Source organism: Tissierella sp., assembly GCF_031460495.1.
Taxonomy (GTDB): Bacteria; Bacillota; Clostridia; order Tissierellales; family Tissierellaceae; genus JAVKTS01.
In genome coordinates this window covers 173,014-230,684 of record NZ_JAVKTS010000001.1, presented here as the reverse complement: position 1 = coordinate 230,684, position 57,671 = coordinate 173,014, and the positions used below count along the sequence as shown (strand labels likewise).

At 31.7% G+C, this 57,671-nt stretch carries 57 protein-coding genes and 1 other annotated feature (2 of these 58 only partly in view); of the genes, 11 read left to right on the top strand and 46 right to left on the bottom strand.

All coding sequences use genetic code 11. The annotated features are described in order from the left end of the window. Positions 1 to 440 carry the 5' portion of a hypothetical protein gene (locus RIN63_RS01100; protein WP_310442803.1) on the bottom strand. The gene continues 88 nt to the left of window position 1, outside the view, so 440 of the gene's 528 nt are visible here — the first part of the coding sequence; it begins with the start codon at positions 438 to 440; its stop codon lies beyond the left edge, outside the window. Positions 441 to 876: 436 nt separating this feature from the next. On the opposite strand from RIN63_RS01100, the gene RIN63_RS01095 reads away from it, so the two are divergent. Beyond that, positions 877 to 1,353, top strand: coding sequence for a pyridoxamine 5'-phosphate oxidase family protein (locus tag RIN63_RS01095; RefSeq protein ID WP_310442802.1), 477 nt, complete (start codon positions 877 to 879; stop codon positions 1,351 to 1,353). 124 nt (positions 1,354 to 1,477) lie between these two features. On the opposite strand, the gene RIN63_RS01090 is transcribed toward RIN63_RS01095, so the two are convergent. From RIN63_RS01090 to RIN63_RS01065, 6 genes are all read right to left on the bottom strand, one after another. Further along, positions 1,478 to 1,735: a CD3324 family protein gene (locus tag RIN63_RS01090; RefSeq protein ID WP_310442801.1), complete on the bottom strand. Its 258-nt coding sequence runs from the start codon at positions 1,733 to 1,735 to the stop codon at positions 1,478 to 1,480. Positions 1,736 to 1,748: 13 nt separating this feature from the next. Beyond that, a complete protein-coding gene (locus tag RIN63_RS01085) occupies positions 1,749 to 2,789 on the bottom strand; it encodes a hypothetical protein (protein WP_310442800.1) in 1,041 nt (346 codons plus the stop codon). A gap of 234 nt (positions 2,790 to 3,023) precedes the next feature. Next, positions 3,024 to 5,645, bottom strand: coding sequence for a pyruvate, phosphate dikinase (ppdK, locus tag RIN63_RS01080; RefSeq protein ID WP_310442799.1), 2,622 nt, complete (start codon positions 5,643 to 5,645; stop codon positions 3,024 to 3,026). Positions 5,646 to 5,671: 26 nt separating this feature from the next. Next, positions 5,672 to 6,496 carry a pyruvate, water dikinase regulatory protein gene (locus RIN63_RS01075; protein WP_310442798.1) on the bottom strand — a complete coding sequence of 275 codons (825 nt, stop codon included), beginning with the start codon at positions 6,494 to 6,496 and terminating at the stop codon, positions 5,672 to 5,674. Positions 6,497 to 6,674: 178 nt separating this feature from the next. Continuing rightward, on the bottom strand, positions 6,675 to 7,175 hold the full coding sequence (locus RIN63_RS01070) for a dihydrofolate reductase (protein ID WP_310442797.1): 501 nt from the start codon (positions 7,173 to 7,175) through the stop codon (positions 6,675 to 6,677). Continuing rightward, entirely contained in the window at positions 7,172 to 8,236 is a 1,065-nt protein-coding gene (locus RIN63_RS01065) for an acyltransferase (protein WP_310442796.1), read from the bottom strand. Before RIN63_RS01065 ends, RIN63_RS01070 begins: the two co-directional genes overlap by 4 nt. Before the next feature lie 177 nt (positions 8,237 to 8,413). On the opposite strand from RIN63_RS01065, the gene RIN63_RS01060 reads away from it, so the two are divergent. Next, positions 8,414 to 9,937 carry a YfcC family protein gene (locus RIN63_RS01060; protein WP_310442795.1) on the top strand — a complete coding sequence of 508 codons (1,524 nt, stop codon included), beginning with the start codon at positions 8,414 to 8,416 and terminating at the stop codon, positions 9,935 to 9,937. Positions 9,938 to 9,951: 14 nt separating this feature from the next. Beyond that, complete coding sequence (locus tag RIN63_RS01055) at positions 9,952 to 11,397, top strand: aminoacyl-histidine dipeptidase (RefSeq protein WP_310442794.1); 1,446 nt, start codon at positions 9,952 to 9,954, stop codon at positions 11,395 to 11,397. Positions 11,398 to 11,474: 77 nt separating this feature from the next. On the opposite strand, the gene RIN63_RS01050 is transcribed toward RIN63_RS01055, so the two are convergent. The 5 genes from RIN63_RS01050 to RIN63_RS01030 all read right to left on the bottom strand — a co-directional run bounded on the left by RIN63_RS01050 (position 11,475) and on the right by RIN63_RS01030 (position 16,995). Further along, positions 11,475 to 12,689 carry an RtcB family protein gene (locus RIN63_RS01050; protein WP_310442793.1) on the bottom strand — a complete coding sequence of 405 codons (1,215 nt, stop codon included), beginning with the start codon at positions 12,687 to 12,689 and terminating at the stop codon, positions 11,475 to 11,477. A gap of 18 nt (positions 12,690 to 12,707) precedes the next feature. Further along, complete coding sequence (locus tag RIN63_RS01045) at positions 12,708 to 13,313, bottom strand: GNAT family N-acetyltransferase (protein ID WP_310442792.1); 606 nt, start codon at positions 13,311 to 13,313, stop codon at positions 12,708 to 12,710. A 50-nt stretch (positions 13,314 to 13,363) separates the two neighbouring features. After that, a complete protein-coding gene (locus RIN63_RS01040) occupies positions 13,364 to 13,939 on the bottom strand; it encodes a DUF1062 domain-containing protein (RefSeq protein ID WP_310442791.1) in 576 nt (191 codons plus the stop codon). Between the two features lie 224 nt (positions 13,940 to 14,163). After that, on the bottom strand, positions 14,164 to 14,439 hold the full coding sequence (locus tag RIN63_RS01035; protein WP_310442790.1) for a CD3324 family protein: 276 nt from the start codon (positions 14,437 to 14,439) through the stop codon (positions 14,164 to 14,166). 183 nt (positions 14,440 to 14,622) lie between these two features. After that, positions 14,623 to 16,995, bottom strand: a complete 2,373-nt coding sequence (locus tag RIN63_RS01030) for a valine--tRNA ligase (RefSeq protein WP_310442789.1) — start codon at positions 16,993 to 16,995, stop codon at positions 14,623 to 14,625. A gap of 59 nt (positions 16,996 to 17,054) precedes the next feature. Continuing rightward, positions 17,055 to 17,317, bottom strand: a binding site (T-box leader). Between the two features lie 204 nt (positions 17,318 to 17,521). Between RIN63_RS01030 and RIN63_RS01025 the strand changes: the two genes are divergently transcribed. Then, the gene (locus RIN63_RS01025; RefSeq protein ID WP_310442788.1) at positions 17,522 to 18,193 is read left to right on the top strand and encodes a DUF6143 family protein; all 672 of its coding nucleotides are present in this window, start codon (positions 17,522 to 17,524) and stop codon (positions 18,191 to 18,193) included. Positions 18,194 to 18,421: 228 nt separating this feature from the next. On the opposite strand, the gene RIN63_RS01020 is transcribed toward RIN63_RS01025, so the two are convergent. The 7 genes from RIN63_RS01020 to RIN63_RS00990 all read right to left on the bottom strand — a co-directional run bounded on the left by RIN63_RS01020 (position 18,422) and on the right by RIN63_RS00990 (position 23,140). After that, a complete protein-coding gene (locus RIN63_RS01020) occupies positions 18,422 to 19,210 on the bottom strand; it encodes an endonuclease/exonuclease/phosphatase family protein (protein ID WP_310442787.1) in 789 nt (262 codons plus the stop codon). Positions 19,211 to 19,235: 25 nt separating this feature from the next. After that, entirely contained in the window at positions 19,236 to 19,841 is a 606-nt protein-coding gene (locus tag RIN63_RS01015; RefSeq protein WP_310442786.1) for a GNAT family protein, read from the bottom strand. Between the two features lie 69 nt (positions 19,842 to 19,910). Beyond that, positions 19,911 to 20,909 carry a serine hydrolase gene (locus RIN63_RS01010; RefSeq protein WP_310442785.1) on the bottom strand — a complete coding sequence of 333 codons (999 nt, stop codon included), beginning with the start codon at positions 20,907 to 20,909 and terminating at the stop codon, positions 19,911 to 19,913. A gap of 271 nt (positions 20,910 to 21,180) precedes the next feature. Continuing rightward, positions 21,181 to 21,441 (bottom strand): CD3324 family protein, encoded by a 261-nt coding sequence (locus RIN63_RS01005; protein ID WP_310442784.1) that lies wholly within the window; start codon positions 21,439 to 21,441, stop codon positions 21,181 to 21,183. Between the two features lie 234 nt (positions 21,442 to 21,675). Then, positions 21,676 to 22,167 carry a GNAT family N-acetyltransferase gene (locus RIN63_RS01000; protein ID WP_310442783.1) on the bottom strand — a complete coding sequence of 164 codons (492 nt, stop codon included), beginning with the start codon at positions 22,165 to 22,167 and terminating at the stop codon, positions 21,676 to 21,678. 47 nt (positions 22,168 to 22,214) lie between these two features. After that, complete coding sequence (locus RIN63_RS00995) at positions 22,215 to 22,754, bottom strand: metalloregulator ArsR/SmtB family transcription factor (protein ID WP_310442782.1); 540 nt, start codon at positions 22,752 to 22,754, stop codon at positions 22,215 to 22,217. Positions 22,755 to 22,765: 11 nt separating this feature from the next. Further along, positions 22,766 to 23,140, bottom strand: coding sequence for a hypothetical protein (locus tag RIN63_RS00990; protein ID WP_310442781.1), 375 nt, complete (start codon positions 23,138 to 23,140; stop codon positions 22,766 to 22,768). Between the two features lie 182 nt (positions 23,141 to 23,322). Between RIN63_RS00990 and RIN63_RS00985 the strand changes: the two genes are divergently transcribed. Then, complete coding sequence (locus RIN63_RS00985) at positions 23,323 to 24,324, top strand: aminopeptidase (RefSeq protein ID WP_310442780.1); 1,002 nt, start codon at positions 23,323 to 23,325, stop codon at positions 24,322 to 24,324. A gap of 51 nt (positions 24,325 to 24,375) precedes the next feature. Here RIN63_RS00985 and RIN63_RS00980 read toward each other — a convergent pair whose 3' ends face one another. Further along, positions 24,376 to 25,140: an endonuclease/exonuclease/phosphatase family protein gene (locus tag RIN63_RS00980; RefSeq protein ID WP_310442778.1), complete on the bottom strand. Its 765-nt coding sequence runs from the start codon at positions 25,138 to 25,140 to the stop codon at positions 24,376 to 24,378. 164 nt (positions 25,141 to 25,304) lie between these two features. On the opposite strand from RIN63_RS00980, the gene abc-f reads away from it, so the two are divergent. After that, positions 25,305 to 27,188 (top strand): ribosomal protection-like ABC-F family protein, encoded by a 1,884-nt coding sequence (abc-f, locus tag RIN63_RS00975; RefSeq protein WP_310442777.1) that lies wholly within the window; start codon positions 25,305 to 25,307, stop codon positions 27,186 to 27,188. Positions 27,189 to 27,255: 67 nt separating this feature from the next. Here abc-f and RIN63_RS00970 read toward each other — a convergent pair whose 3' ends face one another. The 6 genes from RIN63_RS00970 to hcp all read right to left on the bottom strand — a co-directional run bounded on the left by RIN63_RS00970 (position 27,256) and on the right by hcp (position 33,938). Next, positions 27,256 to 28,032 carry a sugar phosphate isomerase/epimerase gene (locus RIN63_RS00970; RefSeq protein ID WP_310442776.1) on the bottom strand — a complete coding sequence of 259 codons (777 nt, stop codon included), beginning with the start codon at positions 28,030 to 28,032 and terminating at the stop codon, positions 27,256 to 27,258. A 73-nt stretch (positions 28,033 to 28,105) separates the two neighbouring features. Next, entirely contained in the window at positions 28,106 to 29,215 is a 1,110-nt protein-coding gene (locus RIN63_RS00965; protein ID WP_310442775.1) for a winged helix-turn-helix domain-containing protein, read from the bottom strand. Beyond that, positions 29,205 to 30,500 carry an MFS transporter gene (locus RIN63_RS00960; RefSeq protein WP_310442774.1) on the bottom strand — a complete coding sequence of 432 codons (1,296 nt, stop codon included), beginning with the start codon at positions 30,498 to 30,500 and terminating at the stop codon, positions 29,205 to 29,207. Before RIN63_RS00960 ends, RIN63_RS00965 begins: the two co-directional genes overlap by 11 nt. 187 nt (positions 30,501 to 30,687) lie before the next feature. Then, entirely contained in the window at positions 30,688 to 30,918 is a 231-nt protein-coding gene (locus RIN63_RS00955; RefSeq protein WP_310442773.1) for a DUF896 domain-containing protein, read from the bottom strand. A 21-nt stretch (positions 30,919 to 30,939) separates the two neighbouring features. After that, positions 30,940 to 32,112, bottom strand: a complete 1,173-nt coding sequence (locus RIN63_RS00950) for a cation diffusion facilitator family transporter (protein WP_310442772.1) — start codon at positions 32,110 to 32,112, stop codon at positions 30,940 to 30,942. Positions 32,113 to 32,285: 173 nt separating this feature from the next. Continuing rightward, positions 32,286 to 33,938: a hydroxylamine reductase gene (gene hcp, locus RIN63_RS00945; RefSeq protein ID WP_310442771.1), complete on the bottom strand. Its 1,653-nt coding sequence runs from the start codon at positions 33,936 to 33,938 to the stop codon at positions 32,286 to 32,288. Between the two features lie 226 nt (positions 33,939 to 34,164). On the opposite strand from hcp, the gene RIN63_RS00940 reads away from it, so the two are divergent. Continuing rightward, a complete protein-coding gene (locus RIN63_RS00940; RefSeq protein ID WP_310442770.1) occupies positions 34,165 to 35,076 on the top strand; it encodes a M23 family metallopeptidase in 912 nt (303 codons plus the stop codon). An 18-nt stretch (positions 35,077 to 35,094) separates the two neighbouring features. Further along, the gene (locus RIN63_RS00935) at positions 35,095 to 35,487 is read left to right on the top strand and encodes a polymer-forming cytoskeletal protein (protein ID WP_310442769.1); all 393 of its coding nucleotides are present in this window, start codon (positions 35,095 to 35,097) and stop codon (positions 35,485 to 35,487) included. Between the two features lie 64 nt (positions 35,488 to 35,551). On the opposite strand, the gene RIN63_RS00930 is transcribed toward RIN63_RS00935, so the two are convergent. From RIN63_RS00930 to RIN63_RS00905, 6 genes are all read right to left on the bottom strand, one after another. Next, positions 35,552 to 36,514: a hypothetical protein gene (locus RIN63_RS00930; protein WP_310442768.1), complete on the bottom strand. Its 963-nt coding sequence runs from the start codon at positions 36,512 to 36,514 to the stop codon at positions 35,552 to 35,554. 174 nt (positions 36,515 to 36,688) lie between these two features. Next, complete coding sequence (locus RIN63_RS00925) at positions 36,689 to 36,931, bottom strand: hypothetical protein (protein ID WP_310442767.1); 243 nt, start codon at positions 36,929 to 36,931, stop codon at positions 36,689 to 36,691. 1 nt (position 36,932) lies between these two features. After that, positions 36,933 to 37,934 carry an ATP-binding cassette domain-containing protein gene (locus tag RIN63_RS00920; RefSeq protein ID WP_310442766.1) on the bottom strand — a complete coding sequence of 334 codons (1,002 nt, stop codon included), beginning with the start codon at positions 37,932 to 37,934 and terminating at the stop codon, positions 36,933 to 36,935. Next, complete coding sequence (locus RIN63_RS00915) at positions 37,927 to 38,628, bottom strand: GTP-binding protein (protein ID WP_310442765.1); 702 nt, start codon at positions 38,626 to 38,628, stop codon at positions 37,927 to 37,929. Before RIN63_RS00915 ends, RIN63_RS00920 begins: the two co-directional genes overlap by 8 nt. 12 nt (positions 38,629 to 38,640) lie before the next feature. Continuing rightward, positions 38,641 to 39,864: an ABC transporter substrate-binding protein gene (locus RIN63_RS00910; protein ID WP_310442764.1), complete on the bottom strand. Its 1,224-nt coding sequence runs from the start codon at positions 39,862 to 39,864 to the stop codon at positions 38,641 to 38,643. 215 nt (positions 39,865 to 40,079) lie between these two features. Beyond that, on the bottom strand, positions 40,080 to 40,706 hold the full coding sequence (locus RIN63_RS00905) for a DsbA family oxidoreductase (protein WP_310442763.1): 627 nt from the start codon (positions 40,704 to 40,706) through the stop codon (positions 40,080 to 40,082). 278 nt (positions 40,707 to 40,984) lie between these two features. Between RIN63_RS00905 and RIN63_RS00900 the strand changes: the two genes are divergently transcribed. Further along, positions 40,985 to 41,371 carry a DUF302 domain-containing protein gene (locus RIN63_RS00900; protein ID WP_310442762.1) on the top strand — a complete coding sequence of 129 codons (387 nt, stop codon included), beginning with the start codon at positions 40,985 to 40,987 and terminating at the stop codon, positions 41,369 to 41,371. A gap of 39 nt (positions 41,372 to 41,410) precedes the next feature. Here RIN63_RS00900 and RIN63_RS00895 read toward each other — a convergent pair whose 3' ends face one another. From RIN63_RS00895 to RIN63_RS00855, 9 genes are all read right to left on the bottom strand, one after another. Further along, positions 41,411 to 42,064 (bottom strand): SprT family zinc-dependent metalloprotease, encoded by a 654-nt coding sequence (locus RIN63_RS00895; protein WP_310442761.1) that lies wholly within the window; start codon positions 42,062 to 42,064, stop codon positions 41,411 to 41,413. Positions 42,065 to 42,107: 43 nt separating this feature from the next. Beyond that, positions 42,108 to 44,528 carry an AAA family ATPase gene (locus RIN63_RS00890; RefSeq protein WP_310442760.1) on the bottom strand — a complete coding sequence of 807 codons (2,421 nt, stop codon included), beginning with the start codon at positions 44,526 to 44,528 and terminating at the stop codon, positions 42,108 to 42,110. After that, positions 44,525 to 45,634, bottom strand: coding sequence for a metallophosphoesterase (locus RIN63_RS00885; RefSeq protein ID WP_310442759.1), 1,110 nt, complete (start codon positions 45,632 to 45,634; stop codon positions 44,525 to 44,527). The genes RIN63_RS00890 and RIN63_RS00885 overlap by 4 nt, the downstream gene beginning before the upstream one ends. A gap of 91 nt (positions 45,635 to 45,725) precedes the next feature. Then, on the bottom strand, positions 45,726 to 46,799 hold the full coding sequence (locus RIN63_RS00880) for an alpha/beta hydrolase (RefSeq protein WP_310442758.1): 1,074 nt from the start codon (positions 46,797 to 46,799) through the stop codon (positions 45,726 to 45,728). Between the two features lie 225 nt (positions 46,800 to 47,024). After that, positions 47,025 to 47,225 (bottom strand): DUF6954 family protein, encoded by a 201-nt coding sequence (locus RIN63_RS00875; RefSeq protein WP_310442757.1) that lies wholly within the window; start codon positions 47,223 to 47,225, stop codon positions 47,025 to 47,027. Between the two features lie 56 nt (positions 47,226 to 47,281). Further along, on the bottom strand, positions 47,282 to 47,560 hold the full coding sequence (locus RIN63_RS00870) for a DUF1905 domain-containing protein (RefSeq protein WP_310442756.1): 279 nt from the start codon (positions 47,558 to 47,560) through the stop codon (positions 47,282 to 47,284). 27 nt (positions 47,561 to 47,587) lie between these two features. Continuing rightward, positions 47,588 to 48,709, bottom strand: a complete 1,122-nt coding sequence (locus RIN63_RS00865; protein ID WP_310442755.1) for a chromate transporter — start codon at positions 48,707 to 48,709, stop codon at positions 47,588 to 47,590. Between the two features lie 133 nt (positions 48,710 to 48,842). Continuing rightward, on the bottom strand, positions 48,843 to 50,588 hold the full coding sequence (locus tag RIN63_RS00860) for an ABC transporter ATP-binding protein (RefSeq protein WP_310442754.1): 1,746 nt from the start codon (positions 50,586 to 50,588) through the stop codon (positions 48,843 to 48,845). After that, complete coding sequence (locus RIN63_RS00855; protein WP_310442753.1) at positions 50,578 to 52,320, bottom strand: ABC transporter ATP-binding protein; 1,743 nt, start codon at positions 52,318 to 52,320, stop codon at positions 50,578 to 50,580. The genes RIN63_RS00860 and RIN63_RS00855 overlap by 11 nt, the downstream gene beginning before the upstream one ends. 179 nt (positions 52,321 to 52,499) lie before the next feature. Here RIN63_RS00855 and RIN63_RS00850 point away from each other — a divergent pair, with 179 nt between their 5' ends. Both RIN63_RS00850 and RIN63_RS00845 read left to right on the top strand, forming a co-directional pair. Further along, a complete protein-coding gene (locus RIN63_RS00850) occupies positions 52,500 to 53,090 on the top strand; it encodes a 5' nucleotidase, NT5C type (protein ID WP_310442752.1) in 591 nt (196 codons plus the stop codon). A gap of 54 nt (positions 53,091 to 53,144) precedes the next feature. Continuing rightward, complete coding sequence (locus tag RIN63_RS00845; protein WP_310442751.1) at positions 53,145 to 53,291, top strand: helix-turn-helix transcriptional regulator; 147 nt, start codon at positions 53,145 to 53,147, stop codon at positions 53,289 to 53,291. 45 nt (positions 53,292 to 53,336) lie between these two features. Here the strand turns inward: RIN63_RS00845 and RIN63_RS00840 are convergent, their stop codons facing one another. From RIN63_RS00840 to RIN63_RS00820, 5 genes are all read right to left on the bottom strand, one after another. Continuing rightward, positions 53,337 to 54,512 carry a cation:proton antiporter gene (locus tag RIN63_RS00840; RefSeq protein ID WP_310442750.1) on the bottom strand — a complete coding sequence of 392 codons (1,176 nt, stop codon included), beginning with the start codon at positions 54,510 to 54,512 and terminating at the stop codon, positions 53,337 to 53,339. Positions 54,513 to 54,676: 164 nt separating this feature from the next. Then, entirely contained in the window at positions 54,677 to 55,024 is a 348-nt protein-coding gene (locus RIN63_RS00835) for a DUF3147 family protein (protein WP_310442749.1), read from the bottom strand. A 22-nt stretch (positions 55,025 to 55,046) separates the two neighbouring features. Continuing rightward, positions 55,047 to 56,291, bottom strand: a complete 1,245-nt coding sequence (locus tag RIN63_RS00830; protein ID WP_310442748.1) for a hypothetical protein — start codon at positions 56,289 to 56,291, stop codon at positions 55,047 to 55,049. A 141-nt stretch (positions 56,292 to 56,432) separates the two neighbouring features. Further along, complete coding sequence (locus RIN63_RS00825) at positions 56,433 to 56,660, bottom strand: DUF2249 domain-containing protein (protein WP_310442747.1); 228 nt, start codon at positions 56,658 to 56,660, stop codon at positions 56,433 to 56,435. Between the two features lie 90 nt (positions 56,661 to 56,750). Next, a protein-coding gene (locus RIN63_RS00820) for a HAMP domain-containing sensor histidine kinase (protein WP_310442746.1) crosses the window boundary here: on the bottom strand, positions 56,751 to 57,671 show its 3' portion. It continues 444 nt past the right edge of the window; only the last 921 of its 1,365 coding nucleotides appear in the window; its start codon lies beyond the right edge, outside the window; the stop codon is at positions 56,751 to 56,753.

Sequence of the window (57,671 nt, the reverse complement as noted above, 5' to 3'; positions counted from 1 at the left end):
GTCTTATGCCAAAAAGCTTTAGCACGAATATTATTCTCTGTTGAATGTGTAAAAAGCATCCATTTACCACGATGTTTTTCAAAGATTTCAATCATAAAATGGTATGAAATTGATTTTCCTCTAAATGGACTTAAGAGAAAAGTATCATACACAAAGAAATCTACATCTTGTGGCACATATTTACCACTTCCAATAAGGCAGAAACCAGCAGGAATATTATCTACCATAATCAAATATGGAAATAATAGATTAGGATTTTCAAACCATATTTGTTGAATATCATATTGCTCTGCAAGAGTACTTATTGGTTCTTCCTCAAATATTCCATACTCATTGGGTAGGATGCCGTGAATACCTGAAATATCATGTAAATATAATGGATATATATTTTTAATTATGAAACCATTTGCGTTATCTGCTAATTTTATCTCTATTTTCATTTTGAATTGCTCCTTTAATTATAAGATTATTAAAAACTTACATTGGAATGCAATTCTTTCATATTAGATTACTCTACTTGTATCTACGATACCGCCCCATACACTCAAATAATTTTATCAAAGAATTGCATGGAGCTTACGACTGAACTTTTTCATCCAGAACATTCTAGTATCCATTAAAATACCCCTTTCTTTTTTTTCACTATATCATGGAAATATTTTCAAGTCAAATTCTTATTAGCCTTTGTGTCTAACAAGGTAAACTATTGAAAATCGTTGAACTCTTAACTAATTTTTTGATTCAAAAAAAAGACCTAATGTCCTCTCAGCCTCTTATATCTTATATCTTGATGGCTTTATTATATCTATGCTTGGATAAAAAATTATGCTATACTGATTATTAATTGAATAATGTGTAGAAGGGGGAAATGTTAAAATGAGCAAATACGAAAATGCGATAAAACTTTTGGAGGAGCGTTGTGGAAATGATAAAGAGGAAATAATTGCCCTTGCCACAATATCACTATCACCGAATGATGCTGGTAATCCTCGCCCTGCTGTCCGTATGGTTTGTGCTTATTATGAAGATGGTGTATTTTATGTTTCTACAGATGCAAGAAAGAATAAAATGCTGCAAATTGAGAAGAACAATGAGGTTTCTGTTGCTGGCTTAGATTGGTACACTTTCCAAGGTAGGGCCGAAAATCTTGGTTGGGTTAAGGACGAGAAGAATGCTGAAATCAGAGCGAAATTTAAAAAAGTCTTCGATTGGTTCGATGAAGTTGGCGACGAGGACAATCCTAACTCAATCGTTCTGCGTATCACCCTTACAGAGGGTACTATTATTGACAATGAGAAAAAATACGGTGAACTGGTGTATGAAGTTGACCTTGTAAACAAAACATCCAAGTAAATAAACCCTTATAATATAATCATGCTGTGAGAAGAATATAACACTGATTCAATTAAAAAGTTCCATATCAACTTAAAAAAAGTTGCTATGGAACTTATATTTACACCAATGAAAAGAATATATTCTATTTATACACTATTTTTCTTATGGTTTCCGGTGAAAGACAGTACTCCTCGGCAAGTTCTTCAATTCTTTCTTTGTTAAAAAATCTAGCTCTAATTTCTTCATTACGCTCTTTATAAAATATTCTTGCCCCTGTATCGTGTCCCCACTTCTTCCTTTCTACATTACTTGGAATATACAAGGTCTCTCCTGAGGTATATTTCTGTATCTCTTTGAGTAATTCATCTGGTAGAATATCTGATGCATTTCTATATTTCATTGAATGCACCTCACTAACTGTTTTTCGCTAAAAATTGCTCCAGCGTATCATACTTGTTTATAGTGACATCGTGGCTCTCAATCTCAGAAACGATATAACTTTCAAACTCTTGAGCCTTTTGCTTAAGTTGGCTTAAATTACTTACATCAAAGCTTCCAAGTAAATCCATTTCCTTAAGTCCAAATTCCTCTTTAATAACGCTGAGTTCATGTTGCAAATTAAGTGCATCCGGAAAAGCTCTCTGATAATCACCAGTATCACAATAATAATAAATCCTTCGCCAAGTTAGTGATACTTCCTCATACCATACTGCTAAATCCTTATAACTAGGCATCTTTAACTCTTTAGCCTTTAAGGGTTTATGTGCTGAGATAAACTTCCGGGTTGTGCTTATAATCTCATAACAGAGCTTCTTTAACTCTCCAACAGATTTTGCCTTGACAATCTCTTCGAAATAAGAAATAAAACTATCAGGTATTGCTTCCATTTGTGACAACTCTACAGTCTCCAATTCAAGTCTTTGCTTAAGGTATGTCCCATTGATGCAAGCAACTGCAATGGATAAATAACTGGCAATAAAGCCCGCTCCCATCTTCACTTTATAGAATGTATCTTCAAATATCATTGTACGATAAATTTCCATAGCAGTATCCAATTTCTGAAGAGCCCTCTTAAACATAAAATCTTTATCCTTAAGGTTTGCCATCAACTTTTCTTGAAACTCTACAAAACGCTTTTTATCTTCTTCGTTGCGTGAATACAGAATTATTGCATCAGCTAAGCCATTTGTAAAATCATCATTGAATTCTGCCATATTTTCTATACGCTTCCATGAGCGTGGATACAAGTCATGCCCTACACCATCAATAATAAAAGTCTTCGCCAGCTTATTTCCATTTTCATTTGCAGGTACAAAATAGTCAAAGCACTCACCATGACAATCATCTTCTAATGAATGCCCTGTAATTCCTAAGAGTAACGCGATATCGTCCTTATACTTTTCTTGTATTTGAGTTATAGCCCAATTTGTCAGTTCTTTTTGTGTTGGTTTCATTTTCATACACCTCTTTCAAAATTGTATTAAGGAATGGCCTTTCACTTATACGATAAGTATATGTGAATATGACATCCAAAACAATGCCTACATTTATTCTAAGAATTATACCCCATAAAGAGAAGTAAAGGATAATCATTATATATGACAAAAAGAGACCTTCTGGTCTCTTTTGAATCCTAATTATATCACAAAATTATTATTTCCTCTATATATGCTTATATTTCAAACCCGTTATTCATTTAGTGCTGCTTGTGCTGCTGCTAATTTTGCTATTGGTACTCTAAATGGTGAGCAGGATACATAGTCTAGACCTATTTGGTAGCAGAATTCTACTGAACTTGGTTCTCCACCATGCTCTCCACAGATACCTAGATGAATATCTGGTCTAGTTTCTTTTCCTAGCTTGATGGCTATTTTCATAAGTTTACCTACACCATCTCTGTCTATTACTTCAAAAGGACTATTTTTGAATATACCTTTATTCTCATAATCATCTAGGAATTTTCCAGCATCATCTCTTGAGAATCCAAAGCCCATTTGAGTAAGGTCATTTGTACCGAAGCTAAAGAATTCTGCTTCTGTTGCTATTTCATCAGCTGTTATAGCTGCTCTTGGTACTTCAAGCATTGTACCTATTACATATTTAACAGTATCATTTCTCTCTTCAAATACTAGGCCTATTTCCTCTAAGATTTCTCTTTTTACATATTTTAATTCTTCTATATGTCCAATTAGAGGTATCATTATCTCTGGACAAATACCTTCATATCCCTTTTTCTTTATATCTAAAGCAGCTTCTATGATTGCCCTAGTTTGCATCCTATATATTTCTGGGAAAGTAACTGCTAGTCTACATCCCCTATGACCTAGCATTGGATTAAATTCTGCCAATCCCTCTACTCTATCTTTCAAATTTTCAAAACTAACATTCATAGCCTTTGCTAATTCTCTAATATCCTCGTCCTTATTTGGTAAGAATTCATGTAGTGGTGGATCTAATAGTCTTACTGTAACTGGTAGTTCTCCCATTACCTCATAGATTTCGTAGAAATCCTTTCTTTGAACAGGTAAGAGTTCATCTAGTGCAGCTTTTCTCTCTTCTAGGTTATTTGCTAAGATCATTTTTCTTACTGATGAAATCCTAGATTCCTCGAAAAACATATGCTCAGTTCTACATAGTCCTATTCCTTCTGCACCAAATTTCAATGCTTGAGCTGCATCTCTAGGAGAATCTGCATTGGTTCTAACTCCCATTGTCCTTGTTTCATCTACCCAAGCCATGAATTCACCAAAGCTTCCACTTAGTGTTGGTTGAACTTTCTTAATCTCACCAAGATATACAGTTCCAGTACTTCCATCAAGGGAAATATAATCTCCTTCAGTTAGAGTTACATCCTTTGTCCTAACTGTCTTAGTTTCTTCATTAACTCTTATTTCACTACAACCAGCTACACAACATTTACCCATACCTCTTGCAACTACTGCCGCATGGGAAGTCATTCCGCCACGGGATGTAAGTATTCCTTCTGCTGCTACCATACCTTCAATATCTTCTGGGGAAGTTTCTTGTCTAACTAATATAACCTTTTCCCCTCTGGCTCTAGCTGCAACAACATCTTCTGCATTAAAATATATCTTGCCTGATGCTGCACCTGGAGATGCTGCAAGTCCCTTGGCTATATCTTTGGATGATTTAAGAGTCTTCTCATCAAAAGCCGGATGAAGTAATTGATTAAGTTGGTTTGGTTCAATACGAAGTATTGCCTCTTCCTTTGTAATTACCTTATCATTGACTAAATCAACAGCTACATTTATGGCAGCCTGTGCTGTTCTTTTTCCATTTCTAGTTTGAAGAATATAGAGCTTTCCATTTTCAATTGTAAACTCTATATCCTGCATATCCTTATAATGTTTCTCTAATACATGAGTAATCTTCACGAATTCTTCATATACTTCTGGCATTATACTCTTTAGCTCAGATATTTCACTAGGTGTTCTAATTCCTGCAACTACATCTTCTCCTTGAGCATTTATTAAATACTCACCAAATAGATGATTTTCTCCTGTTGCAGGATTCCTTGTAAATGCAACTCCAGTACCTGAAGTATCTCCCATATTTCCAAATACCATGGACTGAACATTTACTGCTGTTCCAAGTTTATGATCTATATTATTCAATTTTCTATATACAGTTGCTCTAGGATTATTCCATGATTCAAATACAGCCTTAATAGACAGTTCTAACTGTTTAATTGGTTCCTGTGGAAATTCTTCATTTTTTTCTTCAAGATATACTGCTTTATACTTCTCAACTAATAATTTCAAATCTTCTGCATCTAATTCTGTATCTAGCTCTACTCCTTTTTCTTCCTTCATGGATTCAAGTAAGGATTCAAATCTAACCTTTGGAATTTCCATTGCTACATCGGAGAACATTTGAATAAATCTCCTATAGCTATCATAAGCAAATCTTTCATTACCAGTTGATTTTGCCAAGCCTTTAACGGATATATCGTTTAAACCTAGATTAAGTATTGTATCCATCATACCAGGCATTGAAAATACTGAACCTGATCTAACTGATACTAATAAAGGGTTATTTTCATCAGAAAAGCTTTTTCCCAGATTTTTTTCTAGCTCTTTTAAATGAAGATGTACTTCATCTAAAAGCTCTGTCCAAAGCGTTTTGTTTTCTTCATAAAAACGAGTACATGCAGCAGTTGTAATAGTGAATCCTGGAGGTACTGGTAAACCAATATTAGTCATTTCCGCTAGGTTTGCACCCTTGCCTCCTAATAAACTTTTCATTTCCTTTGTGCCTTCATTAAAACTATATACATATTTATTCTCCATCTAAAACTCCCCTTCCAAATTTTATATTATTCATTAAAGTTTACACCATTTTTTCTAAGTAAAGATAGAATTATCTCTGAAGTTTCTTCTATAGCTTTATTTGCAACATTTATTACTGGGCAACCTACCCTTTTCATGATTTTCTCTGCATAATCAAGTTCATCGAGTATTCTCTCGAGGCTTGCATAGCTTGAACCACTAGGTAATCCTAGAGCCTTTAGTCTTTCTTCTCTTATTTCATTTAATTTCTCGGGAGAATTAGTAAGACCTATTATCTTTTTAGCAGGTATTTTAAATATCTCCTTTGGTGGTTCAACTTCATTAACTAAAGGTAGATTGGCTACCTTAATATTCTTATTTGCTAAGTACATTGAAAGTGGAGTCTTTGATGTCCTGGAAACACCTAATAAAACAATATCAGCCTTTTCAAATCCTCGTGGATCCTTACCATCATCATATTTAACAGCAAATTCTATGGCAGCTACCCTTTTGAAATATGCTTCATCTAGTTTTCTTATGACACCTGGCTCCCGTGAAGGCTCTGCATTTAGTTTTTTCTTTAGAACTTCTACGAGGGGGCTCATCAGATCAATGGATTCTAACTTTGTATCCCGGACATAGTTCTCTATATATTCAACGAGGGATATATCCACTAAGGTATAAATAAGGATTGAATTTTCAATACTAGCAGCTTCATCAAGTATCTCTTTTAATCTTCCTATATCATGGATATATGGGTATCTTTTGATTTCGTAATTATCAGTCTTAAATTGAGATATGGCAGCTCGAGTGACTAAAGCTCCTGTTTCTCCCAAGGAATCTGATATAACATATACTTTTAATCCTTCCAATAGATCTCCTCCTTTCAATTGTGTTGCTCTATATAATTATATAGTATGACACATTTAATTTAATGTCAACATAATTCTATAAAAAAAATCAAAGAATTATATGGTATTTATACCCCTAATCCTTTGATTTTATGTTTAGTAGCTATTTTATTATTAAAGCAAATTCACAAAATATATATTAGACTCTAATATAATCTACATACTTATAATGTAAATCATCTTGATTATATACTTCAGATTCATTAACTATCTTCCAATCCTCTAGTAAATCAAGATTTGGAATAAAGGTATCTGCACCTTCAAAAGCTTGAAATATTTTAGTTATATAAGCCTTGTTACAATGAGATATCATTTGTTTTGCAATATTTCCTCCTCCTATGAGAAAATTTTTCATTTCATCATTAGGATTTAGCTCCTTCAGTAATGGAAATAGCTCATCTGTAGAATTAATTACAATTCCACCCTCTGCTTTATATGTCTTATCTCTTGAGATTACTATGTTTATTCTATTAGGTAATGCCCTCTTATCTGGTAAGGATTCAAATGTTCTTCTTCCCATTATGATAATATTACCTTCTGTAAGAAGCCTAAATCTTTTTAAGTCCTCAGATATTTTGTAGAGTAAATCTCCATCATATCCAATATTCCAATTGCTATCTACTGCAAATATTAAAATCATATTGCCCTCCTATTAACTTTATGCTTTATCTTCAATTCTAGTTTTTCCATAACAATACCAAATATCCATGAAATACATATTATTGCAAATAACTGGAACGCAAATGCTAAAGTCATAGAGTAGTTCTTTATCTGTGTGAATAGATTTAGTTCCCTCAATATTCTTATAAAGAATATGTGAGATAAATATATGGTAAATGAATGCTTGCTTAAAGAACTAATGACTCTATTATCGATCCAATTATACTTTCTAATCTTAAGCATATCAGCTAATACATAAATATTTACTATGGAAATTAGGCTAAATATCCACCAACCATATCTATATAACCCCTTGGATATAAGAGGCAACTGTGCAATATCTCCATATCTATCTGCGAAATAATATAGTGTAAATATGGTATAAATAGTAAATATGATTATTCTTAATGCCCTAGTTAATTCAAATCCTTTTATTTTTAAATTAGCAAATACAATACCTAATCCAAAAAATATAATGTAATTCATAAAAAATCTATCTTTGAAAGGCATTTTTATATATAGAATAGTAATGGCATTTAATATAAAGAAGATGCTCATTGATAACACATCATTGTTTATTTTTTTATATATCTTTAAACATAAGGGAAAAACAAGATAAAATTGTATAATTAACACCATGTAGTATAGATGAAAACTCGCTCTTCCAAGGATTAAATCCTTTACTATGCTTACTATATTGATTGCAGAATTATAGTAAAAATAATTTGCAAAAGTATAAATTCCACTCCATATTAAATATGGAAATAAAATTTTCAACATCCTTTTCTTGTAAAAGTCTAATGTTTTATATTCCTTATTATGATATGCATAATACAATACAAATCCACTAATAAAGACAAAGCAAGGGACCGCAAATTGAGATAAGGTGTTTAGTAGAATAATAATTTTATACTGTATACTTCCATAAGTAAAGGAGGTCCAAAACTCAGCTGTAACATGAATCATAATTACAAGAATACAGCAAATAGCTCTAATCCATTCTATCTCTCCTAATTTTTTACTATGTGCTACCTTATCCATATTCATTCTCCTCTTAGTTTATATATTATCTTAGCTGCTTCAATTATAATAGTTTTTTTGTGAGCTTGTCAACTTTGGAGAATAAGCAAATTTTTATATTTTAGTAGATATAAATTCATAAAATGCACAAGCTATATGAAATAACATTAAGAAATTTATTAATTAGGAGATGACATCATGAAAGGTAAAAAAGAGAAGAAGAAAGGTCTTCAGTTTCCAACAGCTTTTACAGTATTATTTATTGTTCTAATTTTAGCAGCATTGTTGACTTATATAGTCCCTGCAGGACTTTATTCTAGACTAACTTATGATCCAGACCAAAGTCTTTTCCTTGTTGAAGATTCTGCAGGTGAAAGTAGCACTTTACCTGCTTCACAAGAGACTTTAAATAGCTTAAATATCAAAATGGATATTGAGAAGTTTATAGATGGTAGTATTAGAAAGCCTATAGCGATCCCAGGAACTTATGAGGAAATAGAGCAATCACCTCAAGGTTTGTTATCTATTATCATGTCACCTGTCCAAGGTGTAATGGATACTGTTGATATCATGGTCTTTGTTTTGATACTTGGTGGTATAATAGGTTTAATTAACAAAACTGGTACCTTTGATGCTGGTATTGCAGCATTATCAAAGAAAACTAAAGGAAAAGAATTCTTGTTAGTAATTTTTGTTTCTGCTTTAATAGCTATAGGTGGCACAACATTTGGGTTGGCAGAAGAAACAATAGCCTTATATCCTATATTAATGCCTATATTTATAGCTAATGGATATGATGCAATCATTGGTATCGCTGCAATCTATATGGGATCTTCTATCGGTTCCATGTTCTCTACTGTAAATCCTTTTTCAGTAGTTATTGCCTCAAATGCAGCAGGAATATCCTTTAATGAAGGCCTTGTTTTTCGTCTAATATCATTAGTACTGGCAATGATAATAACATTAGTGTATATTTATGCATATGCTAAAAAAATTAAAAAGGATCCAAAGGCCTCTTTAACCTATGAGGACAATAAGAGTATCGAAGAGAGATTCTTGAAAGATTATGATCCAGATAATGTCCTGCCTTTTAATTGGAGAAGAATGCTAATACTTCTCATATTTTTAGGAGCATTTCCGATTATGGTTTGGGGTGTATCCACAGGTGTTTGGTGGTTCCCAGAGATGTCAGGATTATTCTTAGCAGTGGCCATTATAATTATATTCTTATCAGGCCTTTCTGAAAAAGAAGCAGTCAATACCTTCTTAGCAGGTGCTGCAGATCTAATAGGAGTTGTCTTAATTATTGGTGTGGCTAGAGCCATTAATATAGTAATGGATAATGGAATGATCTCTGATACTTTACTTTATGCTTCATCAACTGTCATTGAAAATATGAGTGGAGGCATTTTTGCAGTAGTTCAAATGTTGCTATTTAGCTTTTTAGGATTCTTTGTACCATCATCATCTGGTCTTGCAACTTTATCTATGCCTATAATGGCACCTTTAGCTGATACAGTAGGAGTATCAAGGGATATTGTAGTTACTGCATATAACTGGGGTCAAGGTTGGATGTCTTTTATCACTCCAACAGGCCTTATCTTAGCAACCCTTGAGATGGTAGATGTAACATATAATAAATGGTTAAAATTCATACTTCCATTAATGGGAATTATTGGAGTATTTGCAGCTGTAATGTTATTCATTCAAACAATAATATAAAGATAGGTGATTAAATGAATATATTAGAAAACTTAAATCCCAAAAGAGTATTTTACTATTTTGAACAATTAACACAAATTCCTAGATGCTCCTATGATGAGCAAAATGTAAGTGATTATCTAAAAAGTATAGGAAAAAAACTAGGGCTTGAAACAATACAAGATGATTTACTAAATATCATCATTAGAAAGCCTGCTACTAAAGGATATGAAGAGTCAGAAGGAGTTATAATTCAAGGACATATGGATATGGTATGCGAAAAAGAAGACGACTCCAATCATAATTTTAAAACTGACCCTATAGAATTAATTATTGATGGAGATTATATTAGGGCTAATAAAACTACTTTGGGAGCAGATAATGGAATTGCCATAGCAATGGGCCTAGCCATACTTGAAGATAATACTTTGGAGCATCCAATGATAGAATTGTTGGTTACATCTTCAGAGGAAACTGAAATGGATGGAGCTCTAGGATTATCAGACAAAGTCTTAAAGGGAAGAAGATTATTAAATGTAGACTCAGAAGAAGAAGGAATACTTGTAACGGGATCTGCTGGTGGAGAATTAATTGAAATCAGAGTTCCTGCTGAATACGACAATATCTCAGGATATGATGAAGTAAGTATTGAAGTTCGTGGATTGATGGGTGGCCATTCTGGTATGGAAATCCATAAGCCTAGAGCTAATGCAAACAAGATATTGAATAATATACTAAAAGAGATAAAAGCATCCTTAGATATAAAATTAGTAGCTATTACAGGAGGAACTAAAGATAATGCTATTCCAAGACAGTCTGTGGCCAATATTGGAGTAAGTACTGAAGATTTATCTAAATTCAATAATATAATTGAAGAAATGAAAAAGAAAGTACTTGATGATAGTAAAACTCACGAGCCAAATATAGAAATAGTAATTACAAAAGGAGATTCAGTTTCAAAGGTGTTTAAAGATACAGTACTTAATACTGTAATCTCGCTACTTGATAATATCCCTACGGGAGTATTTACTAGATTGCCAGAAAATGAAGAAATCGTTGAAAGTTCCAGTAACTTAGCTATAATTAAAACTGAAGATGGCAGAATTATAATTCAAGTTTCAACTCGAAGTTCAGCAGAAAACAATCTATTAAAATTAAGAGAAAAAATTGTAGCATCTGTAAATGAGGCTAACTGCCAATATGAAATTAGCGGTAGCTATCCTCACTGGGAATACAATCCAGAATCAAGATTAAGAGATACAGCTTTAAAAGTCTATGAAGACTTATTCCACATAAAGATGGAATCAACTGTTATTCATGCAGGATTGGAATGTGGAGTCTTGGCAAAAAAATATCCACTAGACATCATTTCCTTTGGTCCCAATATGTATGATGTCCATACTCCACAAGAAAAGCTTAGTATTTCCTCTACAGAGAGGACATATCAATACCTTATTGAATTGTTAAAGCAGCTAAAATAAGAATATATACCCCCTAGTCTAATGACTAGGGGGTACTTAAAATCCATCATTTCTGTTTATAAAATGAATTGCTTATTTTATGCCTTGAAATTATATATTGGTTTTATTATATCTAGAACCTCAGCAGTTTCAGTTAAATTATTCAATATTTCTTCTATAGGCTTATAGGCAAAGGGAGATTCGTCTAAGGTATGTTCATTTATTGAGGTTGAATAAATACCCTCCATACTCTTTTTAAAGTCATCTAGAGTTACAGCTCCCTTTGCAACATTTCTACTCATAAGCCTTCCAGCCCCATGAGGAGCAGAATAGTTCCACTCTGGATTACCTTTTCCTATGGCAATTATTGAACCATCTCTCATGTTTATTGGTATTAGAATTTTCTCACCTTCATAGGCTGAGATAGCACCTTTTCTAATTATATTATCCTCAAAATTAATATAATTGTGAACGGTCTCAAAATAGCTGAATTCATTTAATCCCTTTCCTAGCAGTTCTCTAAGAATAATATCTGCCATCATTTCACGATTTAGACTTGCATATTCTTGACATATTTTCATATCATGGAGATACTTATCTCTATATTCTCCAGTTAAATAACATAAGGCTTTAGGATAATTAGGCTGAAGTTCATCATATTCCTTTTTCAATTCAGCTAGAACTTTCTTTATTTCCTTTCGTCTGCCTTCTTCTTTATATTTAGCAATTATCTCTTCTCTTTTTATAAAATAATCCTCTTTACCACTACATAAATCTATGGCAAGTTTCTGATAAATCTCTGCAACTTGCTTCCCTAGATTTCTACTACCTGAATGGATTACTAGGTATTTATTTTTTTGGCTGTCTACCCCAACTTCGACAAAGTGATTGCCAGACCCCAGGGTCCCTATACTTCTTTCAATTCTTTTAGTATCCTTCAAATCCCTAAAGCAATATAAGTCATTTAGCTTATCAAATTTAAACCTTCTTTCATTATGGGTGGCTTTACCTGATGGAACTTTATTCTTTATTATGTCATCTAATTTTGGTAGATCTAAGACTAGATCTCCAAGCTCCACAGTAAGCATGCCACAACCCAAATCAACCCCAACAATATTGGGTATTACTTTATCTCCCATATCTGCTGTAAAACCGATTACACAGCCCATACCTTGATGAACATCAGGCATTATTCGGACCTTAGAATCTTTTATGAAATCTTGATCTAATAATTCAATAATTTGCTCCTTTGCTCCATCCTCTAGATTATCTGTAAAAACTTTAGCAATACTATATTTCCCTTGTAGTTCCATTTAACCACCTCTTTAATATCATAACATAAGTTTTCCCCATTCATCTTTACTAAGGATATAATGGTGAAATTCTTCATTTTCTATCTCAATATCATTTACATACTTAAATCCAGATTTTTTAATCACTCTATTTGAAGGTATATTATGTGTCAATGCTATTGCATTTAATACTTCAATATTAGTATTGTCAAATAAGTATTTTACTAATCCTTGTGCTGCCTGAGTTGTATATCCCTTAGATCTATAATCCTTTGAAATAGCATAGGCTATCTCTCTATTTGGTGGTGGTAACTCATCTTTTATAAATGTAGCACACCAACCGATAAACTCTTTTGTCTCCTTTAATATGATACCCAGAATTAATCCTTCCTCTTCGATATTTGGAATAGAGTCTAAAAAATGCTTATTCTTTTCCATATGAAAATCTATAAGAATTTTCCTTCTTTCTTCCTTTGTGGATATCCAATCAGGTAAATAATCTGTTATTTCAGGTTGTAAAGTAAGAGCATACAGCTCATCTAAATCCTCTAATCTAAACTCTCTTAATACTATATCCTTACACTCTATTATAAAAGCATTTTTTGAACTTCTCTCTTCATAATTAATATCTATATTATTTGACATGATAATTTTCATCCTTTCAATGGATTTGTTTTCTTGTCTCATCAGTAGAGTCATTTGTTTGTGACTTCAATTAATTCTGCCATAATTAATACTTCTATTCTACTTTCCAACTGATTATGCATTATCTCTATTATTCCATTAGCTTCTAATGATTTAGCCTTGTTCCTCGATATTCCCAATATATTAGAAATCAACTTGTCTATACGAAATTTACATTGATATGGATTACATAATACTATATAATCCCCTTTCTTAAATTCCATATCATCTCCTACTATATCATAATCTACACTAGACCAGTCAATATCAGCCCTATTCCTTAAAAATAATTCCTTGTCCTTACCTAAGTCTAAAGCATATTGTAAATTATTGCTTTCAAACTTCTCATACTCAATCTTGGAAATATCAGTTACTTTTATTCTCTCATGAATGCTTAAGTTATAGGTATGTTTGCATTTTTCACATTGATAAATTAACCATACATCTAGATATTTTCCATTTGCATTGATCCTAAACTTTTTTGTACTTATATAGTTTGTCTTACATCCACATCCAGCACAATTACGAAATATCTTAAAAGAATCCTTTTGCATAATCGTATATTCAATTCTTCTTAAATAGCCCATTTTACTCTCCTTTGTTTACCAGAATATACAAAGGCTATTACATCTCTCTTGGTATATTTGCAATAGCCTTAGCTACGCAAAACAAAAAGGTATGCCCATATCTTTCCTCCTAAAATTATCTTTATTTCCAATCTATCTTAATCCAATACTACCTACATTTCTACCTCAAACATTTATTTAAAAAAGAATAAGCCAATATACCTTATGTATATGGGCTTATTCTTTTAAAATTGTTTTTTCATTAGAAGGATAATACGCTGTATACTTTTTTCAGATAAAAAGTATTTATTAGCTAATTCTATAGCTGTATATCCTTGCTGATAGTCAGTATATATTTGTTGATTTCGTATGTCTAACTCCATGCGTATAGTAGTCTTTGCTCCCCATTCCCGTCTTTTATTTTCTTTTCTAGGAATATAGATACATCCACCATCAACATATTTATAAATTAACTCTATAATTTCTACAGGAAATATATCCTCTGCTCTTTTATAGCTCATTTTGCCCTCCTAAAAATATATTCTTTTAGGAATAGCAATGGCTACAACAAAATAAATTTTTTCAATTAATTTGCATTAGCCAGTGCTATGCAAAAATAACATATCTTCTCATAAAACAATCCCCCTCTGAGGTTAGTATACTTCATAAGTATATTTACCGCAATAAATTTTACCTTTATTAAATTAGGAAAGAGAAGTTATTTTTATTTCCTTTGCATTGCAGCATGCTTTTATATCCCCTATAGTTTGTTTAAATAACTCAGTAAATTTATCCTCTGTGGTGATTACCACCTCTTCTATTTCTGCCTTCATTGATAGAGAGTTTTCAGACTTATACTTTCTTGTTTCAGAAATAATGTCCTTTAATTCTTCTCCAAAGATAATAATCTCATCATCAATAGGTTTTTCAGTCTCCCAATACAACTTGTGTAGAGAAATACCCTTTTCACGCTGCCTAAAAAATTCTTGATAAATATATTCAGTTATATGTGGAACATAAATGGCGTATAACTTTAATATATTGAGCATGGAATAATATAGGGCGTATTGGGCTGATTGTCGTTCTTTATAACCATGGATTTCAGGTTGATATAAACGCTCCTTAACAATCTCAAAATAATAATCACATAGATCCTTCCAGAAAAAATCATCAATTTCATGTCTAGCTGATCCTATTTCATATTGGTCAAGAAATTTCTTTGCATTAATGGTAGTTTGCTTGCATCTCTCAATTATCCATCTATCTACAGGCATCAAATCAATATCAGCATTAAGATCAATGTCTTGCAAATGAGATATTGAAAACTTAGATGCATTCCATAGCTTTGTTATAAATCTTCTAGCTATACCTAATTCATCAATTGAGAAGAATGTATCTGTTCCAAGCTTAGAATTAGCAGCCCAATATCTTATTATATCAGCAGAGTGATTTTCAATAAGCAATTTTGGTTCTAACTGAGAATTACTCTTTGACTTGCTAATTTTCTCTCCCTTTTTAGCAAGAACAAATCCAGAAACCATTATATCCTTCCAAGGAATTTGACCTGTATGGTAAAGACTTTTAACTATAGTATAAAAGGCCCATGTTCGTATAATTTCATGAGCCTGTGCCCTCAAACTCATTGGTAAAATCCTATCTGAAATATCATTTTCTTCTTCCCATTTTGCATTTATCTGAGGAGTAACTGACGAAGTAGCCCAAGTATCAAAAACAGATCTTTCAGGTATAAATTCATCACATCCACATGTACAAGAACTTTTAGGTTTTGTTTCTAGAGGATTTACAGGCAATGTATTTTCATCTGCAATTATTATCTCTCCACAATTTTTACAATACCATATTGGAAAAGGAACTCCAAAGTATCTTTGCCGAGATATACACCAATCCCACTTAAGGTTTTCAACCCATAATACATATCTGTTTTTCATATATTCAGGATACCAATTGATTTTATCAGCTGCTTTTAAAAATAATTCTTTATTTGTGAGTATATCAATATACCACTGTCTTGACGGTATAATTTCAATTTCCTTTCCACATCGCTCGTGTACAGCCACATTATGCTTGATGCTTTTTGATTCTAAAAGCAATCCTTCTTTTGAAAGCAAATCGATAATCTGTCTTCGAGCAGCTAAAACCTTTAAACCCCTTATTAATGGAACATTTTCATCTATCCTTCCATCAGCTAGAATAACCTTTCTGTAAGGCAGTTTATATGTTTCATACCATTCTAGGTCAGTAGAGTCACCAAAGGTTGCACACATAACTACACCTGTTCCCTTATCCATACTTACTTTGTTATCTGCCAATATAGGAATTTCATAATCATATAATGGAACCATGGCATTTTTACCAATATATTCTTTATATCTACTATCCTCTGGATTTACAAATAGACAAACACAGCCATATAGCAATTCTGGTCTTGTTGTAGCTATTAATAAATCTTCTGCTTCTGCTTTAAATTTAATGTAATTAAATGTGGCATCTTTCTCAATAGTATCTAACTCCGCTTGAGCTATTGAAGTCTGACATTCAGTACACCATAATACTGGTGATTCTTTCATATATGCCTTTTTATCTTTTAAAAGTTTTATAAAGGATCTTTGCGATATTCTTTGAACCATAGGGTTAATTGTTTCATATTGAAGGGACCAGTCAACTGAAAATCCCAAAGACTGCCATAAATCTTTAAATTCCTCTTCATATTTTGCAGAGCTTATAATACATTTTCTTATAAATTCACTTCTTGGAAGGTTTTTGGCAATAATACCTTCATCTTTTTCAACAAGTCTTTCAGTTGGTAAGCCGTTATCGTCAAAGCCAAAAGGATAAAAAACATTGTATCCTTGCATTCGCTTATATCGTGCTATCATTTCTGCCTGTGTGTAGGAAAATATATGTCCAATGTGCAGATTGCCACTAACAGTAGGTGGTGGAGTATCAATAGAATAGATTTCTTTTTTACTATCTAAATCAAAATTATATATGGAATTTTCTTTCCAAAGCTTTTGCATCTCTTTTTCTACTTCTTTAAAGTCATATTTTTTCTCCATGGTAATACCTCCTTAAATTTACGAACACAAAACAAAAACCGCCCTAAGCTTTTAAATTTGCTTAGGGCGGATTATATATAAGTCCGCGGTACCACCTAAATTCAGATATGACTATCTGCACTCTGTCAATACGAGATAAAATATATTATCTGATATTGCTTTCCTTTTAACGGTGGAAATTTCCGTTGAAGCCTACTAAGATTATATCTTTTCGGTTCACAACTCAAAGGCTACTTCCATACTTCCTTCACGAAGATTTTCACCAACCATCTTCTCTCTTTGCTTCAGGTGAATATGTACTACTCCTTATCAATGCCATTTTGTTCGTGTTCATTTATACTATGATATTTTATTATTCCAGAAAAGTCAACATTAATTTTTTATTTTTTACTTTCTACATCTGAGCTACAATGAAGGAATATCGTTTAGGAAAGGTGCTATGAATAAGTGATTTAGCAAAAATATCACAGTATTACACTAGAAGGCATAAAATGTATAAAAACCTATAGTAAAGGAGCTTAAGTTTATGAATGACTATCCTCATAATACAGATTTATCTAATCAATATCAGCATCCGTCTAATTATACATGCTTAAATGCAACAGGTTGCTTTAACCAACTCTGTAGATATTTTACACCGTGCACATTTCCTCCCCCATCAATAACTAAACCAATGTTGGATTATACTGTTGCAGTGCCAATTAACTTAGCCAAGTCATTAGAAGGAAAGTACTTCGTAGGATATGCTGATAACCTCACCTTCGGGAGAGGTACAAATGCTTGGGCTAGATTATACAACCCTCCAAATTCTAGAGTAAATTTACATGTGACTGTGTGGACGGTAAGTGATATATCTATATCTAGCTTTAGAGCCCAGATTTGGTTTAATGCCATTCCACCAGGAACGATCCAAAATTCCACCCTTATAACTCCAGCTAACATGGCACTTTGTCCCTTACCATCTCCTATGGTAAAACTTCAGTATGCAAGCAATGTGGCAGGAGATCCAACTGAAGGAGTTAAGGCTTTTGTTCGCCGAGGCCAACCAGAGACTACATTGGTAGATGATGAACAAGGAAAGTTTATCTTTCCACCTGGTGGATCTTTTCTAATTTTCCTATCTAATCCAGAGACACCAGAGCTAGAGGCTGCTGGTAGGGTTGCCTTTGGCTGGTGGGAGGAACCTATCTTTCCCTAAAATATAAAATCCCCTTGTACTATTTAGATGCAAGGGGTCCTTGTTTTTTAAATTACTAAAATATGCAAAGGTCATTACATTCATATTGGAATCCACAAAATGTTTGTGTAAACTTCCTATAATCATTTCTTTGTAATATTCTATCTACTGCTTTTTCTAAGCCATAGATATCACTAATAGGTTGAGTATAAATTAATAAATGATTTTATCTTACTTCTCTGCGTCAAATTATGCTTCTTTTGTAAAATCTACTTCTGTAACTACACCGTAGTGGTCACTTGCTGAAAGATTGTTTTCAGATGAAATATCCATACCAAAGATTCTTACATTCCTTAGTGTTTTCTCAGCCCAATTGTCCAATATATATATCCTATCAACTACACTGGGAATATAGAATGTATTTTTCCCTCCCCATCTGGGATTATTAACAAAATCAAGGGTAGGTTTTAATGGCAAGTCATTTAATATGGCATAGGCACTTGATAGTTCATCCCAGTACGGATTTGATTCATTTCCGTTTATTGTTTGATCACCACCTAAATATCTATGTATGCTTGAATTAAAGCCTCCGTTAAAGTCACCTAACATAATAAAATAATCCGCTTCTCCCTTTTGCAAATGAATATACCTATCTATGGCAACAATCTGTTCTTCTTGCGTTTTTATGGAATCCCAAGGTAAATGAACATTGGTTAATGAAAAGCGTGTTTCCCCTACCTCAAAAATCACATTAAGTGCAGCACTATAGGCAAATTCTTCACTTGTATTAAGAAAAAAACAGCTTTTTATAGGATATCTACTTAAAATAGCTAGACCTTCTTCATCATCTGTATACTTCCTAAATTCACAAAACTCATAATCTGTTTTTGTTAATAAAAAGTTACTATAAAAATTCTCAGTTACTTCTTGTAAGCCAATAATATCAGCATCAGAAGAATTTATTTCATTTATTAATTGTTCAAAGCGATTGTCATTAGTATTTCTATCATTCCAAATATTATAAGTTGCTATTTTCATAAAAATCAACCCCTCATATTTTTAACTATTGACCTAATATATTTGATTGTTCATTTTCAGTAGAATCTGTCATTTTTAAATAGGCATCTTTTGTTAGTCCAAAATATACTTCATCATAATATCTACCATTTGTATAGATATTTTGTTTTAAAACTCCTTCTTGTTCACATCCAAGTTTTTTGTGCATCTTAATGGACCCTTCATTTCCTTCTAAAACACTTATAGAATATTTATTTAATCTTCTTTCCATAAATCCATATCTTAAAAGTAATTTCATAGCACTTGTTCCATATCCCTTACCCCTATGGTCTCTATGAACCTTAAGTCCAATCCCAAAAGTTCCATTTTTATCATCATCTAATAAAATATTTATTCTACCTACAAGTATTTCATCTAATGTTTCTATTGCAAATGCTATTCTACAATTATTAGTAGATAAATTTGCGATTTTCTCAGAATACTTTCTTGAATTTAAAACTGTTGGTGGAAGATCAACCCCATAATCTGCTAGTCTGCCTGCTGAGGTATCGAAATTAGTATAATAATCCCACTCCCAATCATCTTCACTCCAAGCCCTCAATCTTACTAAATCATCTTGCCAATAATAATTATCATATACTATTTCTTTCATAATTACCCCCAAATATAGTATTTTCAAATGAAAGATTGCCATGGATAACATCAAAATCAATTATTGCACCTAAACAGAAAAATATTCCTTACTAATATCCCTTAACATATCCCATACATCATCTCCAAAATTGCTCATAATTGTAATGCTAATATTTTCTTTTCTATTATAAGTAGTGATAAAAGATACTCCAGGATCACAGCCTGTAAAATATGGTAGGATATTTTCCTGGGACTCCTTATTTAGCCAAACTCCATATCCATAGTTATCATCTTCACTGCCGCTAGCCTGTATAGACAACATTTTATTTGTCATTTTCTCCGATAATAATTCGTAGTTTAATAATGCCTTCCAAAACTTTTCTATATCACCTATACAGGTATAGGCACCACCAGCACCAGTCCCTTTAACATCAACACTGTAAATATTAGTGTAATACTCCTGTCTTTCTTTATCCCAGATATAGTGATTTGCACATCCTCCAGGCAATCTATCTAATTCATAATATCCAGTCTCCATCATTCCACATTTATGAAAAACATTTTCATTTAAGTATCTATCGAAGCTCTGTCCTGTAACTGCTTCAATGATCAATCCTAAAACTACAAAACCTGTATTATTATATTGGAATTTTTCACCCCTATGATACATCATTGGTTTTTCAATGAAAAGGGGAAGTAAATCAGAAGAACTTCGTATTCTATAATTAGGATAATCCCACCAAAGCTCATCATAATCATTCATAATAGATTCATCAAAATAATCAGGTATTCCTGATGTATGTGAAAGTAATTGCTCAACTGTAATATTTGAATCTATTGAGTTCCAATCTATATTAACTAACTCCCCTATAGTACTTGTAAAATGTAGCAAGTCTTTTTCAATAAGCTGCAAAATTCCAACTGCAACAAATATTTTCCCAGCAGAAGCTGTTGCAAAACGGGTATCTAATTGGTTTTCTACCTTATTTGCTAGGTCTGCATATCCATATGCTTGGGAAAATATTGTTTTTCCTTCTTTTTGTATCGAAATACACCCATTAAAAATCTCACAAATGTATTTTTCCATAACTATATCACCTTCCATATTTAGTCTAATTCTATTTACTCTTCCATTCAGTAGATTTTGCAAATGGTCTTAGTTCAATACTATAGTAGAACTGTTGATTTGAACCTACTAAAACCTTTGCTGCTCCAAGCTGCCCAACCTTCCTGATTCCTTCCCCTTCTATATTATTTTAAATCTATTTCACAGTAATAAGAATGCCGACTATGCATATAAGCATTCTATACCCAAAAACAAACAAAGGATCTTGAAATATATTCCAAGACCTTTTACTTTATTTCTTATATACAATTTTGCGTACAGTTTCATATGCTAACCCATAATTAGAAGATAACTGTTCAATACTATAGCCCCTTTGGAATTGCTCTTTAATCTCTTCATTTCTATTTTTAAAATACTTCTTAGACCCGTTTTTTTCTCCCCATCCTGTTTCCTTATCTCCACTAGGAATATATAATAATTCACCTCTAACATGCTTCTGGATTTCAGTTAACAAATGTTTTGGTAATACTTCTGTTGCATTTATATATTTCATAACTATCCGCTCCTTATTTATAGTTAATAAATAAAGTGCAGAGTTTGCAGATAGTAAATCTATTGTTCCCATACAGAAATAGCTATGCTATTGCTCACTCTGCATGGGATAAATCTTGATCCAGACTGTTTCTTAAAATGATTATTTTTAGCATTACTTTCACCTCCAAAAATAAAACCTAAGCCCTTATATTATTATGAAATAATATCATTTGAGGAAAGTCCTGTCAATATCCTAGTAACTATACTCATGTTCACCAACTCTTATCTTTTCTATCAGTTTTTCATTTATTGATGGCTTTCTTACTTCAATTAAGTTTAAAACATTATAACCTCTTTTAGATAAAAAAGATATTATCCCATGATTATTAGGGTGTATCCAATTATATACCTGATCTTCTCCAAGTTTCTTCGCCAGTTCCTCTGCCTTGTCATATAGTCTTGATGCTATACCTGCTCTTCTACATTCAGATGCTACAAATAAAGACTCCGCCCATACAACATCATCTTCAATCATACAAACCAAATATCCTATTAAATCTTTATTTCCATTTTCCGCAACAAATATTAGATATCCTTTATCCATATATTCTCTAAATTCCATCTTGCTTTCCTCAATATTAATATCCGAATCAATCCCCCTGAGACCCTTTAACTCTATCCTAAATCTTGCTATTAACATTGCTATTTTATCTTCATCTTTAATATTTGCTAATCTTATGATCATGTTATCACCCCTAGAATTATATGCAAAATTACAAAGATATCTTCTACCTACACCCTCTTATATATTCCATCCTCTCTTTCCATAAGGCCAAATCCTATAAAATCTCTCCTTATGGTGCAGAAATCGTCATGAAAATCTGCTATTATTAGATTCACTTCTTTTTCTGTATAAGTTCTATCCCTTTCAAAGCTTTCCACTATTTTTTCTAGTATAATTTGTTTTTTCTTGTTTTGCACTGGTATGCTCTTCAATTTGTCATATTTGAAAAATGTTTCTATAACCTTTTCTCTATATTGTTCTTCCCTTTGATTTAATACCTCTTCTTCGTTTTTATCATCTTTTACTAAATCCCTTAGATTCATTGAAAATATCTTTTCATTTAATGTATAGACTGTATAATATTGTTCCTTTTTACTGGATACTATATTGGCATCCATTAACTTCTTCAGATGAAAAGAAATAGTTGAAGGGGATAATTCTAGCCTTTCAGCCAATAGCTCTACATACATAGGCTCTATCATCAAACTGTTTATAATTCTTAGCCTTGAGTTATCTGCCAAGCATTTAAAAATCTCTAATGAGTTCAATTCCATCACTCCTAATTTATATCTAACTGATTATAACATTCTACAAATTGACTTTTCAATTTTTCAGCTTCTTGTATCTTTATATCTTCTATTATTGCTTCATTTTCATCTCCAAATTTTTGAGCTTTTTCTTTGTTTACATACCAAGGCTCTGTTATCTTCTGAAAAAAGCCTAAATACTTTTCTCTTAGGGCTATAGGGCTGTCACTAAGACTAATATTAAACATCTTGTTAAATATTTCAACTATGTTTAACCTTATTTTTTGCAAATTAGCATCATCTACACATTCTTGTTTTTGTAAGTCCTCTATACTCTTCCTTAGGTCCTCCTGCTCCTCTCTTAAAAAGCTTAAATAATTCTCCTTTAACCAAATTATATCCTTCATATTTTTCCCTCCCAATGGTTTATGTATTTATTCTATACCATGGGAGATATTATTTCAATACATATCTATATGCTTTTTTATATTTATTTTTATGCTCATAGAAATAGATTGCTTTTTGAAAAGATATGTATTAAAATATGATTTGATATATATCAAAACAATTTTATTTAGGGGGTATTGATATGGAGTTCAAAGAACTTATACCAAATATTTGTGAAGGGTTTCCCTTTGAAAAAGGGGATTTTGTTTTATTAAACTTTTGGGGCGATAATGAAGACTTAGAAATTTTAGATTTGATTTCAGAGAACATAGGTAAAAAAGGGATCATTCCCTTTAAACATCATTGCTCAAAATTTTTTTTTGAAAGTATAGTCCTCAATTTAATCCGCAATGATGAGAAACTAGGACAGGAATACTTAGAGTTTTTATCTTCTTTTAAGCATGTTATTGATATTTTTATGTATACACCAAGTCTACCTAATGGAATATCAGAGACAGAAATTCCTAGATTCAAAGAAACCTTAGGAGAGTTATTTAATGCTTTAACTCAGGATAAAAAGTACTATATACAGCTTACTATTCCTACAGAAACAAATGCTCTACGAGCTGACTTAGACTATGATGTCTACAATTCCGCTATATGTAATGCTTTATCTGTAGACTTCCCTATGCTTAAAAAAGCCTGTAAAGAAAAGGTTGAAAGCCTTAAGGATAAGAACAGTATAGAGATAATTACTGATCAAAAGTATTCATTAAAATTGGATATTAGTAATAGAGAGTGGTTTGTAGATGATGGGTGTGGTGATTTTCCTCCAGGCGAAATCTATATTGCTCCTATGGAGAATAACAGCAATGGAGATTTACTAGTATCTATGGTTAGTTTAAATGGACAAGTATATAGGGATGTACTTATGACCTTTGAAAATGGAAAGCTTATAAGTTCTTCTTGTGAAGAATTGAATGATTTTTTTAACCCACTAGCAGAAAATTTCAAAATCCTATGCGAATTTGGAATTGGACTAAACCCAAAAGTCAAAGAACTAATAGGATTTACACTTATTGATGAGAAATCCTTAGGTACTTATCACATAGCTTTAGGCATGAACCATTTATTTGGAGGGGAAAATAATTGCCCCTTCCATATGGATTTTGTATTTACCTGTGATGAAGTGATTTTCAACTAATCCAGTAGAAGGTAACTAGTTACCTTCTACTCAATCATTTATAACTTTGAATTATCTTTCTTGCCCTTTTAATTCATATATACATGCCATAACTGGACGATGATCTGAAATATCTACTTGCAACACTTTACTTTTTATTAGATTAATTGAAGCTCCACTGCTAAATAAAAAATCAATCTTTGGGTTACTAGAATTATTATAGCATTCCAATGTGCATGTACCTGCAGGTCCCATATCAAGCATAGAAAAAACATTATTAAGCATTATATTATAGACATATGAATCTTCTCGAACATTCAAATCACAAGCAATAATCAATCCTTCATTTGAAAATCCATTGTTTTTTAACTCTTCCTTAATCTTTCTTGCTTGAATCACTTGATCACCTTTTAAGCCCAAATGTGCTGTTCCTACATAAAAATAAGAGCTGCCAAAACCCACACGAACAAGAAGGAAACTACGACTTTCTAAACTATTTACCCTAGGCAAGTAAACTTTTAAAGCTGTTTTCAAAGAGTAACTACTTAAAATAGCATTACCATAATAACCTGGATTCATCTTAATAGATGTAATATATCTATAATTCCAAGTCAGCCCAGTAATTGCAGTAAGTTTATTAGAAATGTATTCCGCCTGATGTATATTTATATCAGATCGTTTACTATATGCATCTACTTCTTGAAGGCAGACAATTGAAGCTCCTGATTTTTTTATTTCATTTGCTATTTTATCCAAGTTTTCTGTTTTTGGTTCAGGATAGCTGCCCTCTTTATTCTGTCCCGCTTTGATATTCCATGTAAGAATACTTATTGTCATATTACTCACCTCTTAGAAACTTCTTAATTCATATAATAATATGGTATTATATGATATTATATCCTATTCTTTTTCTTATCTAATGTAAAAGATTATATGTTAATCCTATTTTCTTGACTATGTCTATTTCTTCAAATATAATTTACTTAAGCGAGGTGACACAAATGATTGAATGCAGTGTAAACAGTTTAGTTAAATATTATGGGGCAAATAAGGTTTTTGAGAATATATCCTTTGAACTACATAGTAATGATAGAGTTGGATTAATTGGACAGAATGGATGTGGAAAAACTACCTTAATGACTGTATTAATGGGTATTGAAGATTATCATGGTGGAAGTATTAGCTTTAGAAAGGGAGCTAGAGTTGGATACTTAGACCAAATATTTACATGCCCTAAGGACACTACTGTAATTGAAATCCTTGAAATGCCTTTTGAAAAAATATTTAATATGAAAGTGGAACTAAAAAGCTTCGAGGAAAATTTAAAAAATTTATCTGGCCAAGCATTAGAAATTGAAATGAAAAATTATGGCTTACTTATGGATGAATTTCAACTCTGTGGTGGATATGATGTAGAAACAAATATAAACAAAGTATGCAGCGGACTTTTTATACCTGACAGCTTTAGAGAAAAGTCATTTGAAAGTTTAAGTGGCGGTGAAAAAACTAGAGTCCTTCTAGCAAAATTACTTTTAGAAAATCCAGATATATTATTATTAGATGAGCCCACTAACCATTTAGATATAAAATCCATTGAATGGCTTGAAGACTTTCTGTTGGGCTATAATGGTACTGTTCTTATGGTATCACATGATAGAAGTTTCTTAGATAAAGTTGCCAATAGAATTATAGAGTTGGAGCCTACAGGTACAAAGATATATGATGGAAACTACTCTTATTATGTAGTGGAGAAAGAAAGGCGATTTGAGCTTGAATATAATGCTTATATAAATAATCAGAGAAAAATAGAGAAAATGGAACAACAGATTGAAAGATATAGAATCTGGGGTGCCATGAGAGATAGTGAAAAGATGTATAAGCGTGCTAAGGAACTTGAGAAGCGATTAGAAAAAGTGGAAGTATTTGATAGGCCAACATTGGAAAACTCAAAGATTAAACTATCTTCTGAAAAAGTAAGTCGCTCTGGAAAAATCGTTCTTAACGCAGAAAACTTAAAAAAGTCCTTTTCGGATAAAAAGCTGTTTTCGGATTTATCCTTTACATTATTTTATCAAGATAAGTTGTGTATAATGGGGGAGAATGGCAGCGGAAAAACAACCTTATTAAAGATCATATTGGGAGAACTTGAACCAGATGATGGAAGCTTCACCATAGGTTCTAGTATAAAGCTAGGATATTTGCCACAGAATGTAGTCTTTGAAGATGAAGATATGACAATTCTTGATTATTTTACTGTAAAACATAATATCAGCAACTCCCAAGCAAGATCAGAACTGGCTAAAATGTTATTCATAAGAGATGATGTATATAAAAAGATAAAATCCTTATCCGGAGGGGAAAAATCTCGACTTAAATTATCTTCTTTAATATTCGATAAAGTTAATTTTATGATTTTAGACGAGCCTACTAATCATTTAGATATTGATTCTCGAGAAGTTTTAGAGGAAACACTCTCTAATTTTAATGGAACAATTTTATTTGTCTCCCATGATAGATATTTTGTACAAAAAGTAGCAACTAAGATAATGGTTCTAGATAAGTCTAAGGTAAGACTATATCCTATGTTATATGATGAGTATTTAGAAATAAGGAAAAGAGAAATGGTTGAGAAAGCTATAGTTAAAGAATCTAAGCCCGCAAAAGTAATTCCAACTAAATCACCCAAGAAAGCCAACAATACTTTTAAAATAGCACAAGTTGAAAAAGAAATTGAAGAATTGGAAGACAAGTTAAAAAATATTAATGAAGAAATGGTTTCTAACAGTGATAATGCTGATAGATTATATGATTTATTTGTTGAAAAGGGGTTACTTGAAAAGCAACTTCACGAGTCTTATGAATTATGGGAGACACTTCAAGTTTAATGTTATTATATGTATATAAGTATAGACCTAGTTTTAAACTAAGGTCTATACTTATAATATGCTTACACTATGTCGATAATCGCTCTATTGATTTCCTTAAGGCTTCTTCTGTTTTTGTTTCTATTACAACAGTTAAATTATTTTCTTTTGCAAATTTAATCCTTTCTTTTATAGGGATAAGACCCTCAAATAAAATTTGATGATCACTATTTCCATTGTAATCATGTAAATGCATATGACTTACCTTATGAGGATTTTCTATGTATATTTCCTTCATTCTATAATTAGACATAGCATCATGTCCAACATCCCATGTAAAGTATAAGTTTTCAATATTCACCATTCTTTTAAATGTTTCTTCCATAAATTCGTGTATTTTCATATTTTCTACACATATTTTTATTCCTAGTGGTTTTGCTATATTTACTATCTTGATCATGGAATCTGTGAACTTCTCAATAAACATCTCTATATGCCTGTCATAGACAAATACTTTCTCTTTAGGTAGGGTAAAATAAATTCCAGGATTCAAATGAATGTTTATTTTCTCTACTCCAAATTTAGAAGCCCATGTTGCTATATTATTAAACAATATAATATTAGCTTGTCTTATTTCATCATAGAAGCATCCAAAATCAATTTCTTCAGGAAAATGAATTGTAAAATTGATATTGTTTTCTTCCTTTAACTTTAGTATTTCTTCTGGCTTATTCCTATCTGGCATACAATAAGGCAAATTCATATTTAACTCTATAAAATCTAAGTTTAATTCCTTACATAATAATGCATTGTCCAAAATACTGTCTTTTTCAATTAATGTTGGCATACCAAATTTACAAGTCATTATGTCCCTCCTATTATTGGCAATATTTTTACCCTCTTATTTTCATTGATTAAGAGGGTAAATAGATATTCTATTAAGATTCTTTTGGAAAGATTAAATCTTCTTTAAAATCTTTCATAGCTTTTTCTAGTAAATCATAATCTACTACATAGCCATATTTATTATTTGATTTATCTATCTTTATGACCTTTGATTGTATTAAATTATTTATGTGATAAGATATGGTTGCACTGGATACTCCCAATTCATTTGCGATTTCTTTAGTAGAAGTTTGCCCTGAAGCTATTAATTTCACCACTTCATATCTAGTCTTATCCCCCAAATTTTTAAATATCTGAACCCTCTCATTAATCTTATTCTCATTTATTTCTTTCATTCTTTTGAAGGCTTCTTCCATTTTTAGTCCCCAAGCTAGATAGTTTTCCTTACCTGCACCTATCAGCCCGATGGCAAAAGCCATCATTATAGAGATAAATATATTGGTTTCTTCACTATCTATAATCTTTGGGCTATAAATAGAATAAGTTATTTCCTCTAAACCTTTTGGACCATTTTCATTTAAAAAATTAACTAAATATTGTCCATAATCCTTCACTTCATCTTCATATGATGAATAGATTTCTTCAAAAATAGGCAATAAATTATTCATTAAATCAACATACATTTTCATGTATTTAATTGGTTCTTCCACTATTAAAAACAGATTCCATTTTGTAGCTGCTTCAGTGGGCAAATCTTTTATTACTGAAAATAATTCATCTTTATTCATACTAATGGATTCAGCTTTATTCATAATTTCATCTGAATATTCATAATTACCTTCATTAATCATAATTAACGAATAAATAATGCTTTTATTTATCTCTTCTTCATTTAATGTCAATAACATATCTAAATACTCTTTTTCATTTTTATAACCAAATATATTATTGGTTGTTGAAATTAAATCTATAAATTTATAATCGCTTAAAAAGTGGTCCATATAAAATACTTCTATATCTTTTGCATATGGTTTTAGATTATCCTCCACCTTCTTAATTAAATCAAAATAATCATCCATAGGAAATTCTTTATAATCATGATCTCCTTCAGATTTCTCATATCTTTCCCTTGCAAAAATCAAACTTGGAAATTTCAAGAAATCATATATTCTACTTTCTCTAAGATAAAACTTAAACTTCATTCATCCCATCTCCTATTATTGTTGCCTCCACATTTTCCTTATCATAACTTATTAAGGCTGATTTATATTTAATAACTGTAATTATTAATATAGTCGCGCTTGTCGCTATTACAATACTTGGAGATATTATATCATATAGGAATCCAAAAATCATTTGCCCTACGGGAATAAATACTGTAACTGCTAAGCCAAAAACTGTTGATGTTCTCCCCATTAAATCCAGAGGAACTGTTTGACTAAAAAGGGTTCCTAAAGCTATATTAGCCACGGTAACAACTATACCAACCATGAATGAAATAATTAGTAACCCAATATAGGGCACCATAGTTGTAGTAAAAATACTCATAAATAGATTGGATGGTATAATTGCCATGATTAATATCAATATTGACATAATAGAAAAGCTTATAAAACATAGCTTGCCTATTTTCAGCTTTTTAATAATACTTCCACAAAGAATTGGTGCAACTAACATGGATGCAGATAAAACCATTTGAAACATCCCAAATTGAAAATCATTGGTTTTAAATACTTCTTTAATTATAAATATTAATCCAATGGAGAATAGTGGTCCCATACAAAAATTAATTATAGTCCCCAAGCTTATCATTGTAGATATTAACTTATTGCTTTTAATTATATTTATACCCTCAACAAAATCTGTCTTAAAAGCCTTTATATTAATCTTTTCTGGAGTTTTATGATTTTTAGGTACATTTATAAACATTTCGCTAATAGCTGATAATAAAAAACTTATGGAATTAACAATCAAAATAATCTTCATCCCAAAAGTACCATAAAGGAAAGCAGCTAAAACAGGTGATAGCATATTTCCTATATTCATTACAAGTGAATTAAATGAGTTCGCTTCTAATAATTCTTCCTTTGTCACAACGCTTGGTAAAACAGCTGACATAGCTGAATGAAAAAATATCTCAGTAATCTCTAACAAAATAACCAAAATATAAATCATCGGAATGGATATATTGCCATTGATGATATAAATTACTGCAAAGCTACCAATGATGATTGAATTTAAGAAGTCTAATACTACTATTGATCTTTTTCTATCAAACCAATCTCCAAATACTCCAGCTATTGGAGACAATATTAATCTTGGTAAAATGGATATTGATAAAATAGATGCGAAAATAGTTGCTGAACCAGTAAGTGAAAGTACATATAAGGATAGTGCAAATTGTTGCATATTACTGCCAAGCAAAGACACTAATTTACCTAATATCAGTAAAGAAAAATCCTTCCGTTTTATAAGCTTAAAATTCATTTTATTACCTCCCATATTATGTATTTATTATAATATGTATAATATTGTAATATCCATCTAATGTCAACACAAAAATTAGATGGATGTCTAATTTTTGTGTTATGTATGTGTTTGTCTGATTAATCTTATAAGTTTAATTTGTATCTAATCAAAAATATCCCCTAGCCATAAAGCTAAGGGATATTTTTTAGTTCATATATTTTGGTTTTGTCTGCTCTTCTTTTAGTTTTTCTGGAGTAACATCATTACCTTCTTCATCTACTACTTTTACTGTCATTAGAGTCTCCTTCATATTACCCCTAAATACTTTAAGATATTCTTGGCGCAATTTTTGTTGCTCTTCTTTTTCTAATTCTGTCAATCCTACCGTCTTTGACTTATTAGCAAGTTCATTTATTTTCTTTATTAATTCTTTCATTTTGCCTCTCCAATCTGTATTTTAGTATTCAACATCAAAGATAATATTACATATCAAATCTTTATTTACAGCTTTAATATTTTCTATTAATTCCTTTTCTATTTTCTCCTCTGAAAAATCTTTATCTATTTTGTTGCCATCTATGACTAGATGGAATATAAGTGTTTTATTTCCATCACATTCAACAATATTCAAATCATGTATTGATCTAATCATTTCATTTGGTCTAATTACATGTTTTATTGTATTTCTTATTTTAGTCAATTCCTTTGTCTCTTTCCCTATAGGATCCATATGAATAACTAAATGCAAATTATATTTTTCGCTTATTTCCCTTTCTGCTTGATCGATGATATTGTGGATAGTGACTACATCTATATCAGCTGGTATCTCAGCATCTATTGTGGCCATAATCCTTCCAGGTCCATAATTATGTACTATCAAATCATGTACTCCCAAGATATAATCATAGGAAAGAACCCCATCAATGATACCTGCTATAATATCTTCATCTGGCGCTTCCCCAATTAATGGGCTAATGGTTTCCTTTACCAAGGAGAATCCTGAGTACAAAATCAAAAGAGCTACTAAAACTCCTATATAACCGTCAATTGGATAATCAGTTATAAGGGACAATAATAAGGATAAGACTACAACAGATGTGGTAATTACATCACCTAAAGCATCTGTGGCTGTTGCCTTTAGCGCTGCTGATGAAATCTTATCTCCTAGTTTTCTATTAAATACACTCAGCCATATTTTGAAAAATATTGATATGACCAATAGTATAAAAGGAATTAGTTGAAATTCTACAGGTTTTGGATTAATAATTCTATCAACTGATGATTTAATAAATTGAAATCCTACTATCATAACCATAAATGCTATCATCAATGCAAGTAAATACTCTATTCTTCCATGTCCATAAGGATGCTTCTTATCTGGTGGTGCATTTGAAAGCTTAAATCCTATTAATGTCATAATAGAAGAAGCACTATCGGATAAGTTGTTAAAAGCATCAGCTGTAACAGCAATGGAAGACACTATCAATCCGACAATAAGCTTTAATATAGATAATAATAAATTAACAAACAATCCTACAAAGCCAGCAATATATCCTACTCTTTCTCTTACATTTTTATCTGAATAATTAGTGTTTCCTTTTGTAGCAAGCTTTAAAAAAAACTCTGTCAATACACTTCCTCCTTTAATTTATAAAAATGATGTTCCTAACAATTATACTATATCTTTTGATTATACCCAAATAATTTTAAAGACCCTCTAAGATTTTTAATCTCAAAGGGTCTTTTTATCTTTTGTATTTTTTAACTTTATCTTTTTATATCTATATAAATAGTTACTATCTATTATGCTCCCATGAACATTGCTATATCGTCTTCTACATTGGAGATTGTTCCAATTCCAAAAGTGTCTACTAATACTTTAGCTACATTTGGTGAAAGGAATGCTGGCAATGTTGGTCCTAAGTGGATGTTTTTTACACCTAGATGTAATAGTCCAAGTAATACTATTACTGCTTTTTGCTCATACCATGCAATATTGTAAGCTATTGGCAATTCATTGATATCGTTTAATTCAAATATTTCTTTTAGCTTAAGTGCTATAACTGCTAAGGAGTAGGAGTCATTACATTGTCCTGCATCTAATACTCTTGGAATTCCACCAATATCTCCTAGGTTTAACTTATTGTATTTATATTTTGCACAACCTGCTGTAAGAATTACAGTATCTTTTGGTAATGCTGCTGCAAAATCTGTGTAGTAGTTTCTGCTTCCTTGTCTTCCGTCACAACCTGCCATTACGAAGAATTTCTTGATTGCGCCTGATTTAACTGCATCAACAACCTTATCAGCTAGTGCAAATACTTGTGCGTGAGCAAATCCACCTACTATTTTACCAGTTTCAATTTCTGTTGGAGCTGGTAATTTCTTAGCATGCTCTATTAATTCTGAGAAATCTTTAGGATTACCATTTACTCTATCCGCAATATGTTTAAATCCTGGATATCCTGATGCACCTGTTGTATATACTCTATCTGCATATGATGCTAATGGAGGTACTATACAGTTTGTAGTGAATAATATAACTCCGTTAAACTTCTCAAATTCTTCTTTTTGCTTCCACCAAGCATTTCCGTAGTTTCCTACAAAGTGGCTATATTCTTTAAACTTCGGATAGTAGTTAGCTGGTAACATTTCACCATGAGTATAGATATCTACACCTGAATCCTTAGTTTGTTCTAATAACTCTTCAAAATCTTTTAAATCATGACCTGATACTAAGATACCTGGTCTATTGCTTACTCCTATATTAACTTCAGTTATTTCTGGATTTCCATAAGTAGATGTATTAGCTTTATCTAATAATGCCATTACATCAACACCATATTTACCCGTCTCTAAAGTAAGTGCTACTAAATCATCTGCTGTTAAGCTATCATCTAGAGTAGCTGCCATTGCGCGTCTAATGAATTTTGAGATTTCTGCATCTTCATATCCTAAGTTGATTGCATGCTCTGCATATGCTGCCATTCCTTTAATACCATATATAATTAATTCTCTTAGGGATCTTACATCTTCATTTTCTGTAGCAAGTACTCCTACTTCTTTAGATTCTGCTTTAAATACTATTTCATCATTTGAATTAACAGTAAATGTTGCAGCATCTGCTAAATTTCCTAAATCTATACCTTTTTCAATTAAAAGAGCTTTTAATTCATCTCTTGCTTTAAGAGCTTCTTTAATCTTTGCAAAGAATCTCTCTTTGTCAAAGTTTGCATTTGTAATTGTCATAAATAGACTATCTATTACTAATCTGTCTAATCCAGGAACTGTAATTCCTGCTGCATCTGCTTTAACTCCAAGTACTGAAATACCCTTTACTGCATAGATCATTAAATCTTGTAATGCTGCAAGATCTGCAGTCTTACCACATACGCCTACTTTTGTACATCCTTTTCCTTGTGCTGTTTCTTGACACTGATAACAAAACATACTCATTCTTCTTTTCCCCCTATTTATATTATTAGTGCTTCATGCACCATATTTTCTTTACCTTACATTTATCATTATATCTATCCCTACTTAATGTTTCGGTAACATATGTTACAGAATAAAAATTATTTCATTTTTTCAGTTCCCACTTTTTTCCATATGTGATACAATTGTTTGTAAGTAATATTCATCATTTGTTTTTCATCATAATTTTAATATAAAGGAGATAAGGATGAAGACCAAGGATAATTCAAAAATCTGCATAATGATAGTACCACATACCAAAAAGGTTAAAAAACTTGTAATACCACACTGGTTACCTAAAGTTGCTTTAATGCTAACATCAATCTTTATTATTAGTTTAGGCTTGTATTTTAGCAAAGCTACTACATATCAATTAAATTTAAGAAGAGTTGCTCAGGATAAAATCTCAATTATTCAGGATCTAGAAGAAATGAATCGAGAAAAAGATTTGGAGCTAGCTAGCCTTAGAGATGAAACTAAACAGTTGCAGGCAAAAGCAATTGATGTTGAAAATAAGCTTATTGAAATTAACAATTTGCAAAAGACATTAGAAGAAATGGCTGGTATTGATAGTCCTTCTAAGGGTGCTGATACGATTGCATCAAATATTAGTTTTAGTGATTTAGATCCTAATACTGAGATGGATATACTGGCAGAGGTATTAGATGATAAAAAGATTGAATTAGAAGTTTTCATAGAAGACTTAGAGCTTCAATTTGCCTATTTAGAAACAGTTCCTGATTTAATGCCTACATCTGGAAGAATTACTTCAAAGTTTGGAAATAGAAAAAATCCATTTGGCAGAGGAATTCAATTTCATCAAGGTGTAGATATTGCCAACTCAAGAGGCACAAAAGTTGTCGCTTCTGCTAAGGGTACTGTAATATTTGCTGGATATAAGGGTGGTTATGGTAGAACTGTTATCATAGATCATGGTAATGAATATAAAACTTTATATGCTCACAACAGTAGTTTGGTAGTTTCTGTTGGAGATAAAGTGGACAAGGGTCAAATGATTTCCAAAATGGGTAGCACAGGAGTATCTACAGGAAATCATCTACATTTTGAAATTCATAAAAACAATAAATATATAAATCCATTAACTGTAATAAAGGATTAAAGCTGGGGGAGGTTAATTATGTTTAAGAAAAGGGATGATATAGTGGAAGACTTAGATTCTTTAATTGGCGAAAACATCAAAATTATTGGCAAAATAGTTGGTAAGGGAAGTATTCGAATTGATGGAAGTGTTGAAGGTGATATTGAATACGACGGAAATATTGTTGTTGGAGAAACAGGAAAAGTCAGCGGAAATATCAATTCAAATGATGTATCCTTAGCTGGTACTATCAAAGGAAATGTTGATTCAAAAACAAAGCTGGTTATTCTTCCCACTGGAACATTAATAGGAGATGTGCAAGTTCCTAGTTTTATAGTCCATGAAAATGCTAAGTTTGATGGCAATTGTAAAATGATAAATAATAAAACTACGGAATCAAATGTTAAGGCGAAAGCTGAAAATAGTAAGTAAATAATTCATTTAAGAAGGGTTGTCTCTATTAGAAAATAATTTCTAAAGTAGACAACCCTTTATATTAATTACTAACTATAAACTCAACAGCCTTCAAAGTTTTTTCAGCCAAATCTTTAGGATAGTCATGGCCAATTCCTTTATTAATATAGTATTCATGGGCAAGTTCACATTCTCTAAATAACTTTAAAAGATGCTGAACAACTGGGTCAGTATCCTGATCTCCTTCAAGGATAACTATTATTGTTTTCCTTTCTGCTAATTTCATTATGTCTTTAACTTCTATATTATCTAAATAATCACCAGGGCATAATGCAATAACCCCTTTTATTGGAATAGTGTTGTGTAAAGCCATATCAATAGAGGTAGTTGCACCACCAGAGAACCCTCCAATTAATACACAAGTTTCATCAATTGAATAGTCTAATAATAATTGCTCATAGCAATTTTTCAATTCCTTTCTTGATAAAACTGGATCACTAAGCCAGCCAAAGCCGTTATGGAAATAGATCTGTGATGATTGAGCATATACAACTATATATCCTTTTTCTAAAAGTACATCAGCCTTCCAATACCAGCTAGAATTTTTTATGTTGCAATCAAATCCATCACCATGTAGACAAAAAAATAGTGGATGTTTTTTTCTCGGATCATAAGATTTTGGAAGCTGAACTTCATATTTGAACTTAGAATTCTCTTGAGCTTGATGAAGACATTTTCTGTTGAGATTGCTAATCGCCTCATATTCATGGTGCTCTCTTAAAAAATCAAACCATGCCCTGTGTAGGGGAAGTGAATAACCTTTTTCAAGAGAATTTTTTATAATCCTTAGGCAAGCCTCAGTATTATTGGTCTGAGAATATATTATAGCTTCACAAATCATAAGTTCAAATAGACTTTTTTCATATTCATCCTTTGGTAAAAGTTCATTTGCATGATGGAGTAGATTTAAAGCCTCATCATACTTTTTTTCAGAGAAAAGTATTGTATAGTATTCTTCAAATTCATAAAAATTTCTATAATCCATAAGTATCTCCTTTAATTAATATTTATTAAAGTATTGGCAATAGGTAAATTATAACAGATAATAACCTACCAGTACATGTAATTATTGGTTAAAAATCTGGTTATTTAATGATTAAGTACATAAAATGGGTTGTCTCTATTAGAAAATAATTTCTAATTGAGACAACCCTTTATATTAATAGTCTTTACCTGCAGCTTTAATTCTCTCTGGATATGCTGTTGAACAAGGTGTTACACCATAGACCATACTGCAGTGTGGACATTTTGTTTCTAGGTGAGTCATTTCAAACTCATTATCACATTCAATACATTTAATTACAACTCCTGGTGGCATTGGACGAGTATTGAACCCCATCATCCTTATTTTATCTACTACTTCTCTTCCAGTTCCAAAACTTCCTGTACATCCATCATGCATTTTATATTTCCTCCCTTTCTAAGCTTTCGCCTACTCTTAGTTTATTTCTCATGCTCTGGATAATATTATCCATTCTTTCAAGCTCTATTAACAACTCTTTTTCCTTTGGACTAGTCTCTATTACTGTGGAAATGCCACCATTTTTAATGACTATTCTCCTATCAGCAATGAGTGCCAGTGTCGGATCATGAGTAGCCATTAGGACTATTTTGTCCTCAGATAAAAGTAAATCCAAGGCTTTCTTTCTATCTATACCTGCATTTTCTATTTCATCAATTAGTACTATAGGAGAAGAACTAAGTATTGCAGTATCTGCAATCATTAAGGCCCTTGATTGCCCACCACTTAAACTGGTAATTGGTGTATCTAAATCAAATTTTTCTCCCGCTAATTTATTTGCTGCTTCTATTATCTTATATACTACTTCTTCCACATCTTCTACTAATCTACTCTGTGCATGTAACTCTAAAAATTCTCTTACGGATAAATCCATTACAAAATTCATGTTTTGTGAAAGTTGAGCTACCAACTTATTATTAGAAGAGAATCTCCATTTTTTATCTGGTACTTCTCCATTTATTAATATCCCTCTGCCTGTAGGAGTGTCACCTTGGGCAGTCCACTCAATATCTGCAAGTAGTCTAGACTTTCCGGAACCTGTCGGCCCCACTATGGATATGATTTCAGACTTGTGAATAGTAATCTCTTCAAAGCCTTCTTTATTTCCTGATTTGTCATGTCCTGCAAGTATTGTTAAGGAACTGATGCCCACTTCGTCTTTAATCCCTAGAAATTCCTTCATTTGATTTATATATGCCTCAAGATCCTCTTCTAATTTTACCTTGTCAATTGCCCAGTTCTCTACATCTTCTTGGGTAAAATGGTCTAAGTATTCTCTAAATGTTACATCTTTAAAATTTTCTGTATCCAATTTATTTTCTTCAAAATAGTTTGTTATAAATGGATATTTGTCTTCTAGTTGTCTTATGCTTAATTTATTCATAGTCATCACCTAGTTCCATCTTCCTTACATTACCCATCTGATATGCTTCTCCAATTCTAGTTTCTCCTAGACAGTAAGAGCACATAGCTGCTGGCATTGGAAATCTTAATTCCATTCCCTGTACTGAATCTATACTTTGATCCTCATCTACTAACAAGGTACTTAGTTCATAAGCCCCTTGCCCAGTCAATCCATTTATATGCATAGTTGTCGCCCTTGGATTTACTGAATTTACTCTGGATGCAAATACTTCCCTTTCTGCTTGGGATACTATATCACCCTTTGTGATAACTACTATATCTGCAGATTTTAGCATAGGCCCAATCTTCTTTGGAGTATTTATCCCCGACAAATTGTCTATGACACAAACACCCTTGATGGATTTTATATAGGGTGAACATCTATTACAAAGCCCTGCAGATTCTGTAATTAACATATCTAAATCCATTTTTTGTCCCCATTGTACTACTTCTTCAATATTTGAAGCAAAGAAATGGTCTGGACAAAGAGCACCTGAAAGTCCTTTTTTTACTGGAATTCCAGCCTTTTCATATAATATATCATCATCTGTATAGAGACAGTCAAATTTAACTACCCCTACAGAAATCTTCTGTTGTTTCAATGCATCTATAGTTTTTAATATTATTGAGGTCTTTCCTGATGAAGGAGGACCTGATACTACTATTAAATTCATTGTCTTCTCCTCCTAAATGGATTCATTAAAAATCCTTTCGCATTCTTTGATTAACTCTCCAATATCATGACTCTTGATGAAATCCCAACCTAGCCACATGAATTTTTGTTCCTCTGTTAAATTGTTTTCCACTTCTGGATTTGTAGATGGAAATCTACCATTATGGGATAGAATTTCTCCTACTTCCTTTGATGCAAAGAAATCTACAAAAGGTTTTATTTGCTCTCTCTTTGAGTTCTTGGTTAGTAGAAATATTGGACTAATTATTGAACCATCCTTTGGCCATATTGGAAGCATTGGTCCATTTCCAGTTATCATCTTAGTGAAGAAGTATGGCATAATTGTTATTGTTGGTTTATCCTTTTTTCTTATATGGGATTTTACCATTTCTGCTGGATGCATATTTCTCATAAAGCATTTACCCAGGCTCCTTAGTCCTTCTTTTCCATAACTCTTATATATATTTAAAAGTATTGCATTGAACAAATCAAAATCACCGATAGGCAAAGATACTTCACCTTCAAACTCTGGCTTAAATAAATCTGCCCAAGTCTGAGGCATTTGTCTATCCCCTATTTCTTCTTTGTTTACTAAAAATACTGCTGGAACTACTCCAATCATCGAATATTGATTATCTGGATCCTTTAAGTTTATTTCTTTATTTTGAAAATCCTTATTTATATTATCAAATCCTGTTAAATCTTCAAATACTCCCTGCTCTTTAAATTTTCCCATAAGCTTTTTATCAAAGAATAAATCAAATCCTGCTGACATAAACAGATCAGATAACTCATCTTCACTATTTAACTTCTCTATTTTTTCTTTAATCCAATCTACCCCACCTGATGCTACTTTGAGGTCATAATCTACAGTAAAATCAAATTTGTTTTCCCCAAGCCATTTTTCAAACCCTTCCAGTAATGGCAGTCTAACAGGGCATGGTAATACTCCATCTATTTTAATATCTCCACCTGTTACTTTTTTGCTATCAACTAATGCAGCATCTATTGATACTCTATTTTGATCAATTGCTTCTATTAATTTTTGTTCAAACAGCTGAATATTTACCTTCTTGGTCTTACAAGCCATTTCCACTGAAATGGTTTTCCCCATTATCTTTCTCATCTTTTCATTTGCTAACTGTTCAAAACCATTTGCCACAAATATATCTATAGTCTCTGGGTATTTTTCCGTTATGTCATAAACTTTGTCTTTTACATCAAAGTATTTATTCATTTCATACCTCCTGTTTTATTCGATCTTTTATCTTTCTACTTAATTATAATACATTATTGCACTTTATTCCGTAACTCATGTTACCAAATAAAAAAAGAAAACAAAAATAGAGACTGCTGAAAAAGTACCATTTGAGGAATTTTTCAGTAGTCTCACAAAAATATCGCTTTATTGTTTTCTTACTTAATTAATTTCTATATTTTAACATCTAATTCTTAGTATTCTTTTCTTAATACTTGCAAGAAGGCTTCAGATGGTTGAGCTCCTTGCACTGCATACTTATTGTCAAATACAAAGAAAGGTACTGAACTTATTTCTAGCTGTCTAGATTCGTATCTATCCATTTCAATTTGCTCTATATATTTATCACTATTTAACATAGCTATAGTATCTTCTTTATTTAGCCCTACTTCTGCTGCTAGGTTACCCAATGTTTCTATGTCACTTATATTTAGCCCATCCATGAAATGTGCCTTCAAAAGCCTTTCATTCATTTCCTGAGCTAAACCAAATTCTTTAGAATAATTAGCTAGCCTGTGGGCTTTTAAAGTATTTGTTTCCACCATATCATCAAAATTATATTCTAATCCTGCTTCTTTTGCCATGGAAGCCATATTATCAACCATTCCTTGAGCTCTTTCTTTACTTACATTATATTTTTCAGCAAGACCTGTAACCATGTCTACATCAGATTTCTCTGGGGCAGAAGGATCTAATTGAAAGCTTCTCCATACTATTTCCACATTCTCCCTACCTTCAAAATCTTCCAATGCCTTCTCTAATCTTCTCTTACCTATATAACAAAATGGACACGCAAAATCTGACCATATATCTATTCTCATAAATATCCTCTCCTAACTTCCTTAATATATTTTAATTCCCTTAATTTTTGTAAAGTCTATTATCTATTTATACATACCCAAGAATACAAAATATATTCTATTCCATCTATTATGCTTTTACTCTCCTTAGATAATACCTAATCGTCAAGTGAATAAATTAGTACTAACAAGATTATAATTAATTAGAACATATTTATAATAGAAGTTTATTATTTACGATTGCATTATACCCCCTGCGGGTATAATGATTGTAGTAATATAAAAGGAGAGTGTTTTTTATGAATCTAATTTATGAAAAAGTTACAGAAAAACCATTTAATGAGGCAGTTCAAAGTATTACAGATGCTTTAAAAGAAAGAAAGTTTGGTGTATTATGGCAATTAAACTTTAAGGATAAAATGGCTGAGCATGATATTGATTTTCCTAATAATTTTATGATTCTTGAAGTATGTAATCCACAAAAAGCTAACGAAGTATTAACCAAACATATTGAAATGGGTTATTTCTTGCCATGTAAAATGGTTGTATATGAAAAAGATGGAGAGGTAAGAATAGGTACTGCAAGACCAGAGATGCTAATGGGTATGATGGGTTATGATGATCTTGGGGATGTAGCTAGTGAGGTTGAAAAGATATTAATTGAATCAATTGATGCAGCTGTTTAATTTATAATGGGAGGATATATTTTATATCCTCCCATTATTTTAAATTGTCATATAGTTTCCAAATCTTGCTAAAAGCTCTTGCCTTTTCTTATAATCAGGCAAGATACTTCCAACCCGTCTCCAAAATGATCTGTCATGATTCATATGAAGTAAATGGCATAGCTCATGCACAACAACATAGTCTATAGCTTCAATTGGAGCCATTGCTAGCTTGTAATTAAAGGTTATTTTCTTATCTGAACTACAGCTTCCCCACTTAGTTTTAGACTCATCTACTTCAACGACTTTGGGTTTTACTCCTAATTGTCCTTGATATATCTTTATTCGTTCTGCTACGACTTTTTTACAGCTAGAGATATAGAATTTTTTCAGATTAACTTTTAATTCTTCTTCATCCAATCCATCAGTATCAATTAATTCGTGGAGAAAATATTCTTTTCCTAGATGCAAGAACTTTCCTTGTTCATCATAGCTTCTTGTCCTAGGTCTTTCTTTAATCCTCGAAATTTCATTTAACTTCTCTTTAATTAGCTTTCCATGCTGTTTTACGGCATTTATTATTTCTTCTTTACTTGTATTATTTGGAGCCTTAATGGTTATAAAACCTATTTCATCTATATTAATTAGTAGTTTCTTACGTTTCCCATACTGGACATCACATTCTATTATGATATCATCAATTTCAATCTGCATAAATGTCACCCTTTACTAAATCAATAATACCATTCTTGCACTATTACATTTCTATCACATATCCACCAAGTAACTGTGCTGTATCTGGGCTACAGGTTGTAAAAATCACTTGATGTTTTTCCGAAAACTTGTTTATCAAATTAACAGCTGTTTCCTTTCGATATGGATCTAGGTCTACAAGGCAGTCATCTAATATTAAGAATCCCTTAGTATCCCCTAGTATATATTCTAATATGGCAAGTCTAAGAGCCAATGCCACAGAATCGTAGGTTCCAGAGGATAGTAAATTTAGAGGCATAATAGTTTGATTGCCTTTTTCAAGCTTTACATTAAATTCATTATCAATTTCTCTAGCCTTATAATTACCATTTGTAAGTAAAGCAATATAATTAGAAAATAGTTCAATAACAGGAGTAAAAGAAGCTTCATCCATGAGTAAACGAGTGGATTCAAAGCTTTCTTTAATCTTAAGTAACCTCTGCCCCTTTTCTAATTTTTTCTTAAATAAACTTTCCTCAGCTTTGTAATCATTAGATAACTCTTCATAAGATAATTTAGGCAAGTTTCTTTCTTTCTCATAATATACTTCCTTTAATTTTGCCAGAGACTCTTGGGATGACTCGTAGTCAATTCTAGTTTCAGCTAATATCTCTCTAAAATCTTCAGCAGATTCATATTCGGCTGGAAGTGGCACTAGTTTATCCAATTGATTTCTTATTTCCTTCTGAGACATTTTCAAATCCACAATTTTATTAAATAATCCATCTAAATCTACATATTCATGGCTATATTTCAAGATATTAGCTTCTAGAACTTTCTTATTTGAAATAGCTTCTATCTTCTTTTTATCTATATCTTTTATTTCAAATTCAATTATATCCAGGCTCCTGACTTGGCTCAAATCTCCAAAACTAGCTAACTTCTCCTTTAAGCTTTCATAGCTATTGCCATCAAGAAGCTCATTGATCTTATTAGTATAAGTATCTTTAGATCTTTTAAGCTCATCTAATCTTTCCTTATTTAACTTAGCCTCTTCAATACTTTTTACTCCAAGTCTAGTTAAAATGTCCTGGAAATTCTTCTTATATTCTTCATATTGTAAACGAATTTCTTTAAAATCAAGGTCACCAGATTTTAACTCAATTTCTAATAAATCTTCGCATTCCAGCTTTATATAACCATTTGCCCGAAAGGTCTCTCCTGGTTTTACTATAATAGGCTCTTCTAAATCCTTTGTTACAACTAGATCAGATTTTCCTTTATAATAATTAAGTTGACCTATGATAACACCAGCTTTCAACATAGCTTCTCTAGTTAACATATTGTTATAATTAGAATCCAGATCCAAGATATCTTCTTTAGTCACATTTGTGATACTAGCAATCTGCTTATCAATCTCTATCAACTGATTATTTAAACTATCTACTTTCGCCAAACTACTTTCTAAAGCATTTTTCTCAACTAGAATTTTTGCCTGTTCTTTTTCTTTTTCTAATCTTTCATAATCATTATTTAGAGTAATTAAATCAGCCTCTAAATGTTTCAATTGTTCTTCATTTCGTGGCCATTCTTGGTTGATTTTAGATAAAGTAGTCAGTTCATTGTCAAACTGCCTTATTTCAGGCTCTAGGATAGATCTTTGAATTACATCATTTTCTAGTTTTTCCATAGATTCTTTTTTTATCTTTAATCCAGCAATGCCTGATTCTGTCTCTTTCATCTGCTTACATATGTCATTATATTGCTTTTCTGCCTCATTAGCTTCATCCATGGCTAGTCTAATTGTCTCCTTTTTGTAGAAGCTCTCTAATACTTCTCCAATACCTACTTTATAAGGATTGGAAATTCCCTTATTATTTTCAGGATAGTTCTTTTCTATATCCCATCTCTTGTATAAATTATCAATTTCATCATCAATCTTCTTTCCTAAATCATCCAGGGAAACACCATCCAGCTCCATGATAGCTCGTCTTAACAAAGAGCTTACCTCACTAGTGGCTTCCCGATTTCCAATTATTTTCTCGATAGCTTCCTTGATATATATTTGCTTAGAAAAAAAGATGCTACTATAAGTACCTTCACCAAACATTAAAACATCCTTTAAAACTTCCTGAATGCTCTCTTCATTTTTTAGAATGTCTAGACTTGGCATAATCAATTTAGAAGAAGACTCTGTTCCCCACTCTTTGCTTAATGTATAATCTCCATCTACATGAGATATGATTAGTTCCCCGTCAATACTATCTCCAGCAGGTATAGGCATAAACTTGCTACGAAACTCTTTATCCTCATTAGATTTAAATCCCAGCTTACTGGACTTAAATAGCACAGAATGAATCCCTTCCACTAAAGTACTTTTGCCAGCCTCATTTGATCCAAGAATTACATTAAGACCATCTTGAAAATCTATGTCTTTATCTTTGATACCTGCAAATCTTTTACAGATGTATTTTTTAATAATCATTTTTTTACCTCCATAATAAACTCATAGGCTAATTGAAGAGTATCTTCATCATCTGAAAGAGCCAACAATAACTGTTGCGGAAAGGAGCCATCTGAAAACTCCTTTTGTATTTTCTCTGTGGTAATTTTAATACCAAGATGAGAATCATCAACTATTAAATATGCAATATCTTGCTCAATTTTTTTATAGATTTCTTGTCTGTAGTTAAATACATCTTCATCTACTTTACCCTTCAAGTTAATACGAGAAATAGTTCTGCTTGGATTATCATTCATAAGCTCTATTAATATGGCATCTAAATCTTCTCTATGAGAAATATCATATTCTTTATCAACAAACTTGTATGTTCCAGTTGTAACTCTATCTCCCCTTACCTTTTTCCCTTCATCTATTGAAATTATCCATGCACTTCCTCTATGTTTACAATCCAGTCCATCTGGCTCAGGTGTACCAGGGTTAAAAGTCTTCCATTCATTTACTGATGATTGAGGAGGATAAGTAATATGAGTATGACCTAAAAGCCATAAATCCACAGGAATACTCTCTAGCTCGTCCAAAGACATATTATAATATGTCAAATCCATATCCGGAGAAAGCCCATTAATAGCACCATGACCAACACCAATATGTACTTGATTTTCATCCATAGTATGTTCTTTAATCCAGCCAATATTGTTGCTACTTGAATGCTTTGCATGACATGGAGCTGGATAAACAATAGCATTAAGGCCATAGTCATTCAAGGAATAAGGACGCTTCTCATTTATATAAAGTAGCTTGTCACAGACAGCTTTGTTAAAACTATTCCATAACTCAATCATATCATTATCGTAGTCGTGATTACCTGGCATGACTAGTATGCAATCCCCCTGAAAGGCTTCTAAAGCCTTGACAGCTTCAGTAATGGTCTTCTTGTCAATCCCTGTTATACGATCAAATAAATCCCCTGCAATAACGAATAAATTGCATTTTTCTTCATTAGCTAATTGAACCATGTTAGAAAGTACACTCAATCTAGCCTCTTGCAGAGAACCTTTAATTGGTTCAGGATAACCATTGAACCTCATGCCTATATGTAAATCTGCTGTATGAAATATTTTAATCATTGATATTCCTCCTTTATCACAAAAACTTCTTGCATTCTTATCTGAGACTGTAAATAGTTCACAATGAGGTGTTCTACTCACTATTCCCAGATTACCTATCTCCCTGTAGCACAAGTTTTACTGCATTGGAAAATTCCTCAGGATTGTCTATCATCGTCATATGTCCTGCGTTTTCTATCACAATACTCTTCTTTTTAGGTGCTACTATGGTTTCAAAATATTCCTGTGCATTTTCATAAGGTGTCACCCAATCATACTCACCTAATATATAGTATATAGGCACTTGATATTCATTGACTAGATCTCTAGCATCAAAATCATAAACAAGATAATCCATCAAAGGCTTCTGCAGTTCAAATGGATTTTTTAGAAAAGATGAAATTTCTTTTAAGGAATAATATGGTGAAAATATAATCATCTGAGTTGTTCTATCTGAAATTGGGTTTAAATATTTGCTCATTAGACCTCTAAAAGTCGAAAATGATTTCAGTGAAAAATCTTCATCAGTTACCAAATATCCATTGAGATTCTCTAAAGTTTCAAGGTCTTCCTTATTCTCTGATTCTTTTATTGCATCTTTAGTAGCATTATATGCAAAAACATCTCCTTCTTCAGAATTGATTACTTGTCCTACACCGATATACGCTGATACCAATTCTGGATATTCTTTAATAAACTCTGTTCCTAAGGCCGAGCCCCAAGAATGTCCCATAATTACTACTTTTTCTTGTCCAAATCTATTAGATAGATATGAGATAATCTCTCGGATATCCTCTACCATTCTATCCATGGATAGTGTATTGTAAACTTTTTCTGCATTATTCAAGTAATAAGTCTTGCCAGAATTACGTTGATCCCAGTTTACTATGGTATATTCATCTTCCAACAAATCTTGATAACCATAAATAATTGGTGTCATTGGTGACCCTGGTCCACCGTGTAAAAATAGGATAATAGGATTATCTTGATCTTGTCCTCTAATATAGAGATATTGGTCAATGTCTCCTATTTCAACAATTACTTCCTCGTCAATACCATTTTCTGTGGTAATCTTATGGTCATTTTTTATCTTTGCCTGAATTATAACTCGAGTAAGCAATATTAATATTATTACTGCTATAATAGCTATAAATGCAAATTTTAGTATTTTTAAAATCTTTTTCATTTCTAAAACCCACCTCTCCAATACTTGGAATATACCCCAAATATTGCAGTATTTTTCCATCTTATTTTCAACAATATATTATTAATATTATACTATAAATTATATGGTATTGCTAATGATGACCCTAATTACTTTAAGCTAAATATAAAAAGCCTTATAATGCAATAATTGCATCATATGGCTTTTTATTTATTAAAATTTGCAAGAACGACACTGTGATCACTCCTACTTTATTCTCTTAAGAAAATACCTAAATAACATTATCAAAACACCATAGATTAACAACACTATAATTAAAGTTACTATTCTTTCCGTCATTTGACCATCTGCAAATAACACTGGGTCAATTCCAAAAAAGGTAACTCCTAAGAATAAAGCTATAAAAATTATATATCCTAATATTTTTAATGCTCCACTATTTTTCATATTGACTCCTTATATATATTTATTCCATATTACAATTATTATCTATTATCCAAATTTTAGTCCTTATTTACATTCCTCTCTACCAACGTGACTTTTATTGTATCACCGGGCTGTTTCCCTATTTTTGCTCGAATGTCTTTTCTGATGCCAATGATATGACAAGGAGTTCCCATCCTTACCAGGCTACCTTCATATGGTTCTCCATCAAATGTAGCAGTGACTGGTACACGACCTTTTCCAAACTCCGCCTTTACATCAAAGGGTATCTCCACATATGCACCATCAATATCAGGGACTTTTTTTATTTCAGCTTCAAACTCGTATATCTTTTCCATTGTTACTCCTCCAATTCACAAGAAAAATTAAATCAAACTACTTAACCAACCAACTAAACCTCCAGCAACTATAAGCCAAGCAGAATTAATTTTAAATTTAATCAAAGTAAATAAGGACAATATAAATATAGCTATTGTTAAAGCATCAGTTAAAGATGACATACCTAATTTCCAGCTTACTACAGCCATTAATCCTAATGAAGCTATATTGATACCATCCAGCATTCCAGATATCCATGATGAGCTTCTTAACTTTGGTATTATGGGATTTAATGCCCAAACAAGTACAAATGAAGGAAGAAATATCCCTATGGTTGCTAATATTGCTCCTGGTATTCCCCTTAGCAAATAGCCAATAAATGTTGCTGTGGTGAATACTGGTCCCGGTGTGAATTGACCTACTGCCACTGCATCTAGTAATTGCTGATTTGAAAGAAGCCCCAGCTTCTCTACAAATTCTGCCTCTATGAACGCTAAAAGCACATAGCCACTTCCATATAAAACTGATCCAATCTTTAAAAATGTTAGAAATACTAAGGATAATGGAAGTATTGATACTCCAAATAGTTTGTTTCTAATTTTATCCCTATTTAATATTCCCATCATTATAAATCCTGCTATGAATAATAAAGGTATTTCTCTTATTCCTAAAAATGAAAGTGCCACTACAAATAATCCAAGAGCTAATGATAATTTATTTTTAATTACTGATTTTCCTAATCTATATAGGGCTTGTATAACGACTGCAATTATTACAGGTTTTATACCGTATAGTACTGATCCTACTTGAGGAATATTACCATATTTTACATAAGTTATAGCAAACAATAGTACTATAGCCATTGCAGGTAAAATGAATGCTGTCCCAGCCAATAACAAACCCAATAGTCCACCTCTTTCATAGCCTAAGTGAATTGCCAACTCTGTGGAATTTGGCCCGGGTATAAGATTTGTAGCCCCAATTAAATCCATAAATTTATCACGATTTATCCAATTTCTCTTTTTTACTATTTCCTCATCCATCATGGCAATATGAGCTGCAGGTCCTCCAAACGCTAAAGTTCCCAGCTTTAAAAATACTTTAAATATCTCTTTTTGTCTATTTGCTTTCTCTGTTCTATTTAAGTCTTTATAATTAACATTATTCAAAAAATCACTCCTTAGTTGATATTAATTTATTGATACCCAGAGTTGAGATAATGTTACTACTAAAAAATGACTTTATCAAAATTTAACATATTGTTAATATTAACTTAACAATGCCTTTGTATAAGCAAAATATTTATCTCCAAGTTAACTTCTCTAATTCCATATGATTACGATACCACTCATCATTTTGTAAAAGTATCTCTGGTGATCCTGAATTTTTAACTTTCCCATTTTCTAAAATGACCACAGTATCCGCAGAAACCATAGAAAATAATCGGTGCGATATGGACAAAATAGTACGAGTTTCACTTGCCTTTTGCAATACAGATATTATCTTTTCTTCAGTGATGGCATCAAGATTTGAAGTGATTTCATCAAGTAATAGAATAGGTGGATTCGTCACAATTGCTCTTGCAATGGCAAGTAATTGCTTCTGTCCTTGGGAAAACAGGTTATCATTAGCTACTTTTGTGTCGTATCCATCTTCTAAGGACAAGACATAATCCTTTAAGCCCACAAAATTTATTGCATATTCAATTTGATCTCTAGTAATACTTTCATCCTGCAGACTAACTTGATCTGCCACTGTACCTTTTATAGTGTGAAAACTTTGATCTACATATCCAAATATCTTTCGTTTTTCACCATTGGGTATTGTATATACATCAATCCCATTTATGCTTATGCTGCCATTAGTAGGTTTTAATAATCCTAATACTAGCTTAAATAAGGTGGATTTCCCTACTCCTGTTCTACCTACAAAAGTAATCTTTTCCTGAGGATTAAAGTTTAGATTGATATTTTGCAAAATATCCCTTTCTTCTTCATAATAAAAACTAAGATTATTAAAAGACAGTTTTACTTCTTCACGATTTGGGATGATTTCTTCAGCAGTTAACTGACTGTTTTTATTATCGTCATCAGGTTCATTATAAAATTCATTCACACGATGTATGCCCGATATTGCTCCCTGAATGCTTTGAAGCTCCATACCTAAGTTTTCTATTGGCCCGAAGAGATTAGAGATCAAGTCAATAGAAGCTGCAACCATACCTAATGATATTCCCAAGTATCCTAGCTGTTTTGATGATAATATCACTATAGCGGCTATAAGAAGTGAACGAGTAATCATAATAATGGGTGAAAATATGGAATCGTAGAAATTCACCGTTTCCATTGTTTTATAGTTATCCAATAGATATCCTTTATAGTTTTCTTCCATATAACTTTCCTTGCTAAAGGACTTAATCATATGAACATTTTTTAAACTTTCTGAGATATGGTTGTTTACCTTACCCACTAGCACACGATTTTCTTTTTGTGCTTTTAGCATACGACTCTTAAAAATCCTAATAATTGAATATATAACAGGCAGCAAAATCAAAGTGATTATTCCAAGTTTTGCACTAAATATCCAAATAGACACTACTATACCAAGAATCTTAAAAGAATCTATTGCCATACTTACAATACCAGATGTAAATAGAGAATTAATAGTATCCACATCGTTGATAAATCTAGAAACAATGGTGCCAGATTCATTATAAGAAAAGTATATTGAATTCATCTTCTCAAGCTTTTCCATCATCTCCATACGAATTTCCTTGCTAATCTTTTGCCCTAGAACTGTTAGAATCGCTTCCTTCATAAAATCAAATATACCAATAAATATCAAAACACCAAGGTAAGTAATAGCTAGTGGCATTAGACCAATACTATTTTTTGCTACTAGATTTTGATCAATGATTAGTCTTAAAATTTGAGGAGAGATCAAGGATACAACAACAATTCCTATAACGATAGTAAGGAGCAATATAATCACTATAATATTATTTTTCATGACTCTACCTATAGCTCTTTTTACTAAACTAGATTTCATCTGCTCCACCCCTTGTACCTTGTAAGTCATATATAGATTTATATAATTTTGATCTTTCCATAAGCTCCGAATGTGTTCCATAGTCAACTTTCTTATTATCATGCAGCAATAGGATTTTATTTATCTTGCTAAAAATAGCCAGTCTATGAGAAATTAAAATGATTATGCTATCTTTATAGTTATTTCTCAAGTTTTCAATTATCTTTTCTTCAGTTTTCATATCAACAGCCGAAAATGGATCATCTAAAATAATAATTTTACTTTTCTTTAGCAAAGTTCTGGCAAGAGCTATCCTAGCCTGTTGACCTCCACTTAGACGAATTCCATTGTTGCCAACTAAAGTAAGTTCTCCTTCTGGCATTGCTGATAAATCATCATTAAAACAAACATCACATAATACAGAGTTTATATTCTGATGATCTCCAAGAGTAATATTATTATAAATTGTATCTGAAAGCAGCTGAGGCTTATGTCCTAAATAGGAAATCATTTGACTTCTCTCATATTCAGAATAACTTTCAAGTTCTTTTCCATCTATCTTTATACTTCCTATATACGGATACTGCCCAAGTAGAGATATGCCAAGAGTTGACTTCCCACAAGCTATAGGTCCTGTAACTCCAATTATTTCACCTTGTTTAGCTTCAAAACTTATATTTTCAATTATATTGTCTTTATTTCTAGGATAGGAAAAACTAAGGTTTTCAGCCAATAGACTTGTTCTATCTTTATTAATATTTACTGTAGTATCTTTTGTTTGGTATTCCCCAAGATATGGTTTAATTCTTCTCCATGACACCTGTGATTTTTGCACAGAATTAAATAATTTTGCTGCCTTACTTGCCTTAATTGCCATTGCAGTAAAAATCGCCATATAAGTAGAAAAAGCTCCCACTGTCCAGCTGCCATCAATTACTTTATTACCACCAAGATAGATTACAAGGATAACTCCAATCATAGCAATTACATTGTAAATCGGCTGCATAGAATTCTCCAGAATATGGGCTTTGATAGACTTGTCCTGCAAATCTTCAAGCTCAAGATTATATTTTTCTCGATTTTGCTTTTCAATTCCATTTACGCGATAAAGAACAGCATTTTCAATAGTCTCGTAGGTAAGACCAGTTATTTCACTACTCTTAGTACGAAAGGCTATTGAATACTTATAAATAATTGTCTTAAGTTTTTCAGCCAAAATCATGGCAATAGGAATAAAAACACTTGCCATAACGGTTATTTTTACATCGTAGATAAGCATAGAAATAAAATAGGACAACATAAGCACACCTGTATCAAATACTTCTGTGGTAAATTTACGCATACCTTCCACGCATAGCTCCACGTCTGAAATAGCTCGTGTCATCAAGTTTCCAGTATTCTCGTCATCAAGCTCAATTATACTTTTATTCATAATATTATTGTAAATCATAAGTCTCATTGTGCCACTGGTGTTGTTAGCAAAACGCCTGATGTAAAGGCGTTTAAAATACCTCATCAATTGGATAGAGACAATAATCATTACAAATTTAATGGATAGTATTATCAAAGAAGAAAATTCATCTCCAAGCAATATAGAGTCTATCAATTTTCCTTGATAAATAGGTCCTAGTACAGTCCCACCATTAAAGGTCAATCCAAAAAATACAATCAATGCTACAAGAAATTTTTCATTTTTCCAGTAACTTATTATTTTATCTGCTTCTTTCATAGGTTTAATATTGGATTTTTTCATGGTATTATATTTCCTTTTCTTTTAAATTATTGTCCTTCTTATTTTAATCCTTTTATCATAAGATGTCCATTTACTTTAATCTTGCCATAATTCTTTACTCAAATTTAACTTGTCGTTAAAGAGTACTTAATATTTACATTGTATAATTAAACTACAATAAACCAAAGGAGGAATAAAGAATGAAAAGATTAAACTTATGTATTGATATTGATGGAACTGTTACTGGTGCCTATGATTGGCTTCCTAGAGCTAATGATTATTTTCAAACTAGGGTAATACCTACAGATGTAACTGTATATGATATACATCAGGTCTTAGGAGTAGAACGAGAAGATTATGAAAAATTCTATACTATCTATGGAGAAAAATGCCATGAAGAAAATACCATAAGAGATGGCGGTAGAGAAGTCATTAGTAATTTATTTAAGAAACATAATATTCATTTTGTTACAGCAAGGGAAGAAAGAATGAGAGATGTAACCACTAAATGGTTTGCAAATCATAGAATTCCTATGCACTCATTGTCATTATTAGGTAGTCACAATAAAGTTGGTAAGGCAAATGATCTATCTTGTGATATTTTTATTGAAGATCGATATGAAAACGCTATCCAACTAGCTAAGGCAGGATTTGAAGTATTGCTAATGGATTGTCATTATAACAAAGGTCTTCTACCATCAAATGTTACTCGAATAAGCACTTGGTTTGAAATAGAAAACATCATAGAACATCTTTCGTCAGCACAAAATAATGAAACTAAAATTGCATAATAGTTTTTATCTATATTAGATATGAAAAAAATATTATCTTAGAGGAGGATTTTTATGCTAAATGGTTTAAAAGTAAGAGAGCTAAGAAATAGAAAAGGATATACTACATTGGATATAGCAAAATTTACTCATATCTCAAAATCTTATATTGAAGAATTAGAGCGAGGTGACAAACAGAACCCCGCTTTTAAAAAACAATAAGATTCATCTGCTTAGTATGTTTCTGATAATCAGTTCATTTGTCTATTATGACAATAGTTTTTCTCCACTTAAATTAATTCCTATTGCACCAATAGGAGCAGTTATAACAATAGATAAAACTGCTATAGATAAAATTAAATCACCAGACTCCACACCAAGTGATAAAGGGATAGCTCCTATGGCTGCTTGAACAGTTGCTTTTGGTATATAGGCTATGATACAAAACAGTCTTTCCTTCATATTCAGATTGGTTTTTAGTAAAGATAATGCTACTCCAATACTTCTAGCAATCAAGCCTATAGCAATTAATAATATACCTTTTGAACCAGAGTCTAGAGCCAATCCAACATTTACTTGCGCACCTACCAATACAAATAATAATATCTCTGCAAATACCCAAATCTTATTGAGCTTTACAGCAATTCTTTTACCCACATGAGGAATAGTTTCAAGTATTATAAAACCAATAGCCATAACACCCAGAAGCCCTGCTATCTCTATTTTAGATTTAATTATATTCTCAAAAGTGGTAAGAAGAATACCCGACCCAATAATATAAAGTACTTTTTTAGTATCTCTAATAGAATATTTTTTAAATAACTTTACAAGAAAAATTCCTATTACTACTCCTATCAATATCCCTAAAACAATAGATACTGGAATACTCAAAAGCCTTATCCCTATATTTATCTCCGAACCACTATATATTCCTAAAAATGTAGAAAAAATTGTAATAGCAAAAACATCATCAATAGAAGCTCCTGCTAATATTAAGGTAGGTATACCTTTCTTTTCACCAAGCCCTCTCTCCATAAAATTAAGCATTGAAGGAACAATAACAGCTGGAGAAACTGCTGCTATAATAAAACCAAGAATCCCACCTTGAACAAAGCTAAATCCAAATATCTTTATAGATGCATAAGCTATTGCAAAGCCTTCAAATAGGCCTGGTATGCAGCTTAGCTTTATGGCAGGAGCACCAACTTTCCTTAAGTCTTCCTTGCTAATTCCAAAGCCAGCTCTAAGTAATATTATAATCAGTGCAATCTTTCTAAAATCAGCAGAAACTCTAATGATATCCTCACTAAGCCAGTTAAAGCCATAGGGCCCTACAATAACTCCTAAAATAATCATTCCTAATAAACCAGGTAATTTTATTTTTGAAAAAATAGCACTTGATAATAATCCCAAAACTATTATAATACCTAAACTCGTTGCCATATTATCCCTCCCTTACATTTGTGCATAAAAAAACCTACAGATATCCCATACCTGTAGGAGTTATTAGCATAAAGTAGTTAAGGTCAACCCCATGACCTATATACTTTTAATATACCATATCTTTCATTTATTATGCAATTTATTTGAACTTAATATATCCTTCTTTATATATTAACCTTAAATAATCTTAAAACCATAATATAAAGATAATAACTAACTATCATTATTATGGATGAAAATAGCAATGATGGATAAAAGCCTATATTCTTTTTCAAAAGTATAGGTACTGCAATAAAGAAAATCAGAGAAGGTATAACTATCCAAAATATTGCAGTTGATAATTCAATAACTTTATTCACATCTTTAGTGTCTTCATATAGCCATATCATGGCTAAAATTGAGGTGAGGGGCAAAGATGCTATAATTGCTCCAAAAGTTGGCAGCTTCTTGCTCACAGTTGAAATGCTTGCTATTATTAATGCTGATACTATAGTTTTTATAAGAAATTGCATATAATTACCCCCTTATTTCCTATTATTGTTTACTCATTTCTAGCTTACCTTTACTCATTATATTGCAAATCCTAATAATATCTTCCGATGAAAATGTTCTTTGGAATTTCTTTTTAATTTTCTTAAAATAAGAAAACCTAACAATTGAATAACTTTCTATTTCTTTTATGTATTCCTTGCTGAACTTATCTTTGTTCTTAGATATTGCTTCCAATATCATGATACTTGAACAATCATGTATTACTCTTTTCAATTCCTTAGCTTCTTTGGAATTAAAAATATTCTCATTTTCAAAAAATCTATCAATAAAGTTCATTAATTTACTGATTAGTCTATCCAAGGGATATTTATCATATATTTGAGAAAATATAGTCATATGTTTATTTATAGCATCCTCATCTATATCCTGTAAATCATCTATTATTTGAAGAAATATTCCGTAGCAAAACATAAACTCTGCTTCAACTCTATCTAACTTTCCTCTAACTAGATAACCATCGGCTAATACTGATGTGCCACCTTTTTCAAAGGTAATCCCAATTATATCCTTTTCAAATGGCAATGTCTTTTCTTTCTGTTGTAGAAGGCTTTGTTCTTGAGCCTTGTGAATTCCCAAAAGACTATCAAATACTTCAGGATAAGTTTTTCTTTCAAATTCACCTTCTATTTTCATAACAAGATCATAAATGTTTTTTTCCATATTATTTGATGGACTGTCATTGGCACCAGTTAACCATCTTCTAAATTTTTTACTAAACTCTATTTTATCCCCAGCTGAAATATTGGAGTCATCTAAGTAATTGTCACTATAGGGATATAACATACTATAGGAAAAGATTGAAGGAGTTAGTTTAACTTCCATATCAAATAATATTTGAATACTATTCATTATCCAAACATTTCTAATGGCTTGAAATATGTCGTATACTCCCATTTTGGGGTCAAATGCTTTTACTTCGTCTATAAACGCTTCAGTAATATTTGCATATCCACTTTCAATGAAAAAATCTATAATACTCTCTTCATAATTAGACATATTTAATTCCATAGCCTTTATCTGTTCGAATATTTCTTTTCTTAAATCTTCCTCTTCATTCTCATTATTTGGTATTTTCTTCAGGCTATTAAATAATTGTTTTCTAAAGTTTTCTATTCCCTTCTCATTCCTTAGTTTATCTAGAAAAGAAATTCTTTCATTTTTCATATGTAATGTAGCTGGTGTCTCCCACCATATATCTAGGTATTTAGCTGTTAAATCCTTAATCATCCTACCACCGCCCTTACCTTATTATAATAACCTAATTATATCCCATTAGCTAATTTATGGAAAGTAAAAGGTGGATTTAATTATAAAAAGAGCCTCTATTCTAGAGACTCTTAAGTTTAATAATATCAAATTTCAAATTTTCTACTTCTTTCCTATGGAAACTCTCCAGACTTCAGGTCCCTCTTCTAGATACTCCCACTCAAATTGTCCTTCCATTTCAGCTAGCATTTGATAGTGTAATGGTCTTGGATCGTGATCATTAGTTAACTCCATTTTTTCTCCAGAATCTAGAGAATCAAAAGTTTCAAATATTACTCTATGTTTATCTCTAGGCTCATATTCCCTAGCGTCTACCTTTTTTGCAAACATAATCATTCCTCCTTATTTCTTTGCTTAGTATGGATTATACCCAAAGCTTTTATAATAAGTCGGTTATAATTATTATGTTTATTTAATAGTTTAAATCTTCACCTTGATCTCGGTTCCTCTTCCTATTTCACTTAAAATAACAAGTCTTCCTTTATAAGTTTTAACTATTCTCTTAGCTATTGACAACCCTAACCCAAAAGAATTATTTAATTGAGTTCTTGATTTATCAACTCTATAAAATCTATCCGTAATAAATGGTATCTCATCTTCTGGAATACCAATTCCATTATCTTTTACTGATAATATTATCTTATCATCCTCTAAGTATAAGCCTATATTTATGATAACTTTTTCCTTGTCATTATACTTAATAGCATTCTCGATAAATATTATTAAGAGTTGATTTAAATGTTCCTCTCTTATTTTGACCTTAATGCTTTGCTGGATATTAACATTAAATTCTACTTTATCCTTTAGTACCTTGCAATTTTCAATAGTGTTAATGATTGTATTTATAGGATCTATGGGTTTTAAATCACTTATATCAAAGTCACCATTGTCTAATCTCGACAGTATTAACAGGTCATTTACTATCTCGGTTAATCGCCTTACTTCATTTAAACAAATTTCAATGGATTTTTCTGACCTATCTTCATCATATTTTCCCCATCTTCGAATCATGCTTAGGTGACCTTGTAATGCTGTTAATGGCGTTCTTAATTCATGTGAAGCATCTGCAATAAACCTGCTTTGTTTATCAAAAGAATCTTCTAGATCATCCATCATTGTATTAAAAATCATATTCACCTTATCAAAATCATCATTTTTATCAGAAATTTCAGCTCTTTGCTCCATTCCTTTGTCTTTTATTTCCTTCATAGTATCAGTCAATACTTTTAGTCTGTTTAAAAATTTTCTTGTAACATAAACTGCCCCAACGATACTGAGCACTAACCCTATTAGTAGCGCAAATATAAAAGTGGACAAATAACTTTCAATAAAGTCATTGAA

What these genes read in the sequence shown, in the direction of transcription:
- RIN63_RS01095 (WP_310442802.1), top strand. Translation starts at nt 877, where the DNA reads ATGAGCAAATACGAAAATGCGATAAAACTTTTGGAGGAGCGTTGTGGA.
- RIN63_RS01090 (WP_310442801.1), bottom strand. Translation starts at nt 1,735, where the DNA reads ATGAAATATAGAAATGCATCAGATATTCTACCAGATGAATTACTCAAA.
- RIN63_RS01085 (WP_310442800.1), bottom strand. Translation starts at nt 2,789, where the DNA reads ATGAAACCAACACAAAAAGAACTGACAAATTGGGCTATAACTCAAATA.
- ppdK (WP_310442799.1), bottom strand. Translation starts at nt 5,645, where the DNA reads ATGGAGAATAAATATGTATATAGTTTTAATGAAGGCACAAAGGAAATG.
- RIN63_RS01070 (WP_310442797.1), bottom strand. Translation starts at nt 7,175, where the DNA reads ATGATTTTAATATTTGCAGTAGATAGCAATTGGAATATTGGATATGAT.
- RIN63_RS01065 (WP_310442796.1), bottom strand. Translation starts at nt 8,236, where the DNA reads ATGGATAAGGTAGCACATAGTAAAAAATTAGGAGAGATAGAATGGATT.
- RIN63_RS01060 (WP_310442795.1), top strand. Translation starts at nt 8,414, where the DNA reads ATGAAAGGTAAAAAAGAGAAGAAGAAAGGTCTTCAGTTTCCAACAGCT.
- RIN63_RS01055 (WP_310442794.1), top strand. Translation starts at nt 9,952, where the DNA reads ATGAATATATTAGAAAACTTAAATCCCAAAAGAGTATTTTACTATTTT.
- RIN63_RS01050 (WP_310442793.1), bottom strand. Translation starts at nt 12,689, where the DNA reads ATGGAACTACAAGGGAAATATAGTATTGCTAAAGTTTTTACAGATAAT.
- RIN63_RS01045 (WP_310442792.1), bottom strand. Translation starts at nt 13,313, where the DNA reads ATGTCAAATAATATAGATATTAATTATGAAGAGAGAAGTTCAAAAAAT.
- RIN63_RS01040 (WP_310442791.1), bottom strand. Translation starts at nt 13,939, where the DNA reads ATGGGCTATTTAAGAAGAATTGAATATACGATTATGCAAAAGGATTCT.
- RIN63_RS01035 (WP_310442790.1), bottom strand. Translation starts at nt 14,439, where the DNA reads ATGAGCTATAAAAGAGCAGAGGATATATTTCCTGTAGAAATTATAGAG.
- RIN63_RS01030 (WP_310442789.1), bottom strand. Translation starts at nt 16,995, where the DNA reads ATGGAGAAAAAATATGACTTTAAAGAAGTAGAAAAAGAGATGCAAAAG.
- RIN63_RS01025 (WP_310442788.1), top strand. Translation starts at nt 17,522, where the DNA reads ATGAATGACTATCCTCATAATACAGATTTATCTAATCAATATCAGCAT.
- RIN63_RS01020 (WP_310442787.1), bottom strand. Translation starts at nt 19,210, where the DNA reads ATGAAAATAGCAACTTATAATATTTGGAATGATAGAAATACTAATGAC.
- RIN63_RS01015 (WP_310442786.1), bottom strand. Translation starts at nt 19,841, where the DNA reads ATGAAAGAAATAGTATATGATAATTATTATTGGCAAGATGATTTAGTA.
- RIN63_RS01010 (WP_310442785.1), bottom strand. Translation starts at nt 20,909, where the DNA reads ATGGAAAAATACATTTGTGAGATTTTTAATGGGTGTATTTCGATACAA.
- RIN63_RS01005 (WP_310442784.1), bottom strand. Translation starts at nt 21,441, where the DNA reads ATGAAATATATAAATGCAACAGAAGTATTACCAAAACATTTGTTAACT.
- RIN63_RS01000 (WP_310442783.1), bottom strand. Translation starts at nt 22,167, where the DNA reads ATGATCATAAGATTAGCAAATATTAAAGATGAAGATAAAATAGCAATG.
- RIN63_RS00990 (WP_310442781.1), bottom strand. Translation starts at nt 23,140, where the DNA reads ATGAAGGATATAATTTGGTTAAAGGAGAATTATTTAAGCTTTTTAAGA.
- RIN63_RS00985 (WP_310442780.1), top strand. Translation starts at nt 23,323, where the DNA reads ATGGAGTTCAAAGAACTTATACCAAATATTTGTGAAGGGTTTCCCTTT.
- RIN63_RS00980 (WP_310442778.1), bottom strand. Translation starts at nt 25,140, where the DNA reads ATGACAATAAGTATTCTTACATGGAATATCAAAGCGGGACAGAATAAA.
- abc-f (WP_310442777.1), top strand. Translation starts at nt 25,305, where the DNA reads ATGATTGAATGCAGTGTAAACAGTTTAGTTAAATATTATGGGGCAAAT.
- RIN63_RS00970 (WP_310442776.1), bottom strand. Translation starts at nt 28,032, where the DNA reads ATGACTTGTAAATTTGGTATGCCAACATTAATTGAAAAAGACAGTATT.
- RIN63_RS00965 (WP_310442775.1), bottom strand. Translation starts at nt 29,215, where the DNA reads ATGAAGTTTAAGTTTTATCTTAGAGAAAGTAGAATATATGATTTCTTG.
- RIN63_RS00960 (WP_310442774.1), bottom strand. Translation starts at nt 30,500, where the DNA reads ATGAATTTTAAGCTTATAAAACGGAAGGATTTTTCTTTACTGATATTA.
- RIN63_RS00955 (WP_310442773.1), bottom strand. Translation starts at nt 30,918, where the DNA reads ATGAAAGAATTAATAAAGAAAATAAATGAACTTGCTAATAAGTCAAAG.
- hcp (WP_310442771.1), bottom strand. Translation starts at nt 33,938, where the DNA reads ATGAGTATGTTTTGTTATCAGTGTCAAGAAACAGCACAAGGAAAAGGA.
- RIN63_RS00940 (WP_310442770.1), top strand. Translation starts at nt 34,165, where the DNA reads ATGAAGACCAAGGATAATTCAAAAATCTGCATAATGATAGTACCACAT.
- RIN63_RS00935 (WP_310442769.1), top strand. Translation starts at nt 35,095, where the DNA reads ATGTTTAAGAAAAGGGATGATATAGTGGAAGACTTAGATTCTTTAATT.
- RIN63_RS00930 (WP_310442768.1), bottom strand. Translation starts at nt 36,514, where the DNA reads ATGGATTATAGAAATTTTTATGAATTTGAAGAATACTATACAATACTT.
- RIN63_RS00925 (WP_310442767.1), bottom strand. Translation starts at nt 36,931, where the DNA reads ATGCATGATGGATGTACAGGAAGTTTTGGAACTGGAAGAGAAGTAGTA.
- RIN63_RS00920 (WP_310442766.1), bottom strand. Translation starts at nt 37,934, where the DNA reads ATGAATAAATTAAGCATAAGACAACTAGAAGACAAATATCCATTTATA.
- RIN63_RS00915 (WP_310442765.1), bottom strand. Translation starts at nt 38,628, where the DNA reads ATGAATTTAATAGTAGTATCAGGTCCTCCTTCATCAGGAAAGACCTCA.
- RIN63_RS00910 (WP_310442764.1), bottom strand. Translation starts at nt 39,864, where the DNA reads ATGAATAAATACTTTGATGTAAAAGACAAAGTTTATGACATAACGGAA.
- RIN63_RS00905 (WP_310442763.1), bottom strand. Translation starts at nt 40,706, where the DNA reads ATGAGAATAGATATATGGTCAGATTTTGCGTGTCCATTTTGTTATATA.
- RIN63_RS00900 (WP_310442762.1), top strand. Translation starts at nt 40,985, where the DNA reads ATGAATCTAATTTATGAAAAAGTTACAGAAAAACCATTTAATGAGGCA.
- RIN63_RS00895 (WP_310442761.1), bottom strand. Translation starts at nt 42,064, where the DNA reads ATGCAGATTGAAATTGATGATATCATAATAGAATGTGATGTCCAGTAT.
- RIN63_RS00890 (WP_310442760.1), bottom strand. Translation starts at nt 44,528, where the DNA reads ATGATTATTAAAAAATACATCTGTAAAAGATTTGCAGGTATCAAAGAT.
- RIN63_RS00885 (WP_310442759.1), bottom strand. Translation starts at nt 45,634, where the DNA reads ATGATTAAAATATTTCATACAGCAGATTTACATATAGGCATGAGGTTC.
- RIN63_RS00880 (WP_310442758.1), bottom strand. Translation starts at nt 46,799, where the DNA reads ATGAAAAAGATTTTAAAAATACTAAAATTTGCATTTATAGCTATTATA.
- RIN63_RS00875 (WP_310442757.1), bottom strand. Translation starts at nt 47,225, where the DNA reads ATGAAAAATAGTGGAGCATTAAAAATATTAGGATATATAATTTTTATA.
- RIN63_RS00870 (WP_310442756.1), bottom strand. Translation starts at nt 47,560, where the DNA reads ATGGAAAAGATATACGAGTTTGAAGCTGAAATAAAAAAAGTCCCTGAT.
- RIN63_RS00860 (WP_310442754.1), bottom strand. Translation starts at nt 50,588, where the DNA reads ATGAAATCTAGTTTAGTAAAAAGAGCTATAGGTAGAGTCATGAAAAAT.
- RIN63_RS00855 (WP_310442753.1), bottom strand. Translation starts at nt 52,320, where the DNA reads ATGAAAAAATCCAATATTAAACCTATGAAAGAAGCAGATAAAATAATA.
- RIN63_RS00850 (WP_310442752.1), top strand. Translation starts at nt 52,500, where the DNA reads ATGAAAAGATTAAACTTATGTATTGATATTGATGGAACTGTTACTGGT.
- RIN63_RS00845 (WP_310442751.1), top strand. Translation starts at nt 53,145, where the DNA reads ATGCTAAATGGTTTAAAAGTAAGAGAGCTAAGAAATAGAAAAGGATAT.
- RIN63_RS00840 (WP_310442750.1), bottom strand. Translation starts at nt 54,512, where the DNA reads ATGGCAACGAGTTTAGGTATTATAATAGTTTTGGGATTATTATCAAGT.
- RIN63_RS00835 (WP_310442749.1), bottom strand. Translation starts at nt 55,024, where the DNA reads ATGCAATTTCTTATAAAAACTATAGTATCAGCATTAATAATAGCAAGC.
- RIN63_RS00830 (WP_310442748.1), bottom strand. Translation starts at nt 56,291, where the DNA reads ATGATTAAGGATTTAACAGCTAAATACCTAGATATATGGTGGGAGACA.
- RIN63_RS00825 (WP_310442747.1), bottom strand. Translation starts at nt 56,660, where the DNA reads ATGTTTGCAAAAAAGGTAGACGCTAGGGAATATGAGCCTAGAGATAAA.